Origin of the sequence: Parabacteroides sp. ASF519 (genome assembly GCF_000364265.2) — a bacterium.
GTDB lineage: Bacteria > Bacteroidota > Bacteroidia > Bacteroidales > Tannerellaceae > Parabacteroides > Parabacteroides goldsteinii.
On record NZ_AQFV02000006.1, the window covers coordinates 3,229,602 to 3,287,272 of the forward strand.

Annotated in this window: 43 protein-coding genes and 1 pseudogene (2 of these 44 cut by a window edge); 31 read left to right on the top strand and 13 right to left on the bottom strand. The window is 44.4% G+C overall.

Annotated features, from left to right (window positions below):
• The 4 genes from C825_RS12645 to C825_RS12660 all read right to left on the bottom strand — a co-directional run.
• Positions 1 to 1,116, bottom strand: partial view of a CHC2 zinc finger domain-containing protein gene (locus C825_RS12645; protein ID WP_010802717.1) — the 5' portion only. The gene continues 342 nt to the left of window position 1, outside the view; only the first 1,116 of its 1,458 coding nucleotides appear in the window; the start codon lies at positions 1,114 to 1,116; its stop codon lies off the left edge, out of view.
• Positions 1,113 to 2,519: a replicative DNA helicase gene (locus C825_RS12650; protein WP_010802718.1), complete on the bottom strand. Its 1,407-nt coding sequence runs from the start codon at positions 2,517 to 2,519 to the stop codon at positions 1,113 to 1,115. The genes C825_RS12645 and C825_RS12650 overlap by 4 nt, the downstream gene beginning before the upstream one ends.
• 15 nt (positions 2,520 to 2,534) lie before the next feature.
• Positions 2,535 to 3,002, bottom strand: coding sequence for a hypothetical protein (locus tag C825_RS12655; RefSeq protein WP_010802719.1), 468 nt, complete (start codon positions 3,000 to 3,002; stop codon positions 2,535 to 2,537).
• Between the two features lie 367 nt (positions 3,003 to 3,369).
• On the bottom strand, positions 3,370 to 3,849 hold the full coding sequence (locus C825_RS12660; protein ID WP_010802720.1) for a hypothetical protein: 480 nt from the start codon (positions 3,847 to 3,849) through the stop codon (positions 3,370 to 3,372).
• 568 nt (positions 3,850 to 4,417) lie between these two features.
• On the opposite strand from C825_RS12660, the gene C825_RS12665 reads away from it, so the two are divergent.
• The 8 genes from C825_RS12665 (at position 4,418) to C825_RS12700 (ending at position 13,344) form a co-directional block, all read left to right on the top strand.
• A complete protein-coding gene (locus tag C825_RS12665; RefSeq protein ID WP_010802721.1) occupies positions 4,418 to 7,675 on the top strand; it encodes a SusC/RagA family TonB-linked outer membrane protein in 3,258 nt (1,085 codons plus the stop codon).
• Between the two features lie 19 nt (positions 7,676 to 7,694).
• Entirely contained in the window at positions 7,695 to 9,191 is a 1,497-nt protein-coding gene (locus tag C825_RS12670) for a SusD/RagB family nutrient-binding outer membrane lipoprotein (RefSeq protein ID WP_010802722.1), read from the top strand.
• A 162-nt stretch (positions 9,192 to 9,353) separates the two neighbouring features.
• Positions 9,354 to 9,635 (top strand): hypothetical protein, encoded by a 282-nt coding sequence (locus C825_RS12675; protein WP_010802723.1) that lies wholly within the window; start codon positions 9,354 to 9,356, stop codon positions 9,633 to 9,635.
• 117 nt (positions 9,636 to 9,752) lie between these two features.
• Positions 9,753 to 9,929 (top strand): NVEALA domain-containing protein, encoded by a 177-nt coding sequence (locus tag C825_RS12680; protein ID WP_010802724.1) that lies wholly within the window; start codon positions 9,753 to 9,755, stop codon positions 9,927 to 9,929.
• 204 nt (positions 9,930 to 10,133) lie between these two features.
• Positions 10,134 to 11,240, top strand: coding sequence for a DUF4934 domain-containing protein (locus C825_RS12685; RefSeq protein ID WP_010802725.1), 1,107 nt, complete (start codon positions 10,134 to 10,136; stop codon positions 11,238 to 11,240).
• Positions 11,241 to 11,386: 146 nt separating this feature from the next.
• A complete protein-coding gene (locus tag C825_RS12690; protein WP_010802726.1) occupies positions 11,387 to 11,779 on the top strand; it encodes a hypothetical protein in 393 nt (130 codons plus the stop codon).
• A 222-nt stretch (positions 11,780 to 12,001) separates the two neighbouring features.
• Complete coding sequence (locus tag C825_RS12695) at positions 12,002 to 12,952, top strand: DUF4934 domain-containing protein (protein WP_255217683.1); 951 nt, start codon at positions 12,002 to 12,004, stop codon at positions 12,950 to 12,952.
• A gap of 11 nt (positions 12,953 to 12,963) precedes the next feature.
• On the top strand, positions 12,964 to 13,344 hold the full coding sequence (locus C825_RS12700) for a DUF1573 domain-containing protein (protein ID WP_157310092.1): 381 nt from the start codon (positions 12,964 to 12,966) through the stop codon (positions 13,342 to 13,344).
• A 53-nt stretch (positions 13,345 to 13,397) separates the two neighbouring features.
• On the opposite strand, the gene C825_RS12705 is transcribed toward C825_RS12700, so the two are convergent.
• Both C825_RS12705 and C825_RS12710 read right to left on the bottom strand, forming a co-directional pair.
• Entirely contained in the window at positions 13,398 to 15,395 is a 1,998-nt protein-coding gene (locus tag C825_RS12705) for a hypothetical protein (protein ID WP_010802730.1), read from the bottom strand.
• Positions 15,396 to 15,399: 4 nt separating this feature from the next.
• Complete coding sequence (locus tag C825_RS12710; RefSeq protein ID WP_010802731.1) at positions 15,400 to 15,954, bottom strand: RNA polymerase sigma-70 factor; 555 nt, start codon at positions 15,952 to 15,954, stop codon at positions 15,400 to 15,402.
• Between the two features lie 321 nt (positions 15,955 to 16,275).
• Between C825_RS12710 and C825_RS12715 the strand changes: the two genes are divergently transcribed.
• The 11 genes from C825_RS12715 (at position 16,276) to C825_RS12765 (ending at position 31,781) form a co-directional block, all read left to right on the top strand.
• Entirely contained in the window at positions 16,276 to 17,163 is an 888-nt protein-coding gene (locus C825_RS12715) for a FecR family protein (RefSeq protein WP_010802732.1), read from the top strand.
• A 263-nt stretch (positions 17,164 to 17,426) separates the two neighbouring features.
• The gene (locus C825_RS12720; RefSeq protein WP_250690585.1) at positions 17,427 to 18,905 is read left to right on the top strand and encodes a SusC/RagA family TonB-linked outer membrane protein; all 1,479 of its coding nucleotides are present in this window, start codon (positions 17,427 to 17,429) and stop codon (positions 18,903 to 18,905) included.
• A complete protein-coding gene (locus C825_RS12725; RefSeq protein ID WP_250690586.1) occupies positions 18,866 to 20,737 on the top strand; it encodes a SusC/RagA family TonB-linked outer membrane protein in 1,872 nt (623 codons plus the stop codon). Before C825_RS12720 ends, C825_RS12725 begins: the two co-directional genes overlap by 40 nt.
• Positions 20,738 to 20,752: 15 nt before the next feature.
• Positions 20,753 to 22,612, top strand: a complete 1,860-nt coding sequence (locus tag C825_RS12730) for a RagB/SusD family nutrient uptake outer membrane protein (RefSeq protein ID WP_010802734.1) — start codon at positions 20,753 to 20,755, stop codon at positions 22,610 to 22,612.
• A 30-nt stretch (positions 22,613 to 22,642) separates the two neighbouring features.
• A complete protein-coding gene (locus C825_RS12735; RefSeq protein ID WP_010802735.1) occupies positions 22,643 to 23,131 on the top strand; it encodes a DUF5018-related domain-containing protein in 489 nt (162 codons plus the stop codon).
• A 99-nt stretch (positions 23,132 to 23,230) separates the two neighbouring features.
• Positions 23,231 to 24,736, top strand: coding sequence for an endo-alpha-N-acetylgalactosaminidase family protein (locus C825_RS12740; protein WP_228100108.1), 1,506 nt, complete (start codon positions 23,231 to 23,233; stop codon positions 24,734 to 24,736).
• 20 nt (positions 24,737 to 24,756) lie between these two features.
• Positions 24,757 to 27,801 (top strand): glycoside hydrolase domain-containing protein, encoded by a 3,045-nt coding sequence (locus tag C825_RS12745; RefSeq protein WP_010802737.1) that lies wholly within the window; start codon positions 24,757 to 24,759, stop codon positions 27,799 to 27,801.
• A 132-nt stretch (positions 27,802 to 27,933) separates the two neighbouring features.
• Positions 27,934 to 28,887 carry an IS110 family RNA-guided transposase gene (locus C825_RS12750; RefSeq protein ID WP_010800331.1) on the top strand — a complete coding sequence of 318 codons (954 nt, stop codon included), beginning with the start codon at positions 27,934 to 27,936 and terminating at the stop codon, positions 28,885 to 28,887.
• On the top strand, positions 28,884 to 29,192 hold the full coding sequence (locus C825_RS12755; RefSeq protein ID WP_007657317.1) for a hypothetical protein: 309 nt from the start codon (positions 28,884 to 28,886) through the stop codon (positions 29,190 to 29,192). Before C825_RS12750 ends, C825_RS12755 begins: the two co-directional genes overlap by 4 nt.
• 287 nt (positions 29,193 to 29,479) lie before the next feature.
• Complete coding sequence (locus C825_RS12760) at positions 29,480 to 31,204, top strand: endo-alpha-N-acetylgalactosaminidase family protein (protein ID WP_010802738.1); 1,725 nt, start codon at positions 29,480 to 29,482, stop codon at positions 31,202 to 31,204.
• Positions 31,205 to 31,301: 97 nt separating this feature from the next.
• On the top strand, positions 31,302 to 31,781 hold the full coding sequence (locus C825_RS12765; protein WP_007658162.1) for a DUF5053 domain-containing protein: 480 nt from the start codon (positions 31,302 to 31,304) through the stop codon (positions 31,779 to 31,781).
• Between the two features lie 65 nt (positions 31,782 to 31,846).
• Here the strand turns inward: C825_RS12765 and C825_RS12770 are convergent, their stop codons facing one another.
• On the bottom strand, positions 31,847 to 33,988 hold the full coding sequence (locus C825_RS12770) for an outer membrane beta-barrel family protein (RefSeq protein WP_010802739.1): 2,142 nt from the start codon (positions 33,986 to 33,988) through the stop codon (positions 31,847 to 31,849).
• 152 nt (positions 33,989 to 34,140) lie between these two features.
• On the opposite strand from C825_RS12770, the gene C825_RS12775 reads away from it, so the two are divergent.
• Together C825_RS12775 and C825_RS12780 are read left to right on the top strand one after the other, a co-directional pair.
• Positions 34,141 to 35,613 (top strand): sensor histidine kinase, encoded by a 1,473-nt coding sequence (locus C825_RS12775; protein WP_010802740.1) that lies wholly within the window; start codon positions 34,141 to 34,143, stop codon positions 35,611 to 35,613.
• Between the two features lie 9 nt (positions 35,614 to 35,622).
• Positions 35,623 to 36,303 carry a response regulator transcription factor gene (locus C825_RS12780; protein ID WP_010802741.1) on the top strand — a complete coding sequence of 227 codons (681 nt, stop codon included), beginning with the start codon at positions 35,623 to 35,625 and terminating at the stop codon, positions 36,301 to 36,303.
• 3 nt (positions 36,304 to 36,306) lie between these two features.
• Here the strand turns inward: C825_RS12780 and C825_RS12785 are convergent, their stop codons facing one another.
• Together C825_RS12785 and C825_RS12790 are read right to left on the bottom strand one after the other, a co-directional pair.
• On the bottom strand, positions 36,307 to 37,569 hold the full coding sequence (locus tag C825_RS12785; RefSeq protein WP_010802742.1) for a Gfo/Idh/MocA family protein: 1,263 nt from the start codon (positions 37,567 to 37,569) through the stop codon (positions 36,307 to 36,309).
• A gap of 67 nt (positions 37,570 to 37,636) precedes the next feature.
• A complete protein-coding gene (locus tag C825_RS12790) occupies positions 37,637 to 38,803 on the bottom strand; it encodes an MFS transporter (RefSeq protein ID WP_010802743.1) in 1,167 nt (388 codons plus the stop codon).
• A 253-nt stretch (positions 38,804 to 39,056) separates the two neighbouring features.
• Between C825_RS12790 and C825_RS12795 the strand changes: the two genes are divergently transcribed.
• From C825_RS12795 to C825_RS12820, 6 genes are all read left to right on the top strand, one after another.
• Entirely contained in the window at positions 39,057 to 40,238 is a 1,182-nt protein-coding gene (locus C825_RS12795) for a DUF4934 domain-containing protein (RefSeq protein ID WP_010802744.1), read from the top strand.
• Positions 40,239 to 40,331: 93 nt separating this feature from the next.
• Positions 40,332 to 41,633 carry a phenylacetate--CoA ligase family protein gene (locus tag C825_RS12800; protein ID WP_010802745.1) on the top strand — a complete coding sequence of 434 codons (1,302 nt, stop codon included), beginning with the start codon at positions 40,332 to 40,334 and terminating at the stop codon, positions 41,631 to 41,633.
• 23 nt (positions 41,634 to 41,656) lie between these two features.
• Positions 41,657 to 42,082 carry an ACT domain-containing protein gene (locus tag C825_RS12805; protein ID WP_007658150.1) on the top strand — a complete coding sequence of 142 codons (426 nt, stop codon included), beginning with the start codon at positions 41,657 to 41,659 and terminating at the stop codon, positions 42,080 to 42,082.
• A gap of 67 nt (positions 42,083 to 42,149) precedes the next feature.
• Positions 42,150 to 42,962: an outer membrane protein assembly factor BamD gene (locus tag C825_RS12810; RefSeq protein ID WP_007658148.1), complete on the top strand. Its 813-nt coding sequence runs from the start codon at positions 42,150 to 42,152 to the stop codon at positions 42,960 to 42,962.
• 26 nt (positions 42,963 to 42,988) lie between these two features.
• The gene (locus C825_RS12815; protein ID WP_007658146.1) at positions 42,989 to 43,321 is read left to right on the top strand and encodes a DNA-directed RNA polymerase subunit omega; all 333 of its coding nucleotides are present in this window, start codon (positions 42,989 to 42,991) and stop codon (positions 43,319 to 43,321) included.
• 157 nt (positions 43,322 to 43,478) lie between these two features.
• Positions 43,479 to 43,940: a DUF4293 domain-containing protein gene (locus tag C825_RS12820; protein ID WP_007658143.1), complete on the top strand. Its 462-nt coding sequence runs from the start codon at positions 43,479 to 43,481 to the stop codon at positions 43,938 to 43,940.
• A gap of 234 nt (positions 43,941 to 44,174) precedes the next feature.
• Here the strand turns inward: C825_RS12820 and C825_RS12825 are convergent, their stop codons facing one another.
• A complete protein-coding gene (locus tag C825_RS12825; RefSeq protein ID WP_010802746.1) occupies positions 44,175 to 47,282 on the bottom strand; it encodes a glycoside hydrolase family 2 TIM barrel-domain containing protein in 3,108 nt (1,035 codons plus the stop codon).
• Positions 47,283 to 47,305: 23 nt separating this feature from the next.
• Positions 47,306 to 49,620, bottom strand: a pseudogene (locus C825_RS12830) (family 20 glycosylhydrolase).
• Positions 49,621 to 49,839: 219 nt separating this feature from the next.
• On the opposite strand from C825_RS12830, the gene C825_RS12835 reads away from it, so the two are divergent.
• Positions 49,840 to 49,995, top strand: coding sequence for a helix-turn-helix domain-containing protein (locus tag C825_RS12835; protein ID WP_010802748.1), 156 nt, complete (start codon positions 49,840 to 49,842; stop codon positions 49,993 to 49,995).
• 5 nt (positions 49,996 to 50,000) lie between these two features.
• On the opposite strand, the gene C825_RS12840 is transcribed toward C825_RS12835, so the two are convergent.
• The gene (locus tag C825_RS12840) at positions 50,001 to 50,669 is read right to left on the bottom strand and encodes a porin family protein (RefSeq protein WP_044214351.1); all 669 of its coding nucleotides are present in this window, start codon (positions 50,667 to 50,669) and stop codon (positions 50,001 to 50,003) included.
• On the bottom strand, positions 50,666 to 52,465 hold the full coding sequence (locus tag C825_RS12845; protein WP_010802750.1) for a LysM peptidoglycan-binding domain-containing protein: 1,800 nt from the start codon (positions 52,463 to 52,465) through the stop codon (positions 50,666 to 50,668). The genes C825_RS12840 and C825_RS12845 overlap by 4 nt, the downstream gene beginning before the upstream one ends.
• An 81-nt stretch (positions 52,466 to 52,546) precedes the next feature.
• Here C825_RS12845 and C825_RS12850 point away from each other — a divergent pair, with 81 nt between their 5' ends.
• The 3 genes from C825_RS12850 to uvrA all read left to right on the top strand — a co-directional run.
• Positions 52,547 to 53,965, top strand: coding sequence for a T9SS type B sorting domain-containing protein (locus tag C825_RS12850; protein ID WP_010802751.1), 1,419 nt, complete (start codon positions 52,547 to 52,549; stop codon positions 53,963 to 53,965).
• Positions 53,946 to 54,917, top strand: a complete 972-nt coding sequence (locus C825_RS12855) for a lytic transglycosylase domain-containing protein (RefSeq protein WP_010802752.1) — start codon at positions 53,946 to 53,948, stop codon at positions 54,915 to 54,917. Before C825_RS12850 ends, C825_RS12855 begins: the two co-directional genes overlap by 20 nt.
• Before the next feature lie 82 nt (positions 54,918 to 54,999).
• Positions 55,000 to 57,671, top strand: partial view of an excinuclease ABC subunit UvrA gene (gene uvrA, locus C825_RS12860; protein ID WP_010802753.1) — the 5' portion only. The gene runs 169 nt beyond the window's last position; the window shows 2,672 of its 2,841 coding nt (coding positions 1–2,672); the start codon lies at positions 55,000 to 55,002; its stop codon lies off the right edge, out of view.

Below are 57,671 nucleotides of genomic sequence, written 5' to 3' on the forward strand. Positions count from 1 at the left end.
GGCCTGGCAGTGCAGTAAATCAGTGTAATCGCTATCGGCAAACCGCATGTCGTCCGCTTCGAGCATCTGTTCGAGCAAAGATGCCATTGCCGGATGTCGGATGCAATAGCCCAACAAGCGGCGTGCCGCTAAGCTACTTGTTGCCGTTAGATGGTGCAGATAGGTGCGGAATCTTGCTTTTCCTAAGCGTCGGAACAACTCGTCGGGATCTTCGCCGCCGGGGATGGAGGTACAGTGTATGCTGAATAGCCGTTTCCGTTCGGTGGCGATCTTTTCAGCGGCATCCTGTCCGGGGCGGTCACCGTCGAGCAAGAGATGAAGACGGGTGGTATGGCGCGAAAGGATGTCGGCTTGCCCGTCGGCCAGCGCCGTGCCGCACAGCCCTACCGTGTTACAGAATCCGGCGGCGTGCATGGCAAGCACATCCTTATAACCTTCCACCACGAATGCGAAACCTTCCCGACGGATCGCTTCCGCCGCCCGGTGGATTCCGTACAAGGTCCGGCTTTTGTCGAACAGTCCGTTGTTGGCCGAATTGATGTATTTGGGAGACTGGGTGTGTGACGTGTCGAGGGGAGCGTTGTCGATTCGACGTGCGCCGAACCCTGTCAGTATCCCTTTCTCGTCGTAAATCGGGAAGATGAGGCGGCTTCGCATCGCTTTGAAGGCTTCAGGCACGAAAGCCGGTGCCAGCCCGACCTCGAAGTCGAGCCAGGTGGGTGACAGTTCCGAGTGGCCGGAGGCGTAGGGCAAAAGCAAGTTTTTGAATTGGAGATTTTGAGAAAGGGACGATTTAGTGTCGGGAGTATCCTTTCTCTTTTTGTCAGGGGATAAGGGAGGGGGTAGGGGGTGTGTTACAGTTTCACTGCTTATAATGCTTACTGCTTTGGTAAAACTACACTTTTCCAATCCCATCACCAGCTTGATCACGTCACCGCCTGCTCCACAAGCATGGCATTTGAAGAACTGCTTGCCTACGTGGAGCATGAGCGAGGGATGATGGTCGTCGTGGAAGGGGCATAGTATTTTGTAATTGCTACCTGCCCGGTATAGGGTCGTATAACGTGCCGCCACCTGCTCTATCGGGTTGGCGGCTTTCAATTGTTCGGTATTCATATCTGTGAATTTTTGTACGCATAAATCTGTGTCAAACTGTTGTTGTAGCGGAAGCGTACTTCGCCCGTCGCTCCGTTGCGGTTTTTGGCGACGAAGAGTTGCCCCACGCCCCGCATATCTTCCTTCGTCTGTTTATCGTAATATTCCCGGTATTGCTCCGGCCGGTATACGAATGCGATGCTGTCGGCTATCTGCTCGATTTCGCCTGAGTTGCGTAGGTCGCTCATTACCGGGACATGGTCGGTGCGCGATTCACAGTTACGGTTCAGCTGCGCCAGCACGATGCCCGCCACGTTTGCCTCCATGATCAGGTTCTTCAGTTTGCGGCATACGTCGCCCAGTGCCAGATCCATTGTGTCGCGTACCTCGCCTCGTCCGGCCGGGTTCACCTGTATCAAGTTAAGGTAATCCACGATGATCAGGTCGAGCGGTGCGCGTCGGTGCAACGCCATCGTCTTCGCCCGGATCTCTTCGAAGGTGCAGCCGCTGCAATAGTTCATGAACAGCGGCAGTCGTTCCAGTTCTTCGGCTGCCCGTTCCAGTTTTTCCCGGTCGGTAGCCTCCAGTTGTTTGAAACGGAGCTTGTCCGGTTCTACTCCACTCAGCATGCAGAGCAGGCGGCTCACCAACTGGCGCTCCGTCATTTCGAGGCTGAAGAAGCACACCCGTTTCCCTTTGCGTGCCACCGCTAATGCTGTATGCAGTGCCAATGCCGTTTTCCCCATCGAGGGACGGCCTGCCAGCACCAACTGTTCGCCTCGAAAGAGCCCACCCAGATGGCGATCAAATTCGTCGATGCCTGTCGTCAGTTGCTGCATTTCGCCCTTGGCCCGTTGGGCTTGCTCGTCGTAAATCAGGTCAAGGATGCGGCGGCTCACTTCGCCGGCAGCGTGCGTGGTGCTGCTGACGGCAAAGAAATCTTCCAGCTTCTGCACCCCTTTGTGCACTTTACCGAGCAGCGACACCACGTCGACTGTCGGTTCATGTGCTTGGATCGCATGTTCTTTCATATCGGCACACAGGCGACGTAGTACCCAGCAGCGCACCACGGCAGCGGCATAGGTACGGATGTGCGAGGCATTGCGCACCGTCAGCAGATGGTCGGCAATGAATCCCAGCCCGCCGAGTTTTTCAGCCTGTTCGGGTTCGAGCAGGCGCATTTCGTTTTCGATGCTCAGCATGTCGATGTCTGCCTCGCGGTCATAGAGGGCTGTCATGGCGCGATAAACCAGACGGTAACCGGGGTGGGTGAACATGTCGGGTAGCAGTCGTTCGGCCACGTCGGCGATGGCATCGCCTTGCACGAGGATGGCCAGGACGACGGCGCGTTCCATTTCTACTGTTGCGGGGTAAGCGTCAAGGGGAGAGGGGAGTTGTTGTTTGTTGATTGTTTCTTTTGTCATGATCGATGTTTGTATTTAAGTGAAACGTTGGTAAATCGGTCTGAAATTCTCTTTGCGATGTTCCGGCAGGTTTTTCCGGACAGGTGTTGCCGGTGGCGGATTGTTGCCGGCGGTGGGTACCTTCATCCAGTCATCGTAGCCGGTAATGGTGATGATGGTGAAATATCGCATCCGTCGGACAGAGATCACACCATCTGCCTCCATGTTGTCCAGCAGCGTTTTAAGCCGTGAGCGTGAGATTTGTGTTTTCTCTTCGATAGTGCGGTAGGTAGTGATCCATTCGCCCCGTTTGCCGCAGATAGTGTACGAGTTGACGGTGTTTTCTTTGTCGTATCGATTGGCATGGTACAGGAGGCAGGTATATAATTCTCCGTACGATCGGGAGTATGGCGTGTCGGCATACTTTTTGCTCAGGATGACGTTAGGAACTTTGAGAAATCCCCATTGAAACAGGTTTTGTTTTGGATTGTCGATGTTTTGCATAAGACTGTTATTTTGAAGTTGCTGTTAACAAATATTAGTAGACACGCTTTAAGACAGTTTTCAGACGGCCTTTTCTCTTTCTATGTATCTGCTTTTCAGTTTCTTATAAGGATGAAAATAGTCCCGGTGAGACAGGCTTGAGACACATTTTGAGACGCCTTTTCATTATTATATAAGAATATATATAAGAGAGCAAGATGTTTTTCTAATTTTTCAGCAAAGATACGAGTCGTTGGTAGAAGAACATCTTCCTTGTTTTTGCTGATTTTAATAGCTTTTTTACAGCAGGTTATGTGATATGAATGATATGGTGTTGTGCAAAAACGAAGTTTAAAACGGACAAGCCACTCTCCCGGGGTGAGTATTTTTATTTGGCAGAACTTTTTTTCTTCATGTCGGTTATCAGTTGTTTGATGGCACTGTGCACGAACTCATAATCCGGATGGACTTCCTTCAGTCGATTTGCCATGCCATCCGTGCTGTATTCCGAACAAAGGATGCAGCTCAGTATCCTGGCCAATTGTTTGATGGTCATGTCACCTAATACCCCGTAGCGCCGCAGTGCGCTCATCAGTTCGATTAGGAACTGTGTCTTCGCCGGGTTGTCAATGCGCAAATGGTCGGGTAACACTTCGCTACATCCGCAAGCCCCTGCCAGTTCGAGTGCATAGAGGGCGAAGAAGTGGTGTTTGAAGGCCTTTTCGCGTTTCGTCAACGATTTATTCTCGAGCAAAAACTCGGCTGTTTCGTGCAACAATTCGTTGCGGTCGTTGTGTGCTTCTAAAAATATTAAGTAGGATTTGAAAGCTTGTATGTTTCTTCGTTTGATTATTTTTCTTTTCTTCATTCTATTTTATATTGTCGGGAGAGTGGTTGGCTATGTTTATTTGTGATTCTTGTCTCGGCGGAATGGCATGCTTGTGCCGTTACCTTAGGTTGCTTGTTTCATCGCGGTGGCATGCCTATGCCGGACGGATGGGGTAACCATGCCGGTGAAGTAAATTTTTTTTGTGGGGATAAATATATGGAATTTTTTGTCGAAAAAAGTAGCAGCAAGGAATATGGATGGGTAAAGTAATATGCCATAGTCTTATGAGAACTATGTCGATTCAAGAAAAAGATCTTTTATTCATCTGCATTTAACATATATTGTATCGAGAATACATATATAATATACATATAAAATAAAGTCAAAAGAAAAACTCGTATTTCATGTTTTTTGTCACAAAAACATGAAATACGAGTTTTCTTTTGACTTTTATTTATTTGCATTGTATATAAATATTACCATTAAATATATGTAAATCAGATGAATAAAAGATCTTTTTACTAGAATCGACATAGTTCTCATAAGACTATGTTAATAATAAATATATAAATATTCTAGTTAATCAGAATTAAAACAAGTGTGTCGTATGAAAAAACGATTTATTATTACCATGTTTTTCTTCTTTATAAGTATAAGCGTGGTATTGGCTCAGACAGTGAAGGTGACCGGAACGGTGACCTCGGGCGATGACGGTGAACCGATAATCGGTGCAACCATTTTGGTAAAAGGGACGAATATCGGTACTATTACCGATCTGGATGGTAATTTCTCCCTCGATGTTCCTGAGAAAAACAAAATTTTACAGATTTCCTATGTCGGTATGACTATGCAGGAAGTGGCCGTAAAACCGCATGTAACGGTTGTCCTTCAATCGGATGTGAAAAACCTGGAAGAGGTGGTTGTAACGGCTATGGGTCTTAACCGTGAAAAAAAATCACTGGGTTATGCCATCCAGGAAGTGAAAGCGGACGAATTGACGAAAGCCGGTAGTGCCAGCCTGACCAGTTCGCTGAGTGGTAAAGTGGCCGGTGTACAGATCAACCAATTTGGTGGTACGGTGGGAGCCTCTTCACGTATATCCGTGCGTGGTAACTCTTCGCTTGCTGCCGATCAGCAGCCGCTTATCGTGGTGGACGGTATCCCTATTGCCAACGATACGCAGCGTACGGGTGATAATGCTTATAATGGAGTAGACTACGGGTCGGGTCTGAATGATATCAACCCGGAAGATATCGAGTCGATCTCCGTGTTGAAAGGTGGATCGGCCGCCCTCTACGGTATGCGTGCAGGTAACGGTGTTATCCTGATCACGACCAAGTCCGGTAAAAACGGTAATGGTGTGTCTGTTTCTTATGATATGAATGTGACGATGGACTTTGCTGCCAACCTTCCCAAGTTGCAAAACTCATACGGCCAGGGACACGACGGTGATGAATACCATTGGAAAAACGGTTCGCACGCTGACCTGAGCTATCAGGATTATGCAACTCAATATGGTTTCGATTATTCCAAGGGTGTAAATACCGGTTACGACGAATCATGGGGACCTCGTTTGGATGCAGGGCTGAAAATCAGCCAGTACGATAGTAACGGGGAGTATACCGACTGGGTATCCCGTCCTAACAACGTGAAAGATTTCTTTCAGACCGGAGTTTCTATGAACCATATGGTTTCCGTACAGGCTAAAGGCGAAAATGTAACTACACGCGCCTCTCTTTCTTATCGCGACCAAAAAGGTACCGTACCTAATACCGACCAGAAGAAATATTCCGGCCAGGTAAATACGGATATGAAACTAAACAAATACATCTCTTTCAATCTTTCTGCCAGCTATACCCGTACAAAGAGCGATAACCTGATCGGACAGGGATACGGAAGTAACAACCCGATCAACTCGTTGGTGGCATGGACTGGTCGCCAGATCAATATGCAAACCTTGAAAGACAACTGGAATCAACGGGATGCCAATGGCGATTATACTTATTATAACTGGATCGATGCTTATCACATGAATCCCTATTTTACAGCCAATGTAAATACGAACAGTTTGCAGCGCGACCGTATTTTCGGTAAGTCTTCTTTGTTCTACCAACCGTTCGACTGGTTGAAGTTTGAAGGACGTATCGGTATGGATTACTATAATATGCAGACATTCGAACGTCATTATTTCGACCGTGGCGACTGGCCCGAAGGCGCTTTCTACCAGCAGGCAACGAAAAATACGGAATTGAATGCCGACTTCATTGCAACAGTGAATAAGACATTCGGCGATTTTAACTTGAGTGGTGTATTGGGTGCCAACTATCGCGATCTTAGTTGGGAGACTAGTAAAATCGGTGCAGACGCATTAACCGTGCGCGGTGTTTATACAATGGCCAATGCGAAAGGTACTGCCGTTGCAACAATGGATCATAGCCATATCCGTTCGAACTCTATTTATGCGAATGCTTCATTGGGATGGAAGAGCCAGTTATACCTGGATGCCAGTGCACGTAACGACTGGAGTTCTACCATACACGATTCGTTCTTCTATCCTTCGGTTAGTTTGAGTTGGATTCCTACCGCTTCGTTTGAAAACTTACAGAATGATATCCTTACTTTCTGGAAGTTGCGCGGTGGTATTGCGCAGATTGGTTCGGCTACATCTGCTTATCGTAATAGTTATTACTATTATGCCGAATCATCTTCTTACAATGGTGTGGCACAGATGTATAAGAGTTACACATATCCTAATTACGGCCTGAAACCGGAAAGTATTACGACCTGGGAAGTAGGTACCGAAGTCGGCTTGTTCGATGACCGTTTGCATTTCGACCTGGCTTACTATCAGAAACAGACAAAAGACCAGATTCTGTCGGTTTCAACCTCCAACGTAGTCGGATTTGCTGCCATGTTGGTGAATGCCGGACGAATCGACAACAAAGGTGTCGAGCTTCAAGTAAGAGGAGACATTTTCCGCAGTAAGGGTGACGGTTTCAACTGGTCGACTACACTAAATTTTGCGAAAGACAGAAGTAAGGTAGTGGAACTTTATAATGATCCGGAAACAGGCAAGCCTTTGCTCGAATCGTATGGCATGGGTTGGACATGGGGTATCGATACCCAGGCACGTGTCGGTGAAAAATGGGGTGCCCTGGTAGGTGAAGGATATGCCCGCGTAAGCGAGGAAGATGTTGCGGCCGGCAAGGCTACAGCCGACCAGATTGGTGCAATCAAACTGTATACAAACGGTACTCCGCAGAAAGAAGCTTCGAAAATTATCGGTAATGTAACGCCCGACTTCCTGATGGGATGGCGCCATGACTTCACTTATAAGAATTTCGGATTCGGCTTCCTGCTTGATTTGCGTATCGGTGGCGATATCTGGTCGCAGACTATGAGCCACTCTTATTCAGCTGGTGTGGCCAATGTAACAGCTGAAAACGGTATCCGCGAACGTGCTATCGTGGCCGGTAAGGATGTAATGACCGAAGAACGTTTCGTGATTCCCGATGCCAGCGGTAAGTTTGTGGAAAACAATTTTGAAACCGATGCATATACCTGGTTCAACTCTAACGGTAACGCTGAAACTTATGTGTTCGACGGCTCTTTCCTGAAATTGCGCGAAGCATATATTTCTTACGACGTGCCTAAATCGTTCCTGAAGAAAACCAAATATTTCAACCGTGCAACGGTTTCCCTGATCGGTACAAACCTGGCGTTGCTTTGGGTACATTCTTCCAACAAGTTGCGTCTTGATCCGGAAACGGGTGGTGTGTCCAGCGATAGCCGTGGTGTAGGTTTCGAACAGGCTTCTACTCCGAATTCACGCAGTATAGGTTTTAAATTAGGTCTGACATTTTAACTGAATAATAAACAGGGTTATGAAGAATAAATATAAAATATGGGCACTCTCGTTTGCGATGATTGCCACAGGATGTACAAGTTCGTTTGATGAAATAAATACCGACCCGGATGCTTATACCCAGGTACCGTTTACGAATATGCTGGGAAATATCATTCGGAGGACTGCCGATCAGTATGGGGGCGACCTGGATATTGCCCAGTGGGCAGGTTACGTTTCCGAAATACAGTATTTGAACGATTACAGCGGGTATATACCTTCCAACAATACATATGGCAACCGCTGGTACCAATCATACTACGGCCATGTGCAGTTGCAGGATATCCTCGACCGTACGGAAGATGCACAGGAAGCGAATAAGAATATGCGTAATGTTTGTATCACGTTGCAGAATTACCTGATGGTGATGTGTACCGATTGTTTTGGCGATATTCCTTATTCGGAAGCGTTCAAAGGGGCTCCGGAGGCAGGAAGCGTGCTGAAGACTCCTTATGATGCACAATCGGAAATCTATCCGAAGATATTGGCGAACCTGAAAACGGCTGCCGACAGCTGGGCTTCCGGAGTAGGCACCGACGATCTGGGGGATGGCGACTTCCTGTATAAAAAGGATGCTGAAAAGTGGCAAAAGTTCTGTAACTCGTTGCGTTTGCGTATAGCGATGCGCATTTCGGGTGTATATCCGGAGGCACAGGCTGTTGTCGAAGAGATTTTCGGTAATCCGACGGCTTATCCTTATATTACGGAATGTGCGGATAATGCTTATTTCTGGTGGCAGGGTTCGGGCAGTTATTTCGAACGTTATTACAATAACTTCCGTACGCGTGACGACGATGGTATGTCGTCAATCTTTATCGACCACCTGAAAAAGATGGACGATCCGCGTATTGCCACATTTGCCAAGCCAGCGAAAGCGGATGGCGAATACCGCGGTTTCGAGAATGGTGCGAAGGATGCCCCGAAATCGTTGGACGATATATCCCGCATGGGAGCGAAGTTCCGTGAAGATCCGGCCGGTTTCTCTCCGTTCTACCGTGCCTGCGAAAATTATTTCATCATGGCGGAAGCTGCGTTGAAGGGCTGGAAGGTGCCGATGACTGCTGCCGATGCGTATGAAAAGGCCGTTCGTCTTTCTATGGAAGATAATGATATCGATACAGCTGCTGCCGATGCTTATCTGGCAGGAAAAGGAAAATGGGACGGTTCGTACGAACGTCTGTATTTTGAATGGTGGGTGGCTTTGTTCAAGCAGAATATCGAAGCTTGGTCGCTATACCGCCGTACAGGTTATCCGACCTATATCCATACGGCTGTTGCTGCAGATGGCGTTACGCCTCAGTATCCGGGTGCACGTTCTGCTTATAAGGGAATCCACAATGATGTTCCTTTCCGCTTCCCGTATCCGCAGAACCAGTATCTGTACAACGAAGCTAACGTGACTGCTGCCGCTACAGGTATCCAGGATTATGTTTGGGGCAAACAGATGTGGTGGGACAAGCGTACCGATGTCAAATAAGATTTTACTTTTTTATTATACACATTATTAGTATCAATAAGTCGGTTTTTTAACCTAAAAGCCAAAAACCAGAGAGAGCCTAAACAAGACACATTATTTTAAGACCAGGATGGACAGGGATGTTCGTCCTGGTTGATTTTTCTAACCTTAAAAAATTTGCTTATGAAAAGAATTAGGTATGTAATATATTTCATTCTCTTTTTAGCTGTATTGAGCTGTGACAGTCAGTTTATTGATGAGGAGAATAAGTTGCAACAAGAAAATATAGAGGCTCTAACTAAATCTGTCCCGATCGTTTGTGTTGATCTTTATGTTCGATGGGATGATACTGACATATATCTCGGAACAGCTTGTAACAGCGCTGCCGGAGGGTTAAAAAGATGTTTGGGTAAATATAGGGGATTTTTAGAAAAAAAAGAAATCGGGAGAAAGATGTCAAGATAGTTTTCATATCTTATGTAGGTGTGCCTTAAACAATGTTAATTAAAATAACCTAAGTAAGGGTTTTGTATGAATAAGTCCTCTTTATAAATAAGTATTAATTAAAAAAATCAATATATTATGAATGCGAAATTGAAAGTTGTTATGTCCTTAGTGACATTAGTTGGTGTAGCTATATTAAATGGTTATCAGTTTTCTCAACAGTCAGGAATAGTTAACTCTTCTTCTTTGATGAAGCAAAATTTGGAAGCTCTTGCAAGTGGTGAACTAGGAAAGAGTTTTTTACAAAAACTTTAAGTCGGCTACAGTCTGGTATAATTCAGATGTATCTGGTGGATTGGCTGTTTCTGAAAAGCCATCAGTGTTTGTGTCAGGAAATTGGAAATCAATGATCTGTTGTGTAAATGGAACGGATATGGATGCCTGTAATTTCCTGTTAGAGAATTCTGAATGTGCAAGGAGAGTGGTGAGAAATTCACATGATGAATAAATTGGGTTGTTATGGGAAAATCAACAATATTATTATTTGTCTTATCTTTATTTACTGCTTGTAGTGGTACGAAAGATGTAAAGGAAGATGCTGGCACAATTATCTTAGAGGCTGGTTTTGAGGGAGGAGGTAAAAACACTCCATTTATTCTGTCGGAAGTGTTTGATTCGGTTACTTATTTACCCATCCGTTCGGATGATGTGTTGATCGGCATGATAGGGGATATCAGATATCATAATCATCGCTATTATATATTGGATAGCCAACAAAACATGCTTTATGTAATGGATGAAACCGGCCATATACTTAATAGTATCTCTCAAAAGGGACCCGGACCAACCGAATATATAACGCTTCAAGGATTTGATGTCAATCCATCAAATGAAGAAATAAGCCTTTACGATAATTCATCGAAACGTATACAGGTCTATTCCAAGGAGGGTACTTATTTAAGGAGTATCCAGGTTGATGATATTATACGAGATTTTGCGGTGTTGGATAATGGCGAATATCTGTTTTATACATCCGATTTTATGAAGGGTAATCGCCGGGGATTATGGCGGGCCGATAAGGAAGGGAGATTCAAGGAACAGTTGGTAACCATAGACGATAAATTTCTTTATGGAGGGCTTTATCCGAAGTATTTTCGCCGGATTGATGATGCCACGGTCGGTTTGATGGGTACAGAGGATTTTGACCGTATTTATCATATCACGGCAAATTCCATGTCGGTGAAATATAAGATAAAGACGGATCGGGTCATACCTGAAGATCTCCGGTCTGAACCTGTGTTGGATTTTGATAAACATAAAGGACTTGTTTATACGAAAAATGATTATGTGGAAACGGAATCCTTGATGTCGTTGACGGTAACAGACATGAAGAAAAATATGTTGGTATTTTATGATAAGAATACAGGGAAACATTGGTTGGTAACAGAAGATAGCGAAATTGTCGATGATATTGATATGTATATGAAGTCTCAGTTTTGCGGGAATAATTCTTTTATTGGTGTCCTTTATCCGGGTTTTATCCTCTCTTTTGCAGTGCTCCAAAAACAGTTCCCGGATATAACGTCGGATTCAAATCCGGTTCTTGTTATAAGTCATGTTAAATGATGGCTGTTGTAAATAATGTTAATAATGACAGATGTGAGGTAAGGTTTTATTTTTAATTTGTCGTTATTATTTATAAAAGTTTTTTATTGATTGGGTCATGTAGGAGAGATGAAGTATTGCTACTTGTTAAATTTAAAATATAGTTTATGAAACATTATGCGAAATTTTTTTTAGTATTGACATTATTGTCTGTTATGGTATTTAACTTTTTAAAAAGAAATGTTGATAATTCTTTGAATGTTCAAATGTTGACTTTGTTGAATATAGAGAGTTTGGCATCAGGTGATATTGATGGTAGTCAGTATCCATTAAGTGAGTATGGACATAATGTAATAGAAGCTTGGGAAATACATAATCTACAAGCTCAATCAGATCTGTCTGTAGGCATTTGTTTTGAATATGCAGGAAGAAAAATTCCAGTTGGAAGTATCCAAGTGACGTTGGGTTCTTATTATAATGTAAAAATTCCTGTTTGCAATCCTAGTAAAGGAAATGTTTGTGCAAAAACTCATTTAGATAAGCCCGCTGAACGTATATGAAAAAGATTTTATTGTTGTTTATGGCTTTTTTGTTCTCATGTAACGTGGATAGAAATTTTGACAATGAATTGGTGAGCGATCATTTTTTTTTGATAGATCCACAAACTGATTCAGATCATAAAAAGCATCCATTGTTCGAAGGGGAATCTTTGGATAGTTGTTGTTTTGTTCAGTTGGAAACGACATCGGAATCTCTATTAGGTATGGTAAAAAAAAATAGAAATAGATGATAGCATGATCTTTGTTATGGATAATAATAATAAAGTCTCTTCTTTTTCTTTAGATGGAACTTTTCTTGCTAATTATGGTCAAATAGGTTCCGGACCAAAAGAAATGAGAATGCCGGTGTCTTTTTATTTGAATAAAGAAAAGAAGTATGTGGCTCTTTTAGATTATGGGGGAAAGAAATTTTTCCGTTATCATTATGATGGACGATTAATGGATATGATTCCTGTTCCTGAAAATGTTTGTATAGAAATGGTTACCCATATATCTATGTTGGATGATAAATATTTGATGGTGACTTATGCAAATTCATTCTTAGTAAAAGAGTCGTCCGTGTTATTAAATGAATGTGATTATTCTTTTGAAAGATCTTTAAAACCATTTGTTTTTCATAATAAAAAAGAAAACATGTCAGATGGGAACAATAAGATAACACTAGGAGGGCTTTTTATTACAGACTTTGCGGATTATTCGGATGTTGTATATGCTTTCAGGGATGGGAAAATTTTTTCAGAGTATGTGTTAGATAGCAATAAAAAAGCAATGATACCAGATTTGGTTTCAACATCAAATGTAGATGACGAATTTTCTTTTAGGCAATATTTGAGAAAGAATGGATATACGTTAGGGATAAGCTCTATTTATGCAACAGATGATTATCTTCTTTTGATTAATCCGGATATAAGTATTTACTTTAATAGATTGACTAAAGAAGTGTTTAAGGATCGTTTGGATTTTTCTCCTTTTTATCATCCTGTTGAAATTAAGACAAGTTCGAAAGAGGCTTTTATAGGTCTTATTTATCCTTATCAATTAATTGAAGCTAGAGAGGGGGCGATTTTGTGTCCTAATCTTTCTGTATTCAAAAAGGATTCTCGCTTGGAGAAAATATTGCAGGAAGTAGAAATTGAAGATAACCCGATTGTCGCTTTTTATTATCCTAGGTGATGATTTGTGTCATGAGATTTATGTTATTGATATTGGCGTTTTTGTCTATGTTTAATTGTACAAATATACAAAAATCGTCAGATTTTTGTGTATCTATTGATTCGGTGGTGATTCTAGATAGTTTGAAATTGTTGGAACGCTATGATTTTACAGTGTTATATAAAAATGAAGGAAAAGAAAATATAAAATTGAAATCAGTTGATACTTTTTGTGGTTGTTTGACTGAAAAGGATTTTAATCATATTGTATCATCTGGTGAATTAGGTACTTTATCATTGTCTTATTTACCACAAGAGATAGGATATATAGAACATTACATTTTTCTTTATTTTGAAGAACAAGAAGATCCTGTGTGCTTTAAGATAAAAGGAATTGTAAAAGCTGTAGAATGATTTTTAGCAAGTACTCAATAATAGGTACATACCTTTTGTTGAGTACTTGTATATTACATCCAGTAAATTAACCCATTTTCCCATGTAAATATTCTTTCGTTTTTACTAGATTCTTCTTTTAACCTATATAAAGTTCCTTGAGGAATATTTTTGAATGTGATATATTGACCGTTACACTTTTGTACTCCTCCAGATTTCCATCCATTATTCCAATAGAATAGTTCGTATTTGGCATCTTTTTTTAGAGTACTTGGAACGTAAGGGTAATATTGGATACTTGAAAGTAGACAGGGTTTTCCTAGATCAAAACATATGGTTTTGTTTTTTGTTAATTTTCCACAGGAGCCTGTTGTTGATAAATTATCAATTAGGTAGTTGATAGGATTTGTTGAGTCAATGGGGTGGAAACTGCCTGAAACATGAATATTGTTTATCGGTTGAATAGAATCTTTATTTTTTTCATAGAATATGATTTCGTTTAATGCAAGTGTATCTTGGTCGGATAATAGGTGGATGTAACGATATTTTTGGAGAATATTCAGATGTATATTGTTCTGCCAATTATCTATAGTATCTGAAAAATGGAAAAGTGTATCATATTGATTGGGTCGATTTTCTATTTTTCCTAATAAGTAAGTGCCTGATAAGTAATTTATATTCTTTTCCCTAGTTGCAACGTCAACTATGCTATTCGTAGTTGCTAATGTTAAATTTATTGTTTCTTTTTCTGTTTTTAGGGTTGTCATTTCTCCTTTTCCATCAAGATAAAAGGGATTGGATGCTGCAATAATTTTACCGTTAATGAAATAAGCCGGCAGATAAACAATATCTTTTCCTATACTTTTGAAAGAAGCCTTTTTATTTTGGATCTTTCCCCATTGTATAGGTTGCCAGTTCCCATTTCCATATACACAGAGATAACAATATCGTACCTTCTCGGAAGTTTTGTGTGGTAGTTTTATATTAATATCAACTGTTTCAAAGTAAGATGAAGAAACATCTATTATATTGGGATTTTTAAAAATAGAAGGTATGTCGGACGGATTTACTTCGTTATCGAAAGCAGGTCCTTCGAGGTGATATGAATAAGTATGTCTGTATACTTTGGGGAGTCGGAATTTACCCCATTTTAAATCGAATGTTTTATTATTATAAAGATTTTTGTATTTCCAAGGATCTTCATCCCAAAAAGGTTCGAAGGGGTATGTTTCTCCGTTTAATACGATTGCGTTCCATGAATGTCTACTATTTCTGTTTCCCCATGCTGGGACAAAATCGATAACGGTCGGTATACCCATTGTTGTTAGTAGAGTTGCGTTGAACCAGCATTTATGTTCGCAAAGACCTCGTTTTATGAGTTCCAGTGTAGAAATAGAATAGATCGGAGTGTTAATGGCTGCAAAATTGCTATGATTGATTGTTTGATATTTTGACAATAAAGAATCTATTCTTTCTTGGAAGTGAATTGAAGAATCATTAAAAAAGTTACGGTGCCGATAGAAAAACACCTCTCTTGCATTGTCTAATATTAATCCGTCTTGTGTCCTGTATGGTAAAATGTATTCGCAAAATTCCTTGAAAGAAATGTTTTGGGTGTATGAATTTGTTTGCCAAGCATCAAATGCAAGTTCTATTTGTTTTATTAACCAGTTTGCCTTAATGTTCTCTATATCTGCTTGGACCGTATGTTGAGATTCGTGGAAAAAATCAGACGAGTAACTGTCTCGAAGGCTATCAATCGAGTGGATCCATTGGTGATTATATACATCCCAGTGGTACTTTTCGGAAATAACTCTATGTTTTATATAATAAGGTTTCAGATGATTGATGAGGTTTGAGTCGATAGCATAGTGACCAGGCATATTTTCTAATAGAAATCTGGCAGCTTCTAGTTTGAGTGTACTGTCTTTATAATGTTTTAAAACAGTCAGGATTTCAGGTTTATTGTTTCCAGCATTAGCGATACATTCTTCTAACTTCTTTTCTGAAAGGCTGGAACAAGAAAAGAATAGTAAATGAAAAAAGAAAGGAATGAATATATAGTACTTCATAAGATTAATATAATTTCAGGTAGTCATGTATTTTCTTGTAAGCGGTAGCAATATGGGCTTCCACTGTTTTGGTTGATATGTTTAGCAATAGGGCTATATCTTTTTGCTTGAGTTTGTCGGAAAGGTATAATCTGAATACTTCCCTACATTTTCCTGGCAGGGAGTCGATGGCTTTTTGTATCAATTCCTGTAATTCTTGATCCAGCAGGGTCGATTCCGGATTGGTGTTGTCTGCTATCAATTCTATATTATATAAGTCTAAGGGCGAATTATCAGGAGTTGTAGTTCTTCTTATATAATGTAACGCTTGGTTTTTGGTAGAGATGTAGAGATAACTTTCTATGTTTTCTATTTTATGGAGTGTCTCTTTTCTATTCCAAATTGTGTAGAAAACGTCAGATACAACTTCTTCTGCTGATTCTTTGGAAGATAGATAGTAGATGGCCACATGGTATAATTTGAGGTAATACATATCAAAAAGTTGGCGAAAGGCCTTTTCGTCTCCTTGCATGATCTTGAAAACCAATTTGTTTTCTTGTTTATTCGATAGGGCATCCATCCTCATGTTATGAGATATCTCTGATAAATAGTTAATAGTTCATATAGAACTAATGCTTTTCCGTTGTAAAATAGTATTTATTTACATAATATCTAAATAGTAATGATAATAAAACTATATTAAGGTGTATAGATACATCAATATAACCTGTTTATTTAAAGCTTCTCTTTAGAAAAGAGAATTTTAAGGAAATAGCCTAGCTACAAACACCATAGTTCTATATGAACTATGATATATAGAAGTTAATTAATATTAATACGAGTAGTGCTGCATTAGGGTTTTTCTCTCTCTTTGTCATCTATAAAAGCAAAACGGATAACAATGAGTTTGAAAGAAGGATATAAAGGAAAGTATGCAGATTGTGTAAATCGTATTCGCTTTAAACCGTTAGAGGTTGATGCGGGTATTGCTTATAATAAATTGTGGAACCGTATTGAAATGTCCAAACAGAGAATAGGTGTTTCTCCGGTATGGAAATATACTTCTATTGCGGCTTGTATAGCCTTATTGTGTGTATCTTCTTTTTTTGTCTGGGATAATTTTCGGTCGAAACCTTTGTCTTATTTAGAGATGACCGCATTGGCCGGGTCGAAAGTTCATGTATTACTGTCGGATAGTACAGAAGTATGGTTGAATGGAGATTCGTGGATACGTTATCCGGAATCATTTGATGATAAAAACAGATCTGTAGAGTTGATTGGTGAAGCCTTTTTTAAAGTAACCAAAGATCAACACCGTCCGTTTCATGTAAATATGGATGGAATGTCGGTACAGGTGTTAGGTACTGAATTTAATGTATTGGCACAAAAACAGTCCGATGTTATTGAAACGACCCTGTTGGAAGGTTCGGTCGCTTTATATAAAAATAGCAATAAAAGTTTAGTCCCCGACCGGATATTGGTTCCAGGTGAACAGGCTGTATATAGTAGGCAAAGTGGAGAAATAGAAGTTCAGTCGGTTCAAACATCTTTTTATACTTCATGGGTTACGGGTGACTATGTATTTGAAAATAGTACATTCGGACAAATAATCCAGGTGCTGGAACACTCTTTTAATGTGAAAGTTCATCTGAAGGATAGGTCGTTGGAAGAAGTTTGTCTGACGGCCCGCTTTACGCATGACGAGTCGTTGGAAGAGATTTTATCGGTCCTTCAGATTTCAATGCGATATACATATACCATTAGAGGAAAGGACGTTTTTATTAAATAGATATTGTATAACCTTAAAATGTAGAAGCCATGAATAGTACTTAAAAATTTAGAAAGAAATTGGGAATGCTACCAACATCCCCAATTCACTGCTTACGCATAGATCATTTAATTAACACGGCAGCTACCAACTGCCTTAGTAAATAATCATTTAGAGTTTGCAAATGTATGAATAAACATTTAATCAGAGTGTTACAGAGCTATAAAAAGGCTTTGCCGGGGATTAATATTCCTCAAAAAACACAGAATCGAATCTTTGTTGTTATGAGATTTTCCATATTGTTCTTTTTCCTGAGTATTTGGGGAGCGACGGCAGCTTCTTCGTATTCGCAGGTTACAAAATTGAACCTCGATATGAACGGGACAGTTCTGGAGGTGATCAAGGCGATCGAAAGCCAATCTGAGTTTACTTTCGTTTATAAACAGAATGAAATAAATCTGGACGAAAAAGTTTCAATTGATTTAGAAAATAAAACGATATCAGAAATTCTGGATGTCTTATTACGAAACAAGTCATTGGGTTATGAGATAATGGACAGGCATATTGCCTTGTTCAAAAAAACTGGAATCCAACAAGATTCTAAAAAGGTGGTTACCGGACGGATTATCGATGATTTCGGAGAACCGGTCATTGGTGCCAATGTCTTGGTTAAAAATGAAGAAGGTGTTGGTACGACGACCGACATGGACGGTAAGTTCACCTTGGACTTGGAAGGATATAAGGATCCGGTGTTGGTTATTTCATTTATCGGTTATTCTTCACAAGAGGTGGTAGTAGGAAAAAAACGGACTCTTAATATTACCTTGAAGGAAGATTCCAAGGCACTGGAGGAAGTTATCGTTGTCGGTTATGGTAAAAATTCCAAAAGAAATCTTACGTCCGCAGTTTCTACGGTTAATACGGATAAAATAAAGAACGTTCCGGTTGCTAATGTGACGGATGCGTTGGCTGGTCGTGCGGCCGGTTTGATTGTTACCTCAAGTGGTGGTGGTCTGAATAAGACGTCAACTGTCTCTATCCGTGGTGGTGGACAACCCATTGTTGTTATTGACGGGTTTGTTTCAGACTATAACGACTTCGTGAATTTGAATTCTGACGATATTGAGTCGATGTCTGTTTTGAAAGATGCTGCTGCTGCCGCTGTATATGGTGCACGTGCCGGAAATGGCGTATTGGTCGTAAAAACGAAAAACGGCTTGAAAGGGCTTCGCGTCGATTATAGTTTCAACCAGAACTGGAGTGAACCAACTTATCTGGAAAAGAAGTTGAATTCTTATGAATGTGCCGTATTTGATAACACTGTACGCGATTTGTATGATTTGGAACCTCGTTGGACAGAAGAGGAAGTAGAGAAATATCGTACAGGCTCTGATCCGTATAATTATCCGAATACAGACTGGCAAAAGGTTATGCTTCGTAATTTTACTCCTGAAACAAAGCATTCTTTGGCTGTACGCGGAGGCTCTGATTTTAACAAGTATTATATCTCTTTCCAGGCATATAACCAGAGATCCATGTATAAGGCCGATACGGAATGGTATAAAAGATACAATGTCCGTATGAACGATGTGTCTGAGTTTAAAGATTTAGGATTGAAACTGACTTTTGGGTTGGATGGTTATATTTCCACCATGCGTTCACCGCGTTCTCAATATTCTTCGGGATATTGGCAGACTTGGGGCATATACAGAATAACGGGCCGATGTCATTACCTTATAATCAGGATGGACTACCTTATGTAGGCGCTGATAATCCTGTCGTTGAAGTTTCGCCTGAATCAGGTTATATGAAATTTGACAATAAGATGATCACCGGGCTTTTCAATGCGGAATGGAATGTCTATGGTGTTGAAGGCTTGAAATTGAAAGTAGGTGGTAATTACCGTTATGGCATGTATGATGGTAAAACATGGAATAAGACTGCGCCCCAATATGATTTGGAAGGGAATAAGGGACCGGAGTTCCCGGTTAGTTTGAATTATTCGTCAAATTATGCACGCATGTGGACTACGCAGTATTTTGCTGATTACAACCGTTCTTTTTTGGATGAGACACATAATGTTTCTGCTACGCTGGGATACGAACAGAGCTATAGTTTTTATAGAGGTTTTGATGCTACACGTAAAAATTATATTTTCATGATCGACCAAATGGGAGCCGGACCTTCTGATTCAATGGAAAATGGAGGTAGTGAGGAAGAATCCGGACGTGCCGGTTTGGTTGCCAGGGCTTCTTATAATTATAAAAAGAAATATTATATAGAAGGTTCATTACGTCATGATGGTAGCGATTTATTCCCGAAAGATCGCCGTTGGGGTAATTTCTTTGCAGGTTCAGCTGCATGGGCTGTATCAGAAGAAAGTTTCTTCCAACCTTTGAAAGAACGTAATATATTGAATTTCTTTAAACTTCGTGCAAGTTATGGCCAAGTCGGTATGGACAATATTAGTCGGTTCAGTTATTTGACCTCTTATGGGTTGAATGAACGAGGATACGTGTTGGATGGTAAAATAGTTCCGACATTTAGTGAAGGAGGATTGATTAGTGACGATATAACTTGGTATACATCAAACTCATTGGATTTAGGTTTTGATTTTAATACATTGGGAGAACGTTTGGCGGGTAGTTTCGACTATTTCTACATGAAGACAACCGGTTATTTGACTTCTCCTTCCAATGTGGGATACACCGATCCGTTAGGCTTGTCGCTTCCGAAAGTGAAATCGGATGGTGAACACCGTCGTGCCGGTTATGAGTTCAACCTCTCTTGGAAAGACCATTTCGGAGATTTCAACTATGAAGTAGGTGCCAACTTTACCTATTTCGACCAATTGGTGGCTACCGCATGGGAAGAAGATTTGGCTGATCAAAAGAATCCGTACAAAAGAACAACACAGCAGACGGGATATTGGGGTGTCGGATATACCAACTTAGGGTTCTATCAAAATTCGGACCAGGCGTTGAACTTACCTCGTCGTGATGGTTCCAGTAATTTGGTTGCCGGAGATATTATTTACAAGGATATGAATGGGGATGGATTTATTGATGGTGCCGACCAGTGGCGTATTGGTAAAAACAGCTTCCCTCGTGGTAATTATGGTATATATGCCAATCTTTCTTACAAAGGTTTTTCTGCCAATATTTTGTTTCAGGGAGCTACATCGCGTGATATGTATATTGAAGATGTAGTGCGTGGACAATCAACCGGCGGTTACTCGGTCGTTTATCCTTATCAGTTGGATTACTGGATGCCGGATAACCGGGATGCCTTATATCCAAGAATCGCCATGAATTCGAATGTGAATGGAAATAACAACTATGTGCAGTCTGACTTTTGGTTAGTGAATGGCCGTTATATTCGTTTGAAATCGTTGCAAGTAGGTTATGATTTCCGTACTGTATTGCTGAAAAACGTGAAGTGGCTTTATAAATGCCAAGTCATGTTAAGCGGACAGAACTTGTTTACTATTTCTCCTGCAACGAAATATGGTTTTGACCCGGAAAATGGTAGTACGAATAATTATGATTATCCGATGCAGCGTGTGTATTCTATTAGTTTGAATCTAGGATTTTAATAAAAAATAATACTTATGAAATTAACAAATATAGTATCATTGGCTTTCCTGATATTTTTATTCGGGATGATGTCTTGTAATGTATTAGATACCGAGCCGTTTGAAAGTTATGATGAAGCAACTGTTTGGGGATCTAAATCAACGGCTGATGCATTTGTTACAGGAACGATGAGTAGTGTGATGTATGGTTATGTGAACGGGAATCAGACTACTTGGGAAGAACGAACTTCCAATGCAGTCCATTCCAATGGCGGCATAGGATTCGTTCGCGAAACGATGGATCGGTATAGTGGTGATGGCGGATTCGGGAATTTTGGTACGATCCGCAATTGTAACCTGATCATTGAAAAAGTAACGGAATATACAGGCAAGGGACTTTCGGAGGCTGAAGGAAAAGAGTTGGTTGCAAAAGGTAAATTGTTACGTGCCCTGACTTACTATCAACAGGCCCGTACCATGGGACGTTTCGTATGGGTAGACCGTGTGTTGGCCCCGGCCGATACCGCCAGCAACGGTTTGATGATGCCTACCACAAAGACTACGACTGAAAGTTATACCTATATCCTGAACGACTTGGATGCTGCCATCCCTGATCTTCCGGCAAGTGTAAAATCAGGTGAATTGTCTCGTAATATGGCTTATGCGTTCAAATCGGAAATCGCTTTGCAGGCAGCTGCTTACGAAACGGATGCTAATAAGAAAAAAGAATGGTTGAAGGCTTCTATCGATGCAGCGAATGCCGTAGAGGGATGTTCTTTAGCTTCTGCTTATGGGAATGTATTTAATGAAACAGATCGTTATTCAAATGAGATTATCTTTGCAATCTATCGCGATAAAGCCAATACGAATTGTGAGGCCATTGTCCCGATGCAGAACGTAATACCAAATACGAGTAATGATGGATTGCAAAAGAATGGTTGCGGGCCATTGTTTAAGACAAACGGTGGGCAGCCTTTTATCGGTTGGTTATGGTGGGCCCCGACACAGAATTTGGTTGATGCCTATGAGGTGATTGATGAAGCCACCGGCAATGGTGTTGCTTGGAATGAATCATCCCAGTTTAAAAACAATGTTACTGTGGTTGAGGGTTCAGCTCCGGATTGGGCAATTGATCAAGAAAAAGCGGAAGTATTATACTATGGAAATGTGAAAGGTGACAAATCCATTAGTGAGATCATGTATACTAATCGTGATGCACGTTTTTATGATACGTTTGTTTATGATGGTGCGACTTGGTGGAGCGAAGATATCAGATTGACAGTTAAAGGGAACTTGTGGCGTAAAGTCAATGGAGGGTTAGGTCCTCATATCGGATTGACTAATTATTTTTGGCGTAAGGGTGTTTATCATGTAGAACCTCGTTTGACTAATGCAACCCCGACCAACTATCATTTCGTGGTGACCCGCTACGGTCGTGTCTTGTTGAACAAGGCGGAAGCGATCCTTTGGCTGGCTGGCATGGGAGAAGGCAACTATTCGGAAGCTGTGGATATTTGTAACCAGACTCGTACTGTTCATGGCAAACTGCCTGCTAAACAGGTAAACAGCCTGGAAGAGGCTTGGAAGTTCTATAAGCAGGAACGCCGTTGCGAACTGCCGATGGAGAATGATTATTATTGGACCTTGCTGCGTTGGGGTAAACACGGCGGTTATGCCAACAATGGGGTAGCTCCGGGTGGTAAGATTGCCGGATTTACGGAAATACCGACTTATATCGAAATCACGAACGACCGCAAGTCTTTCTATATTGGTAAAGTTACACATGGTGATAACGACATCCGCGAATTCCGTGAAGACCGCCGCTATCTGCTTCCTATCCCACAAGGGCAGATCGACCGTAACCCGAACTTAGGTCCTCAGAATCCAGGTTGGTAATCGATGATTAATCATTAATACAAATGAAGTATGAAAAAGAATATGATAAAATTGATAAAGAGTAGTCTGTTGTTAATGTTTGCGTTAGTTTGTTCTTCTTGCCTGAAAGGCAATTTGGACGACCTGCCGGCATTTGAGGAAGCAAATATCACGGATGTGAAGTTTGACTTTCGTTATAAAGATGTGACTGATGTATGGATTGATGGTGAACCGGTGGTAAAGGTGGTAACCTTGACGGTCGGTGATAAGGTTATCAATACGGAAGCCGGAACGATCACTTGTACGGTTACGGTTCCTGCGGCCGACGGTCCTTTTACCGAAGCGATTCGCAATACGGTAGCACTGACTAATCTTGTGGGGAAATTCAATCTTTCTACGGCTGCGGTTATAGCTCCGCAGGACGGAGCTCCGACATTAGGTACTCCAGGTGATTTTTCTACTACACGCAGATATGTGGTGACAGCTGCTAATGGTACGAAAAAAGATTGGACAATTCAAGTTACTGCTTTAAATAAGTAACTATATTTATACCCTTAGATCTGAAATCCTGAGGCTGTCCGTGTCTCTATATAGATCGGACAGCCTTTTCTATAATGTACTAATGTAAAAATGAAGAAGATGATGAAAACTCATTTTTGGTTCTTGTGTTTTGTATGTTTGTTCGTTAACCATTCATTATTTTCCCAGGGAATTTCGAACGAATCCTGGCGGAATATCACCGGAGAGAAATACGACTGGACGAAAACGATGCGTCCCGAACAACCTTATATGCATCCGTACCATCAGATGCAAGTAATGAAGATCATGTTGTCTTATCCGGATGAAAAGGGAGACCCAGTGCTTTGTTATACCTTCGAGCAGGTCTTGTCTTTGGTTAAACAGATGGATGCTGTAACGAGAGGACTTCCGAAGACATTGTATCTGGTCGGATGGCAATATAACGGGCATGACGATAAGTATCCTGCCTGGTTTGAAGTGAATAATCACTTGAAAAGGGAATGCGATGCCACCGGACGTGAATCATTGTTGTGGCTGGCGAAAGAAGCGAGGAAATATAATACTTATATTAGCGTCCATGTGAATATGACGGATGCATATAAGGACAGTCCCCTTTGGGAAGAATATCTGTCCAAAGGTTTTATTTCCCGGAATACGGATGGAACACCGATGCAGATTGGAGTTTGGAATAACCGTAAAGCCTATCAGGTCTGTTATAAGAACGAGTGGGAGAGCGGCTATGCAGTAAAGAGGATTGATGCTTTGTTGGAACTATTGCCTTTTATTCAGGAAGCCGGATCGATTATGATAGATGCTTTCTTTGTGCGTGACAATCCTTATGAAAAGATTTCGTGGGCGGAAGAAGAAAACTATCAGCGAAGAATATTCCGGTATTTTAGAAGTAGAGGTATTGATGTAACCCATGAGAGTTTTAACCGCTTGCGGGAAGGAAAAGACTTGTTTATCGGTGTAAGTCCGTGGTATTTGTGGTTTGAAGCGACTGAAAGCGATTATATGAAATATCCGGCTTACATGACAACCGGCGGTGCTTCTTATCTTTTTGCCAAGCAATTTCCTGATCTGACCAAAGAACAGCTCCAACTGGGCTTTCTGTTTGGTATGAGCGGACGCGGTGAAGATTGTTTCGGTAATTTGGAAAACGGATCTTTGCCCGATGTCAACTGGATAGATAAATACCGTTACCAGTTCTATACGGGAACGCTGCCCTATGTTTACCTGAACCGTTACAAGCGGGAAAAGTTGGTAGGGAAAGGCGGAAATCGTCTCGTTTACTACAACGACGACCTGGTTGTTTCGCTGAAAGATTCTACCATCATCCACCATGGACAGGTGTTGAGGGATAAGGATGACCTTTTCATGCCGGTCCTTTGGCGTGGCGAACGGGAATATATGGCCTACTCTGTAAAAGGGTATACCGGCAAGTCTTGGCAATTGCCACCCGACTGGTCGGACGTGCAAAGCGTGGATATTTATAAGATAACACCTTCCGGTATCTTTTATAAAAGCAGTGAAGTATGTGCCGACGGATGTGTCCGCCTGTCGCTCGAGCCGGATGAAGCAGTATCGGTAATCCCTTCTACCGGGCGTAATAAATCTGGTTTTTAATATCTTAAAATTCTAACTTCATGAAACATTTATTATTGTATGCATTATTTGTCTATATAGGGATTGGTTGTTGCCAGGATACAGCACTGGCACCCTACACGTATGCAGTGGCTGAGACTCCGTGGAACGAAGCTTTGGGTAACCATCGTGCCGTACTGGCGGTTGACGCTCCGGCTGAAGCGGTCAAGCTATCCTTCGACTGGCGGCGCCCCGATAAGGAGGTGGAGAACCGTCGTTTTCTGATTGTCGATGCAGAGACGGGAGATACGATCCCCAACATCCAGCGACTGGAAGTCAATAACGAACAATGTGAGCTTCTGTTTGGCCCTGTCAAAAAGAAAGGCACTTATTTCTTTTATTACCTGCCTTACCTGGTACAGGAAGGACATGGTAATTATCACCGGGGATATTATCCGAAGGAAGAGGCACCTGACCGGCAATGGCTGGCCGTTACGTCGTCCGGATCTTCTGCCGGGCAACTTCCGGAAGCTACGATCGTCCGTGTAGAATCGCGTACGCAGTTCGACAGTTTCTATCCGATGGAAGTTACAGCTTCGGCCAGTGAGAAAGAGAGTTACCGGCAAGCCAATCCCGGACGCTTCCTCGTCTTCCCGGAAGACCGCTCATTGCCTATACGTATGAAAGCGGATGTTCCTTATAAATGGTTGCAAAGTCCATTGCAAACGTCGTTTACCGGGAAAGCCCAACCGAACGAATATTACACCTTCCAGTTAGGTGTGTGGGCTGCAAAAGACGAATTGAAGAGTGTTACTTATGAAACATCCGGCTTGAAAAGTGGAAACAACCTGATTCCGGCGGAAGCGATTACTTGCTTCAATATAAATGGAGTAAATCCGAAAGGAAAACCGTTTACCAAAAAGGTGAGTGTAGCTCCGGATGCCGTTCAACCATTATGGTTCGGGGTGGATCTGAAAGCAGACCAACCCAGTGGTACGTATAAAGGCATCGTTACTTTAAAAGATGAAACAGGATATGCTGTTCCTGTAGAAATAGAACTGAAAGTGTCCGGTAAAATGCTGGCAGACCGTGGCGATGGCGAACTTTGGCGTCATAGCCGTCTGCGCTGGCTCAACTCAACCCGGGGAATCAGTGACAAACCGACCGAAGGCTACACGGCCATGTCGTTGACCGACAACCGTGTTTCCTGCCTGGGGCGTGAGGTGTCTTTCGACAGGCAGACCGCCCTGCCGTCGTCTATCGACTCGTGGGGACAGGAAGTGTTGGCTTCTCCCGTGCGCTTTGTCATCCGTACAGCTTCGGGAGAAAAGAAGTTGAACGGGACGATCGATCTGACGGGGCGATCCGAAGGAAAAATATCGGGTACCTGGAAGGCGGAAGACGATGACTTGGCACTGGCTTGTACAGGCACGATGGAGTTTGACGGCTGGATGAACTATGTCTATACCATCACTCCTAAAAAAGAATTGCAGATTGAAGACATCCGTCTTGAGATACCGATGAAAAGCGAAGCCTCCTCTTATTTCATGGGATTTGGTTTGCCTGGGCAGGAAACCCCGGCTAATTATTCCGGAGGGTGGGATAATCAAGGAAAGACGGTACACGATTTTGCCGTTTCCATCCCGACCAACAAAGGAGCTTCGTGGCTGTGGCCTTTCGACAGTTTCTGGTGCGGTTCCGAAAAAGCTGGTATCCATTGCGAATTGCGCGGGGCTAGTTATACCGGTCCGCTGTTGAATCTTTATCGTCCGGCTTATCCCGAAAGCTGGTATAACAACGGCAAAGGCGGTTTCCGTATCAACCGTAACGGTAACCTGACAACGGCGACGGCATACAGCGGTGCGCGTACTCTCAAAACCGGCGAAGACTTGACGTTCGATTTTTCTTTGCTGCTCACCCCGGTAAAGAAAGTAAATAGCCGCAGCCAGTTTACCAACCGGTATTACCATAATGGGGGTACTCCCAGACCGGAGGCCAAAGATGTGGAGACGAGTATAAAGATCATCAACGTACATCATGCCAACGACCTGAATCCGTTCATTAATTACCCGTTCATGACAGCCGATTCCATCAAGGCTTTTGCGGATGAATGGCATGGCAAGGGTTGTAAGGTGAAGTTGTATTATACCATCCGCGAGTTGACCAATGTTGTCCCGGAAATCTGGGCATTGCGCAGCTTGGGCGATGAAATCTTGCAAGGCGGTAACGGGGGCGGTTTCCCTTGGTGTCGCGAACATTATGTGACCGATTATACTCCTCAGTGGTACCAGCATTTTGATAAAGGAGAGAAAAGAGGTGTCATTGCCGATGCATCTGTCTTGACGGCTACAGGCGATTCACGTTGGTACAATTACTATGTGGAAGGATTGGCATGGTTAGTGCAGTATACCGGCATCGATGGGTTGTATCTGGATGATGTCGCTTTCGGCCGTGACATGCTGAAACGGATGCGTCATGCGATGGAAGAGGTGAAGCCGGGTTGTATTATCGACTTGCATTCGAATACTGGTTTCTCACGTGGACCGGCTACCCAGTATACAGAGTACTTCCCTTACGTGGACAAGGTATGGTTTGGCGAAAGTTTCATGTATAACGAAATGTCTCCGGCAAACTGGCTGGTAGAAGTCTCCGGTCTTCCTTTCGGCTTAATGGGGGATATGTTGCATGGTGGAGGTAACCAATGGTTAGGAATGCAATATGGCATGACGAATCGTTTGCCTTGGTATACTGAAGGTGTTGTTGGTAATCCGCGGCATGTTTGGAAGCTGTGGGATGAATTCGGGATCATGGATGCGCAGATGATCGGCTTCTGGGAAAAGAATCCGGTTGTGACCGTTTCGGATAAAGATGTGAAAGTAACGACGTACGTGAATAAAGGCAAGACACTGCTGTCGATCGGTAATTATTCCAGTACGAAGAAGCAGGTTAAACTGAATATCGACTGGAAACAATTAGGCCTGAATCCGTCGTCTGTCCGTATGCAGGCTCCGGATATTACCAATTTTCAGAAAGCACGGGAGTTTACGCCGACCGATCTGATTCCTGTCGATCCGAAACGCGGATGGCTGATCCTTTTGAGTGAATGACTATTATTTTGCACCCGATTCATAAAGTTTGAATTTTATCATGAAACATCCATGAAATAAATTTCGTCCAAGAGAATGTAAATAGGGGGGTATTGTTTACTTTAGTGTCATTCACTCGAAAAAACGAATGCAATGAAAACAGTACCTTTTGAACAAGTCATCCTCCGGGGTTGTGGAATAGATGTCCACAAGGACATGGTAGTTGCTACGATAAGTGGCGAAGGTCTCAAAACTGAAACCCGCAGTTACAAGACCTTCAGTAGTTCTTTGACAGAATTAAAAGAATGGTTATTATCCAGTGGCATTACGCATGTAGCCATGGAAAGTACCGGTGTTTACTGGAAGCCGGTTTATAAGATTCTTGAATGTCCAGATATGAAAGTCTGGATCGTGAACGCACGGCACATCAAGTATGTTCCCGGGCACAAAACGGATAAAAAGGATAGTGCCTGGATTTGCAAACTGCTTTTAGCAGGTTTGTTGAAACCGAGTTATATCCCGGAGCGTGAACAACGTGAGCTTCGTGATTTAACCCGTTACCGTAACAAGTTGATCCAGCATGTATCTTCTGAGAAAAACCGTATTGTTCGTATCCTGGAAGATTGTAACATCAAACTTTCCAGCGTGGTGTGCAGCCTGGACGGAGTCGTGGCGAACAAGCTGATAGATATGTTGATCGATAAGGGTCATGTAACAATGGATGAGATAACTTGCATCTATCATAAAAAACTTGAAGCCAGTCCGGAACTTCTTTATCAGGCTTGTGAAGGCTTTATAGAACCGCATCACATCTATATGTTGCAGACCATCCGTAAAGATATGGAACAGACGAAAGCCATCATAGCTGACCTTACCTGCCGTATAAAAGAGGTTTTATCTCCTTATGAGAATGTGATGGAACTCTTGCAGAAGATCCCCGGACTTAGCCGGAAAACGGTTGAAGACCTGATAGCAGAGATAGGTGTGGATATGGAAGCCTTTCCAACCGAAAAGCACCTGGCTTCGTGGGCCGGTGTCTGTCCAGGCAATAACGAGAGCGCAGGTAAAAAAAAAGTGGTAGAACCACCCATGGCAACAAACAGTTGAAAGCCGTAATCACGGAGGCTGCGTGGGCAGCCACCCGTACCAAGAACACCTTTTACAGTGCACGTTATCACCGTTTAGCCGCCCGTCGAGGGAAAAAGAGGGCTTTAGTAGCAGTAGGACACTCGATCCTGAAATCGGTATGGCATGTACTGAAAGAGGCTTGTGAGTATAAGGAACTCGGTGCGGAATATCTCAACCAAAGGATGGAGCAGAAACGGAAAAATTACTTGAAGAAAGAGCTGGAAGCACTTGGCTATAAAGTTAAAATCAGCCGTGATGATGGTCCAATCCCAGAAGTAGGTTAAAAACATAGAGAAGGTCGATTTTTACTGGCTTGTTGTCGTAAGAAACAGCAAGAGGTCGCTCATGAAACTGATCTCAACTGCTAAGCGGTCAAGACTGCGAGTCCTTTAACGCGTGTATGAAATTTTTTTTCTTAGCTGTTGTAAAATTATAAAATGCCCAAAGATAATAGCCAACCGCATTTGTATCTATACAAGTGCTCTCTTTTGTTTTGTCTGAACTCTAAAAAAATCAATTTATTAATGGTTTAAACGGCTCTCTTGAGATAGGGAGCGCAATTTATTTACATATGAAAATATCTTTGTATGTACTTACAATTCTGTTTTGTCTGTCTTGTTGTACACAGAACAAACTAGAGGAGATCTCTATCCAATTGGATAAAGAAACTCTGAATCCGGTACGTAATCCCGGAGAAAAGGGAACCCTTCGTGTTACCGGTCATTATTCTAATGGAAAGACATCCGATTTCTCCTTATCCGATATCGCTTTATCCGTACGTACAGTCAGTGCCAGTGGAAATGTCGAGGTTGTCGCTTTATCCGGTGATCAGTTAATCCCGAAGGATGGCGGACTGGCTGAAGTGACTGCCGTCTATCAGAAAGACGGTGCCACTTATCAGGCGAAAAAGAGAGTCGTTGTTGCCCCTTATTATCGTGATTACCACCAGACCCTGGTGTTGAAACTTTTTATGGGGTACGATGGCGAACTGAATGAACCTGATCCGAACAACGTGATTTTCCAAAAAGAAGACCCGTCATGCCTTTGTACATTCGCTCAGGCGCTCGATGTGGTGAAACGAGTGGATAATCTGACACGCGGTATCCCGAAGATCATTTACCTGGTCGGTTGGCAGCGTGGTGGTCATGATCATCTTTATCCCGACTGGAGCGTCGTCAACCCTAAGCTGAAACGCGAAGAAGATGCTACAGCTCTCGAAAGTCTCCGTTGGCTGATCCGTGAAGCACGTGCTTATAATACGACTATCAGTCTGCACATTAATATGGTCGATGCTTTCGAGGAAAGTCCTCTTTGGGATACTTATATCAAAAATGATATTATTGCACGTGATGTCAATGGAAACCTGAAATCCATCTGGGAATATGTCAAAGGACATAGAGCTTATCATCTGAGCTATACGAAAGAGTGGGAGAAAGGCTTCGCCAAAAAACGTATCGACAACCTGATCGGGATGGTTCCCGAACTAAAGGAAGGCCATACCATTCATATCGACGCTTTTATGGCTTACTGGCAACCGGAAAACCGTCCGTTAAGTCCTTGGCATGCCAAACCGGAGAACGGAGGGATTGATATGTATAAAGAGGTAGAAACACAGCGGAAGATATTTAAATACTGGCGCGAAAAAGGGTTCGATGTTACCGGTGAAGGTATTTTCTGGGCTCATCCGGCGGGAGAAGGTTTTGTCGGTTTGCAACCTATGTCGTGGTGGTTTCCGGCGGATATAAACTTCCAGATGGAAGTCCCCGAACGGTTATCGGCAAGGGGACGGACACATCGGGACGGACAAGGAGATTTTCGTTTCGGTTCCAGTATGCAAGGTGAAGAGATTTTTCAGAAAGACAAGGATAATCTTCCCGGTTTCCTGTCTCAGTTCTGTACGATGACGTTGCCCTGGTATTATCTGAGTCGTCTCGAACGTGCTGCTTTTATCGATGACGCATTGTATTACAGTGATGGTGTCGTAGCCCGTGTGGAAGATGGAAAGAACACCATCCGCAAAGGCGATTTTATCCTGCGTGAGAACGATAATCTATTTGTTCCAGCTCTTTGGAATGAAAACGAGATCATCGCCTATTCCGCAGAAGGTTACGATAACCGCAGCTGGCGGATGCCGGAAGGTTGGGAAAAAGTCAGCTCAGTGGATATATATTCCATAACTATGAATGGTTCGACATTGAAACAATCCGCAGTGCCGGTGAAGAATGGCCTTCTTATGCTGACGTTGGAGAAAGAGGAAGCGGTTTCGATTGTTCCGGCAGGGATACCGTTACATTAATTCTATAAAAATAATCCTTGGATTATTGCAGAATGATTCAAGGATTATTACTTTTGTAAAATCAAATAAATCAGTATTAATATAGAAAATCTTAGCTATGACAAAAGAAGAGAAGGAGGAGCTTATCCGACAGAAAGAGAACCTGAAATTATTATTTGAATTATCTAAATTCTTACCTACAGCAGATATGCAGGCCGATTTTGAACTGTTTAAAAACATGACGCCCAAAGAACGTGCGATGTTTCAGGAAAAGCGGGCACAGAAGATAGAAGCGATGCCGGGCGATGAGAAAATGATTTTTACTGAAGCTACAGAAAAAGGGTTGAAGGCTATAAAGTCAGAATTACAGGATGTTAAGTTGGCATTGGAGTTAGGAGACGTTGCGAATGCTTTATCGTTGAGTTATATTGCGAAAGAGTATTTTGGTAAAAGTAAAACCTGGCTTTATCAACGTTTAAACGGTAATAAAGTGAACGGAAAACCAGCTCGGTTTACAGAAGATGAACGGAAACGCTTTGCAGCAGCTTTACTGGATTTGAGTAAAAGAATCAATGAAACAGCACTTAAATTTGTATAGTTTAAAAGATTGTTTTGATTATCCGGCTGATTATTCACTTGCCGGATAATCAAAACTGCATCTTATTAAGTTCCGAACCGCGAAGTATCTACGGATTTCACCTTTTTCTCTTTGTAGCCGCCGAAGCTGTAACGGAGTGTCAGGGAGACGGAGCGTATATCCTGGAACAACTCCATCCGGCTCTTCTGTCCTTGTTCGTCGATATGGGTGAGAGGTTTCTGGCTATTTAGCAGGTCAGAGCCTTTAAGCGTCAGGCGAAGTCTCTTTTTGGGGAGTGTCCATACCAGTGCGGCATCGAGGCTATACAGGGGATCGATGTCGTAAATGCCCTGGATCGCCGGCGAACTGTAATCGCCGCTGATGTCGAGCGAAAGGTTCTTGTCGCGCGTCAGAAAGATCGTATTTGTCAGCATTGCCCGCCCGAACAACTTCTTCCTGTCGAAGCTGATATCGACCAGCGTGCCTTTGTCGTGGATGCTGAACCCCATCAGCGTCAGTCGCGAACTGAGCACTTCGCCGGCACGAAAAGGAACAACGGCCATCAGTCCGTACATCGTATGCGTATCCAGGTTGATGGAATGGAAGACCGATTGCAGACGGTCGTGTTGCTGATACGACATCTGCTGTATCTTGTCGGGTTGGAAGTTAGCGAAAGCCCCCAGTACATATTTATTCTTTATGACATATGTCAGTTGCATCGAATAGTTCAGTTCCGGTTTCAACTGCGGATTACCTTTTATCACGCTGTAGATATTCATATAATAGGTATTGGGAGTTGTTGCCCAATAGGAAGGATATTTTCTGTTACTCGACAATGAGAACTGTAACATATTCGAACGGTTGATCCGGTAAACGGCGGAAAGCGACGGAAACAAGTCTGCCTGATCCCATAACGTACCCTTCTTTCCGGCAGAATCAACTGAAGCCTTGTAATAACGGACAGCCAGCGAAGCATTCAGCGTGAATTTCTTTCCGAACGAACGGGAGAAACCGCCGAATATACCCGCCGAATGTTCTTTTTGTTTCATATAGAAGGTCCCTTCGCTTTCTTTTTCATTATTCAGAAGGGCGGAAGCCTCATTGGTCGTCCCCGATAAGGAGGCTTCTGCCCCGTAAGAAATCTTCCATCCTTCTCCTACGACAACGAAGTGGTTGATATATATATTAGCTCGTTGTGATTTTTGCTTGCTCTCGTTGCGTCTGTCCTGGTCGTTGCTGTCTTCAAAATTATTAACCAGGTCCTGCAAGGATTTATCTTTGTAGAAGGTGTAGTCGATGCCGGCATTCAGGTTTTTATGTCCGTTGTAGTCGATCCGTGTGCTATGCAGAAACGAAGGACCTGTAGTCCGGCTGGCCGTATTAACGGTTTCGATACCCTTGAAATCAGTCTGTCCGCCCCTCAGGGATACTGGCTTGTCTTGTACATATTTTCCTGTATAGGAGGCCGACAGCTTGTCTTTATTGCTGAAATCATATTCGAAGGCACCCCGCAGGTTATGGGAGATGCCTTTGTTTTCCGACCAGTTCTTTTGCAGAATATCGTATTTTGTACCGTTCACGGTCGGTTCTGCATGCATATCTTCTGTCGAACGTCCGTGACGGTAATTGGCCGAGTAGGAGAGGTCGGCGGCATACTTCTTTCCGGTATAGGACAGATTCATCAGTGCTGTAGGAGAAAAATACCAGGCCTGTTTTCCTGTCAGCGATATTTCTCCTTTCAGGATATCCGCCAGGCTCCGGTCGTTCTCAATAACCACATTGATCGATGCGCCCCTTACGCCGTATTGAGGTGGAGTGCTGTACATCACTTCTATCTTTTTTACCTTGGACGAAGGAGTTGCTTTCAGCATGTCGGCCAACTGTTCCGATGTCATTGAACTTTTCCGGCCGTTGATGATGATGGTGGTTTCCGAGGTACCGAGCAGAGAGATATTGTCGCCGTTCTTGCCTACTCCCGGTAGTTCCCCCAAGATATCGAATGCATTATCCACCGGTTTGCTTTTCATCAGGTTGGGAATGTCGTATTGCAGTTTTCCGTCGGCCACCTTTACCAGCGGCCGTTCTGCTTTGACGAATACTTCCGGCAGGTTCAACGTGATGCTGTCGTTGACCAGGATGGTTTCGCTACCAGTCTGTTTTTGTGCCAGCATTTGTGTGGGAAGCGAGAGTAAGCCGGCTATCGGTAATAAGTAATAGATTCTTTTCATGGCCTTTTGTTTTTATACGAAAGGTAGGGAGGACGCCAGTGATTACCAAAAAAGGCTTTCATTTGGTAAGACTAAATAACATTCGGCGAAAACTGTGTTATTTTGATTTAAAGCGGGAAGTTGCATGGCGGAGATTCCTTATATTTGTTTGCATGAAATCATCGTTCAAGTATATCATTCTCTTGGTTATTCTGTCTTTGTCGGGAATCTTCGTCTACCAGTTGTTCTGGATAAACGGATTATACCATTCCCTGCAACAGCAGAACAGGGAGTACATTATGCAGGCTATCCGCAATGCCGACCATGTCGAACTGTTTAGTCGTGCTGACTTTATCAGCAAAAAGACGAATAAGCAACGGGTAACGATATCGCAGGCCGATGATCGGGGAGGAGTTGCCCTGACTACCCGTTTTTCAGATAAAGATTCGGTCATTCAACCGGTCAGCATCATAGAGAAGAAGGCGTCTCTCTCTTATGCAAGCGGAGTAGATGAGGATATGAAGAAAGTCCTGCAAAGCTACTCTGTCAAAGTGGGCGACGATTTCAAGTCATTGGGTGAGCTGGGTTTACAGATGCAGCGTAGCCTTCATGAAATCATCGACACGATCTCTCCTGTTAATATAGCAAAGTTCGATAGCCTGCTGACAGTTAATCTACGGGAAAAGAACCTGAACCTCCGCCATTTCACGGAGATACGTCTGCTTATCGACAGCACGGTCATTGCCACTTCCGTCCCTGAAGGAGAAGATTTGTCACGCTATCACCTGTATACCTGGAAATACACTACTTTTACTCCAAGAGCTTTCTATGTCTATGTGGAATCCACCCGCATGGCTTCGCTGGCTGGTATGACGGGGATTCTGGTTTCTTCTTTCCTGATTCTGCTGATTCTTGCTTTATCGTTTGCCTATATGATTTGGTTTCTATTCCATCAGAAGACGGTGGAACAGTTGAAAGATGATTTCACGCATAACGTTACTCATGAACTGAAAACACCGATCGCCATTTCGTATGCCGCCATTGAATCTATTATCCATTATAACCTGCTGGATAATAGAGAAAAGGCTGATAAATATCTGCACCTTTGCCATGAGGAACTGGAACGCCTGGGCGGGATGGTGGAACAAATCCTTTCGCTCAGTTTAGAGAAACGGAAAGATATCCGTCTGGTGATAGAAAAACTGTCTTTGAATGATTTGATAGCCAGGCTCGTGGAGCAACAGAAGATAAAATCGTCCCGCTCTTTCCGCATTCGGACAGAGTATCAGCCGGAGGAAATCACGTTGAGAGCAGACCGTATCCATTTGTACAGCATCATCAGCAACCTGGTGGATAATGCCATCAAATATGCGGATAAAGAACCGGAAATAACGATACGGGCGGTGGCGACGGAGGGAAAGACACAGATACGGGTACAGGACAATGGTCCTGGCATCCCCGAAGAATACCGCCGCCATATTTTTGATAAGTTCTACCGCATACCCTCTGTCCGTCAGTCACCGGTGAAAGGCTATGGCATCGGACTGTTCTATGTGAAGACTATGGTGGAGAAACATGGTGGGAGCATCACAGTGGAATGCGAACCCGGTAAAGGCACCTGTTTTATAATTACATTACCTCAATAACCTGAGATTATGAACATACTATTAGTAGAAGACGAAGTCTCTCTGGCAATGATTGTAAAAGATGCCCTGGAAGAGGAAGGTTACGAAGTTGCTATTGCCCGCGACGGCCTGGAAGGGCTCGAACAGTATTTCAGGGAGCATCCCGCATTGATCATTGCCGACGTGATGATGCCGGAGGTGGACGGCTTTGAGATGGTTCGCCGCATTCGCCGGATGGATAAGGAGGTGCCCGTACTGTTTCTGAGTGCCCGTTCTTCGGTGGACGATATCGTGTTCGGTTTCGGGCTTGGGGCAAACGATTACCTGCGGAAGCCTTTCAGCCTCCGTGAACTGATTGCCCGGGTGAAGGCTTTGACAGTGAAAAGCCAGTCTGAACCGGTAGCCGTTATTTACCATGAACTGGGACTTTACACCTTTTACCCCTCTACCCAGACTTTGCAGATCGGCGGTGAGGAGATCGAACTGTCATTCAGGGAGTCGGAGTTGTTGCGGCTTCTTTGCGAGAGCGGAACTTTGCCGGTCGATACGAAGGATATCCTGCTGCAACTCTGGGGTAATGACAGTTTTTACAATACCCGCAGCCTGCATGTATTTATCACCAAACTACGCCATAAATTAGAGAAAGACCCCCGTATCAAAATATTGAATGTACGGGGGATCGGATATAAGCTGGTCGGCGGACGGCTCTGACTTTTAAAGGCTTATCACTTTCCCTTCTTTCCTGCTTCTTTCTGCCGCAAAGGCTATCAGATGGCTTTCCAGCGATTCGTCGAGTGGTGTGCTCATCAGGCTGGCATCCTGGCGGCGGATGGCTTGGATCCAGTCGCGGATCATACCGGCATCACCGCCACCGTGGCCTACGCCTTCGTAGTTGAGGGCGTCTTCGGCATTGGCATTGTATGTTTTTGAAACGCCGGTGGCGAAGTCGGTGTGGGTGAACTCTTCCATGTCGCCGACGATATCGCCACGCGTCCCCATGATACGGGTACGGCGGCCGCCATACGATGTGAAAGCCTCTATCGAGAAGTTGACCGTTACGCCGCCTTCAAATTCCATCAGCATCATATAATGATCGGGCTGGTTGTTCTCGCAATGGTAGACGCATTTGCCATACGGTCCTGTTTTCAGGTTTTCGAGGATGACGTCGCCCTGTTTGTCCGGGTCTTCCGGCAGGTCGAATACGTATAGCCAGGTGCGGTCGCGGTAGTAGATTTTCAGGGCGGAGAAAGGACAGGTCGCTTCTGCCGGACAACCATCGGTACAACGGGCCGGAGCACCTTCGGGGGCGTTTTCCGCCTTAAAATGCGCCAGGTCACCGAAGGCTACCACTTTCTTACAAGGCTTGCCGATGATCCAGTGGAGGATATCCAGGTCATGACTCGATTTGGCAAGGACCAGCGGCGTACTCGCTTCTGCGTTGCACCAGCTTCCGCGCACATACGAATGGCTCATATGTACATGTTCTATCGGTTCGAAATGCTGGATGCTGACCAGGTCGCCGATCGCTTTGCTGCTCACCATCTCTTTCAGCATTCCGAAATAAGGCGAGTAACGGAGCACATGCGTCAGACCGACGATCTTTCCTTTTTCTTTGGCATAGGCTACCAGGCGACGGCATTCCTCGTCTGTCTGTGCGATCGGTTTTTCAAGGAGGATATCATATCCCAGGTCGAGCGCTTTCATACAGGGGGCATAATGCAGATGGTCGGGGGTAGCGATAATGACGGCATCGGCAAACTTGGGACGGCTGAGCATTTCTTCCCAGGTGGCGACACGGTTTTCCCGGGGTACATGGTATTTGTCACCATATATGTTGCGGCGCAGTTCCACCAACTCGGCAATGCCGGTGATTTGCAAATCTTCCGGGTGCTCCAGTGAATAATCGCCGTACAATTTTCCTCTTCCGCTGGCTCCCAACACGATGGCTGTTACGGGAGTGGTCTTCTCTGTGTTCATGATCTAAGATGATTATAAGTAAATATTCCCCAAATATAGGATAAAATCTTTATAAATCGTTCACCTGTTATTCTTTATCGGTCTTTGCCATTAGTTGCAGCCAGAGGAATAAGGCTCCCGGTACCATGATGATCGCGGCAGATGCCAGTAAGGCGATCCTGAGCGAATACATATCGTTCAGCCAGCCGATGAATGGAGCGATGGCGGCAAACATCAGGCGGATGATAAAGTTACGGATGGAAAGGACGGTGGCACGCATCTCCGAAAAGGTCATCTGGTTGATGTATCCTTTTAATATCGGGGTGGCAAAGCCTCTTATGATATAAAAAACGAACAGGATGGCTAGTCCTGCGTAGGTCAGGTTGAAGGCGAGTGCCACGTAACCGCCTGCCACGAATGTCAGGATCAGAATGCCCATCTTTTTGGGACCGAAATAGCTGTCCACACGGTCCGAATAAAGAGCGGCGATCCCTACGGTCAGGTTCAGCACCGTCCAGATTACGCCGAACCACGAAGTGGGCGTATTCATATACATCAGGTAAGGTTGTACGAACCACGCCATGGTGAGTGTGGCAGCTCCGATAATCCCTGAGAACATAATGTTGTAGCAGAGCCTTTTATTAGTGACCAGCGAGTACCTGATGATCCGTACGATCTCCTGTACAGGGCTTTGCACCTTACTTTTAATATTCAGTTCCTGTAGGGCGAAGGCTGCCGGAATACCGCTGAATGCAATCAGTGCCTGTGCATAAAACGGATAACGCAGCGAGTAAGCCGCCAGCAATCCGCCGAAAATACCGGCAATGGCTTCGGCAAAGTTACCGATCATGGTGATACGCCCTTCATAACGCAGATAAAGGTTTTCCTTCTTATATTGGACTGTCGTATCGTACAGCAAGGCGGAGTCTGCCCCGTTGACCAGCGTTTGCCCTGTTCCCAATAGTATTTCGGCTATGACAAAGGCGGCGAAGGTAGAGGTGAAGGAGTAACAGAGATATCCCAAAAAGAAAAGAATGCATCCGAGTATGAGGCATTTGCGTCGTCCCCACACGTCAGCCAGATATCCGGAGGGTATCTCGAGTGCCACGGCTGCGATTGAATAAACGCTCTTCAGTATAAATACATCCTGCAATCCCAGTCCGTGATCTTCATAGAAAAGCACGATGATTGGCATGACCAGGGTGAACCATTTGGATAGTTTAATAATGTATAGCGCAAGTATGTTTCGTTTCATCTTGTCCGGAAATCTATCTTTAATCGTTGGGCAAAGGTACGTATATTATCAGTCTTGCGTCTTACAGGGACGAACCATTTTTCTCCCGGCGGTTTGGAGTAGTCCATGTGAAATGTTAAATACAGGTATGTATACATTCATCTTCTTTGCTTTACGAATGTGATGTATGTTTTACGGATTTGTCGTAATATCCTTGCTTCTTTGAAATATTATCTCTTTATTTGCGCTATGTTGTATTAAATTCAAAGGGATTATGAAAAGGATATGTTTATGTGCAGTGGCGGTGATGTTGGTTGTGGGACTGAATGGATGTAAGAATGGAGTAAAGAATGAAGGCCCGTTGCCTGTATTGGATTTTCGTGCGGATATTCCGGACAGGGAGGCCGTTTTGCAGGATTTGGGAAAGGTACGTTATTTCCGTCTGCAAACGCCTGAAAATGTGTTGCTGGGCGACCAGATGAAACTTATTCCCAGCGAAGCCGGGTTGTTCTTTATCGGATCTTCTACCGGCGACGTGATCGGTTTCAATAAGAAAGGCGAGATGATCAGCCATTTTAACCGCAAGGGGCAAGGTGGTGAAGAATACGCCCGAATACGCCATATCCTGTATGATGAAAAACGCCAGGAACTCTTTTTAGATGGAATAACCCAGATGCAGGTTTATGGTTTGGACGGGACTTATAAAAGGTCTTTCAGTCTGCCGGATTCTTTGCAGATGGATGTAATCGAATCGCTGGATGAAAATGCAATGGTCTTTCTGGATATGAAAGGCGCTCTTTTTGTGAAAGAAGGTGAGACCGCTAAAATAGATGATAATCCGGAAGCAAGTAACCAGCCTTATGTCCTGATGGATAAGGAAACCGGAAAGAAGATCGAACGTCTGCCTATCGTCTCCGACAATCGTTATCGCAGTATGATCGTAACTACCCGCGACGGACGTCCCTTTATTCTGCTGAACCGTATGAGAAACCTGCTATCCTGCGGCGACGGAGGATGCCTGATCAGCGAACCGGCCGCCGATACGTTATATCAATTGTCGCCCGACCGCCAACTGAAACCTGTCTTTACCAAACTGCCGTTATCGACAGAGAAAGATGGAAAGATCGCTTGCGAGATCCGGGCATTGACTCCGAATCAAATGCTTGTCAACGCCGTCTTCCTGAAAGATGAAGGTCAAATGAAACTGCGTGACGAACTCTATTTATATAATGTGGCAGAAAACTCTTTCTCGCATGTCAAGCTGACAAATAAAGACTGGCAGAACGGCGACATGATGAACTTTGTCTTCAATAATAACAAGCTCTATTATACCTTATATCCTTTTACTTTGCTGGAAGCAATGGAAAAGAACGAACTGGGCGGAGACCTGCTGGAGATAACCAAATCATTGGACGAAGACGAAAATTTGATCCTTATGGAAGTAAGTCTCGATTGATTTGGCGTTATTATTTATTGTCAGTTAGTAAAAAAGTTATTACTTTGCGACAGTTTTACACTACTAACAATTAAATGATAACAAACTGATACCATGATTTGGAACGAAACTATTGAATGTATGGACCGCGAAGAAATGCGGAAATTACAGAGCATCCGGTTGAAACGGGTTGTCGAACACGTTTATCATAATACTCCTTTCTATCGCAAGAAAATGCAGGAGATGGGTATTACTCCGGATGATATTCAATCAATTGAAGATATTACCAAGCTGCCGTTTACGGTAAAGCAGGATTTAAGAGATAATTACCCGTTCGGATTGATGGCTGTGCCGATGTCCGAGATTGTTCGTTTGCATGCCTCTTCCGGTACGACCGGAAAACCCATTGTTGTGGGATATACCCGTAAGGACTTGTCGATCTGGTCGGAAGTGGTGGCACGCTGTCTGACGGCCTATGGCATTACAAAGAACGACTCTGTGCAGGTTTCCTATGGATACGGTTTGTTTACCGGTGGACTGGGTGCTCATGGAGGTGTAGAAAATATCGGTGGTACCGTAATCCCGATGAGTAGTGGTAACACGCAGAAACAGATTCAGTTGATGCACGACTTTGGGGCGAAAGGTCTGGCTTGTACACCTTCTTATGCTCTGTATCTGGCGGAAACGATCCATAATTCGGGCATTCCTTTGGAAGAATTCCAACTGAGGGTAGGAGCGTTCGGCGCGGAACCCTGGACGGAAAATATGCGTAAGGAACTGGAACAGAAACTGAATATTAAAGCATATGATATCTACGGATTAACAGAAATCTGTGGTCCCGGTGTCGGTGGCGAATGCGAATGCCAGAACGGTACCCACCTGTGGGAAGACCATTTCTTCCCGGAAATCGTCGATCCGGTCACTTTGCAACCTGTGCCTGAAGGTGAACAAGGCGAGTTAGTATTCACCACCCTGACCAAGGAAGGCATGCCGATGATCCGTTACCGTACGCGTGACCTGACACACCTGATCTATGAAAAGTGCGAATGCGGCCGTACCGCTGTCCGTATGGGACGTATCCTCGGACGTAGCGACGATATGATGATCATCCGTGGTGTCAACGTATTCCCGTCGCAGGTAGAATCCGTATTGCTGGAAATGCCGGAATTCGAACCGCATTACCTGATCGTGGTGGATCGTGTGAACAACACCGATACTTTCCAGATCCAGGTGGAAGTACGACCGGATTATTATTCGGATGAAATGAACAAGATGATCGCGCTGAAAAAGAAGATCGCCGCCCGTATGCAGAGCGTGATCGGCATTCAGCCTGATATAAAGATTGTGGAACCGCGTAGCCTTGAACGCAGTATGGGTAAGGCAAAACACGTGATCGACAATCGTAAGTTAGTTTAAAACCCTAAAAATAGTAAAGTGCTATGCTAATTAAACAATTATCTATCTTTCTTGAAAACAAGAAAGGCCGTTTTACGGAAGTGGCAAAGATTTTGGGTGAAGCCGGAGTGAACATGTCAGCCTTTACGGTGGCAGAGAATTCCGATTTTGGTATCCTGCGTCTGATCGTGTCGGACACAGACAAAGCAATTCAGGTACTTCGTGAAAAATTATATGCGGTGAGTGTGGCTGATGTGGTGTGCCTGCATTGCCCCAACCAGCCCGGTGCATTGGCGAAGGCGATGGAGATCATAACCTCGGCAGGTATCTTTGTCGAATATATGTATGCTTTCTCGCAAGGAGAGGCTGCTAATGTGATCATCCGCCCCGACAATGTGGAGAAGTGTGCGGAGGTTCTGAAAGCCAACAAACTGGAGCTTATTGCTGCCAGCGATTTATATAAGTTGTAAATATTAACGTTATGCGCTTCGTTATTTTGCAATAAAAAATGTAACTTTGCGCGCTAAAAGTATGTGAATGAAAAAGGTTGTATTTTTATTGATGATGATTACGGTCTTGTTATCCTCTTGTGGGGAATATAACAAGATATTGAAAAGTACGGACTATGAGTTGAAGTATTCGTATGCAAAGAAGTATTTCAATGCAAAGCAATACAACAAGTCTGCTACCCTGCTGGATGAACTGGTTACAATCTTTAAAGGAACTGCTTATGCCGAAGAATCCTTGTACCTGCTGGCTCAGAGCTATTATGGACAAAAAGATTATCAGACGGCTTCGCAATACTTTAATACGTATTACACCACCTATCCGAAAGGCGAGTACACGGAATTGGCCCGCTATTATTCGGGATATGGTTTGTATCTGGACTCTCCCGATCCGCGGTTAGACCAGACGCAGACGTATGAAGCTATTAACCAGTTGCAGCTCTATCTGGAGTATTATCCGCAGAGCGAACGTGCCGCCGAAGCCCAGAAGATCATGTTTGAATTGCAGGAGAAACTGGCTTACAAGGAATTACTGGCTGTAAGATTGTATTATAACCTGGGTACTTACATGCGCGACAATAACTATTTGTCTGCCGTGATCACTGCCGAGAATGCCTTGAAGAACTATCCTTATTCCAAATACAGGGAAGAGTTTATGTTCTACGTTTTGCGTTCGAAGTATGAACAGGCTATTGCCAGTGTGGAAGAAAAGTTGCAGGGTCGTTATCGTGAGGTAGTGGATGAATACTACACTTACATGAACGAATATCCGGAAGGCAAATACGTAAAACAGGCACAGAAGTTCTACGATTATGCCAGCAAGAGAATAACAGATGCGTATTAACGATATTATTTAATCAATAAAGTAAAATGGATTACAGAAAGTCTAGCGCCCCTTCGAATACGGTAACCCGTGACATGATGAAGTTGTCAGCCGACACGGGAAATGTATATGAAACAGTAATGATCATCGGAAAACGGGCTAACCAGATTAGTGTTGAAATGAAGCAGGACCTGGAAAAGAAACTTCAGGAATTTGCTTCTTATAACGATAACCTGGAAGAAGTTTTCGAAAACAGAGAGCAGATCGAGATCTCCCGTTATTATGAAAAGCTTCCGAAGCCGACTCTGATCGCTGCTCAGGAATATGAAGAAGGTAAGGTTTACTATAAGAACCCTGCTAAAGAAAAGAATAACTTTTAACGAGTTGATGGTCGACAAGTAACCGTTGACAGTGAAATGTTCCAAATATAATGGGCAATTGTAATTAATAAAAATGCAATTGTCCATTTTTATTAGTCCGTTTCCTATCTCTCTTTAACTGTCACTTGTCAACTGTCAACTGTCAACTTTAAGAATTATGTTACAAAGAATACAAACAGTTTACTTGCTTATTATCGTGGCCTTAATGGTCGCAACATTGTTTTTACCTCTTGCCATGTTGCAGGCGGGAGACCAGTTTTACTCTTTTGATGCAACAGGCGTAAGCACGATCGCTGCTGAACCGGAACTCGTTTATCCGACCTGGGGACTTTTTGCTTTGACGGCAGTGATCTCCATTCTGTCATTGATAACGATCTTCTTATTTAAGAAAAGAATTCTTCAGATTCGTCTTTGTATCTTTAATGCAATCCTGATGCTGGGTTTCTATGCCCTGTTCGGTTTCTTTGTATGGATATTGAAAGATCAGCTGGCTGGTGCAGCGCTGAGTGTGAAGATTGCTCTTTCTTTCCCGATAATCGCATTGATCCTGGATTATCTGGCTATCCGTAATATCGGAGCGGATGAAGCACTGGTTCGTTCGCTCGACCGCTTGAGATAAGTATAAAATACCATTCTGTTGAAGGGTGGAGGATATATGTCAGACGCAGTCACGTTTTCAAATAACGCGGCTGCGTTTTTTTGTTTGTTAATAAGGTCCTAATTTAACCGGAATAATGTCATGTATTATCCTAGAGTGTTCTACATAGAATATTAAAAAAATATCCATAAAAAATCCCAGGGAATTTTTCTCTCCGGGATTTTTTGTAATATGAATAAAGTTTGCAGCAGTCTGTTATTTTATTGGCCGGATAACAAACTCGAACGTTGTCTTCTCTACCGGAACGAGGTACTGAGGCAATACACCCGGGCCGCAGGTAGCTGTTCCTACGCCGGCCTGTTCAGCATCCAGATGGACGGTGACTGTGCCGCTTCGTTTCAGTTGGTTGATATGCGTGGATGCATCGATATTGCTATCCGCGAAAGGAACGATACTGAATTGCCATGGATGGGCGGCCGTTACGTGCAGGCCGTTACCGGCTTCGTTGGTGATTGTTGCCCAGCGCATATCCGTGCGGTTACCTGTCGATTGCGGTTTGACGTAATAATGGAACAGACGTTCCGCGTCTGTCCGGTCGATGGCGATACGGCCGCTTTGGATACGGTCTGTGTAGGTTTCTCCGGTACGCCCCAGGTAGGAAACCTGTGCATATTCGGCAGGTATTTCAAAGGTCAGTCCGATACGTGCCAACGATTTGACGATGGTGGTGTCCGGGGTAAAGGTAGTTGCTATCTTTACTGTGCCGTCAGGGTTGACACTATAGTGCTGTGTCGCTGTTCCTACTGTTTCGGACTTGTCATTCAGTAGTGCCAGGGTTGTCTGTATGCTGTTCTTACCTGTGCGGAAGGCTGTTGCCTGTTGGCTGAGTTTGTCGAGGCCGGCGGCTTTCCAGAGGCGGGCACCGTTGCGGTCGCGGTTATCGTTGTCGGTAATCGGACGGTACAGGCTGATGGTGAGAGGGGTTGAAAGTAACTCTTTACCATCGAGTTTGTAAGATGTCATGGCTCCTGTCTCCGGGGAGAAAGAGATGCTTATACGGTCGTTGTTGAACGTGTTGCCATCCTGTTTCAACGCTGATGTTTTCAGACCCGGATATTTCGGCTGATAGTTTTTATTGGCTGCCAACACAAACTGGTCGTAAGCTACTTCATGAGTGGTCGGCAGGAACGGACGTGCCTGTTTGGGTGTCCAGCTCAGGTTCAGGAAGACTTCTTTGCAGTCTTTCGGCAAAACGGTTTTGCCTAGTGTCAATGTTGCTGTCTCGTGGGGGAGGCAATCGACGGTCTCCGTTCCCTGGCGGACAGTGCGACCGTCGTCTGTTACCAATTGCCAGTTTAAGGTATATTCATTCAGGTTGCTGAAATCGTACCAGTTTTTAATGGAGAGGGTCAGATTGCGTTCGTCTGTCAGTTTTGTCTTGATATACTGGTAGACTTTTTTCACTTCGTTCAGATGCGGATGCGGTTCTCGGTCGGCACTGACCAGGCCGTTACAGCAGAAGTTGTCGAAGCTGGGGATACCTTTAGGGCCGTAATCGCCGCCATACGACCAATACCAGTTGCCATTTTCATCCAGTTCGCGGAAAGACTGGTCCACCCAATCCCAGACGCAACCGCCCTGTGCCATCGGTTCGTCTTCGAATACATCCCAGTATTCTTTCAGGCCGCCGACACTGTTACCCATCGCATGCACATATTCACAGAGGATAAAAGGACGGTAGATTTTCGGTTCCTTCTGGTTCAGATATTCTTTGATTACGTCTACGCTGCGGTACATGCGGCAATAGATGTCGGTATTGTAGTTTTGTTCGGCACGTTCGTATTGTACGGGACGGTTCTTCTCGACCGATTTCAGCCAGTCGTAGGTATGTTCGAAGTTGATACCGTTGCCAGCTTCGTTGCCCAGCGACCAGATTACGATGCAGGGATGGTTTTTGGAACGTTCGTACATCCGGCGGGTGCGGTCCATATGGGCCGGGAGCCAGGTACTGTCTTTAGCCAGCGATTCGGGGCCGTATCCCATTCCGTGCGATTCGATGTTGGCTTCGTCGATCATATAGAGGCCGTATTCGTCGCAAAGTTCGTACCATAACGGGTCGGTCGGGTAGTGGGAGTTGCGTACGGTGTTGATGTTGTACTGCTTCATCAACTCGATATCTTTCAGCATCAGTTCGCGGCTGACCGTACGGCCCAGTTGCGAATGTTCATGGCGGTTGGTTCCTTTCACCAATGTCGGTACGCCGTTCACGCAGAAGCGGCCGTCTTTGATTTCGGACGTGCGGAAGCCTACTCTGCCTCCGGTCAGTTCGGTTTCTTTGCCACCAGCGTCTTTCAGGGAGAGGACGAGCGTGTACAGGTTCGGATGTTCGGCACTCCAGGCTTTTACACCGGGGATTGTCGCTTCTTTGAATATAATCCGGCTGTTTTCTCCAGCAGGGATTTTAGCTTCCTCTTTCAGGACGGTTTTGCCGTCGGCATCTTTCAGCTGGTAAGCGATGCGGCTGTCCGGATTGGCAGGACCGGCAATCTGAACGTCCAGGTTGAAGATACCGTCTTTGTAAGTATTCTTGTCGAGAGTGGATACCACCTTGTAGTCGGCAATATACTGCCGGGGCGTGCTGTAGAGGTAGACGCTCCGTTCGATACCGCTCAGGCGCCACATGTCCTGGCATTCCAGGTAGGAACCGCTGCTCCAGCGATAGACTTCCAGGGCTACAGTATTCTCGCCCGGTTTCAGCTTATCGGTAATATCCCATTCTGCCGGGGTTTTAGAACCCTGGTTATATCCTAGTTTTTCCCCGTTCACCCATACATAATAGAAAGAAATGACGCCTTCGCAGCAGAGAACTATGCGGCGGCCGTCCCTGTTTGCCGGTACGGTGAAAGTGCGGCGGTAAGAGCCGACTTCATTTTCTTCATAAGGAACGAAAGGCGGATTCTTCTTGAAGTTGAACATCGGGTCGTCGAACTCATACGTTTCGTTTACGTAGATGGCGGTACCGTATCCCTGCCGTTCCCAGTTGCCGGGAACGTTGATATCTGCCCATCCTCCGGTATAGAAAGAAGGCTTGTAGAAATCTTTCGGGCGGTTGTCCGGGTTCTTTGTCCAATGGAATTTCCATTTTCCGTTCAGGCTTTGGTACCAGGGGGACGATTCGTGGTCGCGTACGGACAGGGCTTTCTCGTTCTCAAAAGGCCAGACGTAAGCGTGCGGTTCCAGTTTGTTGAGTCCGGTTGCGTACTGGCTTTGCCACTCGGGCTTGTTGTTGTCTGTCGACCCTGTAGCCGCCTGGAGCATCCCCAGGCAGCACAGAGCGAAAATAGATAACCTCGTTTTTCTCATTTGTATTTTAGAATTGATATGTTTTATTGTACTGTGACTTCATCTATATACATCCAGGTGCCTTGTCCGGGACGTGTATGATCGTCCGGGCATTTGCCGGGATTCCTCAGGGCGACTCTCAGGTAACGGCCTGCTGCTTTCAGATTGTCGAATGTCTTGTCTTCGATGCGGATACCTTCGCGGAATATTTCTTCCGGAGTAAAACTGCGTTCTGCAACCTGCGTATATGTCTGGTTGTCGTCTGAGACGGACAACGTAATCCGGCTGGGGATATGTGCGCCCATTCCGTAATTGGTGATGCAGCCGATTGTTATTTCATTTATTGCCTCCGTTTTTCCCAGGTCGATCGTAAAGGTCGCATCTTCGTCGTACCAGCCGCACCATTCGAAGTCGGATTGTTTGTTGCTACCCCGTAATCCGTTGGTCAGGCGATATGTCTGGTTGTTTCCGTCCTGAACGGGGCGGGCGGTGGCCTTGTTCCAATGGAGCGGGAGGGTCAGGTTTTTTCCCATTTGTTTGCCGTTGGTAAAGGTTGCAGCGTTGATTGTGATATCGTTGGTGACAACCAGAGAGTCGGTGTACAGGGATGATGTGGCGACCGGTTCGTTCCCGTCGGTCGTATAACGTATCTCCATATCCGGTCGGATACAGGTGAGGGCAACTTTCAATGTATCGTTGTTGCCTGTTACCAGATGGTCGATGTTGAACATGGAACGGGCATAATTTACTCCCAGATAGTCATAATGTTGTGTTAATACATCCAGGCGTTTCAGGAAGCCGGGCCAGTCTTTCCGGTCTTTTCCCGACCAGGCTATTTCGGCAACGGCGGCCAGACGGGGAAGATGAGGTATTCGGCATCTTCGGGAGAGTTGGTAAATTCGGTCCATAACGAACCTTGAACACCTAAAAGGTTTGCTGTTACCTCTGGTTCCCATTCCGGTTGTATGGGTTCATAGTCATACACATTTTTCAGTGTGTTATTACCGAAATAAGTACGAGGCTCGAACCATTGCGGACCTTGGTAGCGAATCAGATAAAGCACACGTGCCGGGGTCATGATAAATTTATGACCGAGTTTTCCGGCTTTGTACCCGGCAGTACCTAATCCCTGCCAGCCGTAAATAACGGCATCTTCAGGTATTTTGCTATTGGTCAGTTCATCCCAGCCCATAACCTGTTTACCTTTGCTTTTTACATAGTCAGCCATGCGGTTCATGAAATAGCCCTGTAAATCCTCGACGTCGGTGATGCCTTCTACTTTCATCCGTGCCCGACAAAGTGGACATTCTTTCCAGTATCTTTTGGAGGCTTCATCGCCTCCCAGATGAATATAGTGGGAAGGAAAGAGGTCTGCAACTTCATCTATCACATCTTCCAGGAAGGAAAATACTTTGTCGTTTCCGGCACAATAGACGATTTCGGATGCATGTGCACCCATACCCGGAATGACGCTGATAAAATTTTTAACTATGGGACATGCCAGTTCCGGATAGGCAGCCAGTGAAGAATTGGTATGTGCCGGCATCTCTATTTCCGGGATAATTTCAACCTGATGTGCTCCGGCATAGGCGATAATTTCTTTCATGTCTTCCTGTGTGTAGAAGCCCCCTACAGGTGTTGGTTCTTCTGGCTGAGCATTTTTACGTTGGGAGAAATCGCTTTCGCGGGCAACACGCCAGGCTCCGATCTCCGTTAATCGGGGATATTTTTTTATTTCCAGTCGCCAACCGTTTCCGTCGACCAGATGCAGATGTAGTTTGTTCAGTTTCAGCATGGCCATATAATCAATGATTTTGATTATATTTTCTTTAGGAATGAAAAAGCGGGAAACATCGAGCATTAATCCGCGGTAGGGAAAGCGTGGGCTATCTTGAATGCCTAGTGTTGGTACGTTCCATTGGATATTGTTAACCGGTTCCTTACTTTCTATAGCTGGAGGAAGTAGCTGGCGAATTGATTGTATGGCATAGAAGAAACCTGCTTTATCTGCTGCGTTGATGGAGATACGGGAAGGAGTTATGTCCAGTTTATAACTTTCCTTTACGAGTGTTGTGTCGGTAGAAAAAATGACGGAGGCGGAAGCGGCGGACGAACCAGTGTTTACCATAGGGGTAAATCCGGCAGAGGAGGTAAACAAATCAGCTAATAATCCGGCAATCGGTTCCTGTTCCCGGTTCTCGACCTGGATGACAGTATTCTTGCTGAATGTGAAATGGCTGTTTCCGGCTACTTGTTGTTCCGGTAGCGGGATAATATTAATTGGGACCGGATCAGTGGTGGTACATCCGGTAATCAACCAGACAATAAAGAAAAAAAGAAGGAGTTTGCTTTTTGTCATTTGATATACTTTTAATGTTAACAATATTGTTTTATGCTACCGGAGTATGCTGTTGCAAATGTAGATGTATGGTTATAGGTTTATGTCCGGATTTGTACAAAAAACTTCAATATTTGTCCATAAAAGGATATTCGTGTTGATTCTTGTATATTATTCGATTGTGAACTATGTCGCTACGCAAATGGTAATGAACTGTGTTTTCCTGTAAATAAGTTCTGGATGACCCGTGTGATGGAACTGCTGGCGGATAAGAATCTCAGCATCCTGGAGGTTTCGGAGAAGGCAGGGTTTACCAACCAGCGTTATTTTAGCACGGTATTTAAACAAGCTAATGGAATGACTCCGTCCAAATACCGACAGGAACATTTCAGTTGAAAATCTTATTTCCGAATGGGCAGCAGGTAAATGATACGTGCGGAGATTACCTGGCTGGACGATTTGTTGAAGTAATCGCTTTTGCGGCTGCCGTAAATATCACCCAGCGCATAATAATAGCGTCCTTCCAGCAGGAAATAACCGATGCCGGTACGCAGTTCAAGCCCCGGACCACCACACAATCCCCAATCGAATTTTTTCTGGATGGCCATGTTGTGTTGCTCATTGGAGCCGGCGTTCGTATTCGTCTCGTTCGGGTTTGTTTCCGTCTTTTCGCTGAAGGCATAACCTATTTTGGGACCCAGGTTAAAATAGAACTTGAATCTGTTGCTGCCGAAATAGATATGAGTGAAGAACGGTATTTCGAAATAATTGATCGTACGACTGTATTTATAGGTCGGATGTTCTTCGAATTCCTCGTCCCATCCTTGTTGGCTGAAATTCAGTTCGGTTTGCAACCCCAGGTTCTTTTCTGTGTTCCAGCGCAGCACCAGTCCGGCATTGTATCCCTGTTTCATTTTCGTATATACCTTGGGATTGAAACTTACGGACGAGAAGTTCATACCGAAGGAAGCACCTACGGAGACCTCCTGAGGAAACCTGCTTTGCTGTGCCATGGCGCTTATAATAACGGCCAGGCACAAAAAGGATGTGATTATACTCTTTCTGATCATCTTACTTCGCTACGTGTTACGTTAAAATCACTCTGGTAGTGAACGATAAATATATTGGTATTGATGAATCCGCCCCAATTGTTTACCCGTTCAAAATCGAAACCTGTCTGTATGCTCTTGTAACGGATCTTATCCAGGTTGTTTTCGAAATTGGAACCATATTTTTTGATGGCATCAAAGAAGAACATACCGGTGTCGAATCCTAATATACCGTATTTAGGGAACGTATTGATCAGGTTCTTGCTATACCATGTCTTATATTTTGAATAGAAATCGGCAACTTCGGGCGAAAGGTTATCGGCATAGAAGTTACTATATATATATGTATTCAAGGCAAAGAAATCATCCAGGCACTCACGAGTGTATGTTTGCCATACAGGATAACCGAACAGGGTGATATTACATTCGGGTTTAGACTCAGCCAGCATACGTAGAGGAGATTTGAGTTTATTCAGTGCATCCAGTGAATCGGAAGTCGGAATAATCACACTTCGTTTATTTGTACTGAGCATAGCTTCCATCTCGACCGGGAATGTTTCGGCTGAGTAGGTCAGTTCACGCCAGGCGATGTTCCGTTGTTTCATTTCTGCTTTGAAGGCTTTGATGAAATCTGCTTTCTCTTCTATACCGGGCACTTTTACAAAGATGATATTATCGTTCCCAAACAGGTCGCAACCAGCTTGGGATGCTTTGGCATACAAATAGGAATGAGGCGTATTAACCTGGTATACATGCGCATTGGATAATACATCGTCATTTTTGGAAGTGAACGGGATCACGTATTTGATGTTATTCTTTTCTGCAAATTCGGCAACAGGGGCGATCTGGTCGTTCTGTACGGCTCCGATGATCAGGTTTGCTTCCTTCAAAGCATCTTCTTTCAGGATTTCTTTTACCTTCTTGGTGCCGTTGCCAGTATCGAAGACGGAAAGTTCGATCGAACAACCGCTGTTGCGGAGGCTGTCGACAGCCAGCAGCATACCTTCGTAATATTCAATAAAACGCAACGTGTTGGAAGAAGGAGTTGCTTCGTTTGTCATGAACGGCAATAACAAAGCGACCTTGATCATATTGACGTGCTTGATCTTTTGAGGTGTCGACAAAAGGGCATTGACGTCTCTTTCATGCATGGCAGGGGCTGTTTCAGTCACTGTCTCTTTAGTCTCTACCGGTATTTTAATGACCATACCGGCTTTTACTCCGTTTTTCAGTTCGGGGTTTCGCTGGAGCAGCTCTGCACTGGATACATTGAATTTCCGGCAAATGCGGTACATCGTTTCTTTCTTGGCGATCGTATATTCGATTTCCTTGGTTACGGTCTTTATATCTGTGGTCGGCAGTGTCTCTATAGGAGTTGCCGGGATACGGATTGTCTTGCCTATGGTAAAAGAGGAAACGGATAATCCGGGATTTGCCGCGATAATATCAGGACCGGGCACTTTGTACCGGACAGATAATGAATACAGCGTTTCTTTGGGTTGTATAGTATGATACAGATAATTATCTTCTGCATTTCCCATCGGAGCGGAACTTACATCCTTTTGTGGGATTTTTAAGGTGGCTCCGGCCTTTATGGATTCGCGGCTTTCGGGATTCAGGCGATAAATATCGTCGACAGTTACTCCGTACATGGTTGCGATCGAGTAGACTGTTTGTCCCCGTTCAATCGTATGATAAAATATATTATCATTTAGTTCGTTAGTAGTAATGATCCGTGCTCTGTTGTTTTGTGAATACAAGGAGACAGCGGAAAAACTCAGGCATAACGTCAATACGTATATACTAATCTTATTCATTTGCTGATTCGAATATTTGCAGCAAAGATAGTGTATGTCCGTATAAAATACTAATTTTGGAAGCTAATTAGGTTATAATATATGCAAAGGAATTGTTTAAGAAGAGTGATCGGGACGCTCTGTTTTTTGTTATTGATACTTGCAGCACATGCTCAAAAATATACGGTAACAGGGGGGAGAGGTACGCCTTATCTTGCTTTTGATAATAAGAAAGGCAACACCAGTAGCCGATTTGAAGTTTACCTTGTGTATGGCATGGATAATGTGGAAATACGATATACTCCTACATCAAGTACATATCAATGGTACCGCTATAAAAATAAAGCAGGCGTTGGAGGGGATGCTGAAAAAATACCTTCTGTAAATGAAGGAAATACAACTGTTATCCGGAATATAGAAGAAGGATATGGTTATTATATATTGGAAGACGATGCTTACTCGAAAGCTGGAGGGTATGTATGGATTATTGACTATAGCAAATATGAATTCAATATAACCAGTTTGTTTGTGGATACACAAAAAAGTGGTTGTGATGCCATGTATCTGGGTGGTACAAGCGATATAAAGGATATGAGATATGTGCTTCCTGATGTTAATGGCACTCCCGGTTTTCTGGAACGTGAGTTTGACGTGACTTATCAGACAATGGAAATACCGGAAGGAGATAATCAGAGTATTATTCCTAAAACGGCGACGGCGACTATAACGGGAAATCCGTTTAAAGCCAGCTTAGAACCTCCCTACAGCGATACGGAAGTAGAGTTGAAGGGCGATCAGTTTGCCCGTCATTTCGGTGTGGAAAAATCAATGCTTACTGATATGTATCAGGCTGTCGCTGTGCTGGCTGTTATGAAAATAGATACTTTGTCTTATGCTTCAGATGTGCCTAATATGGTCGTAAAAGGCGACAGCCTCTCTGCTCCGGTCGAGTTTAATTTTACGGCAATTGCAAATACGCCGGTTGCTGCTATGTTTAATTGGAAGATATACAGGAAGGATGAAGGCGGAGGAAGCAGTGAAGGTAATGAAGAAGGTGAAGAGAATAACGGTACGCTATTGAGGGACTTTAGCGGAGAGGAAACTTCTTTTATTTTCAACCAAAATGGTACTTACGTGGTTAAATTAACAGTGAACGACCGGACTGGTCAATGCCAGGCAAATCCACCTGATGTTACGGTAAACATTTCGGATTCTTACCTCGATGTACCGAATGCTTTTTCGCCCGGTACATCACCCGGCATCAACGACGAGTTCAGAGTAGCTTATCGCTCTCTGACCCGTTTTAAATGTTGGATATTCAATCGGTGGGGAGTGGAAATGTATCATTGGACGGACCCGTCGAAAGGCTGGGACGGCAAAAAGGGAGGCAAGTATGTGGCCCCCGGTGTTTATTTTTATGTGATTGAGGCTACCGGCTCGGACGGTAAACCTATAAAGAGAAAAGGTTCTATTAACATTCTTAGATCAAAACAAATTCAGGATGGGATTATCGAAGAATAGTATATTCAGTTTTTTGTCGGGCGGTCTGATCTGCCTGACTGCTTGTTTGTCTATCGGCTCAAGCGATTCGGAAAAAGTAATGGACGGACGTCCGGTGGTGATGTCGATGACATCGTCGCCCGATATACCTGCGTCGGTTATTTTCTGTGGTAAACCTATTGATCTGACCCGCTATAATATGCGTGAAGGGTTCGACCGGGAGATGAGTAGTTTCACATACTTCCATTCGACCACTATGTTGCTGATCAAACGCGCCAACCGTTATTTTCCGGTTATCGAACCTATATTGAAAGCAAACGGTATCCCCGACGACTTCAAATACCTGGCAGTCATAGAGAGCCATCTCGACCCGCGTGTGTCGTCGCCGGCACGTGCCGTAGGAATGTGGCAGTTTCTGGAAGGGACAGGCAAACAATATGGCCTGACTGTTACTCCGACGGTCGATGAACGTTGCCACGTAGCCAAGGCGACCGAGGCTGCATGCAAATACCTGAAAGCTGCCTACGACAAATATGGCGACTGGGCGAATGTGGCCGCTTCCTATAATGCGGGCATGGGACGTATCTCCGGCGAACTGACCAAACAGGAAGCCGACAGTACTTTCGACCTTTGGCTGGTAGAGGAAACAAGCCGTTACGTCTATCGTATCATGGCGATCAAACAGATATTTGAGAACCCGTATAAATATGGTTTCGTACTCCGGGCGGAAGACCTGTACAAGCCGGTTGCCTGCGAAGATGTGGCTGTCTCGTCAGATATTCCCGATTTGTCTGCTTTTGCACAGAAGTATGATATAACCTATGCCGACCTGAAACGCTTTAACCCCTGGTTGCGCGACCGGAAATTGCAGACATTGGGCAAGACTTATACGCTTCAGGTTCCTAAACAAAGTGATATGTATTACAAGACACCAAACACGTACGTGCATAACCCGGCTTGGGTGGTAAGATAAATTCCTTCCGGGTGTAATCGGAGTTCCATTCGGATGGAACAGGATTTTCTCCCGGATGAAAAAGAAAACAGTGATAAGAAGTATGAATGATAAGAATGCATTGGAAGGCGGACGTATTTCCGTTTTAGGCGCCCGCGTTCACAATTTGAAGAATATAGACGTCGAGATACCGAGAAACAAACTTACCGTGATAACGGGTATGAGTGGTAGTGGTAAGTCATCACTGGCTTTTGATACGATTTTTGCGGAAGGACAACGCCGGTATGTGGAGACATTCTCTGCCTATGCCCGTAACTTCCTCGGAAATATGGAACGTCCGGATGTGGATAAGATCACCGGATTGAGCCCGGTCATCTCGATCGAACAGAAAACGACTAACAAAAATCCCCGTTCTACCGTCGGTACGACGACAGAGATCTACGACTTTTTCCGTCTGCTTTATGCGAGGGCGGGAGAGGCGTACTCGTATCTGAGCGGAGAGAAGATGGTGAAATACACCGAAGAGCAGGTGCTCGACCTGATTCTGGAGCATTATGAGGGAAAGAAGACATACCTCCTGGCTCCGCTGGTCCGCAATCGTAAGGGACATTATAAGGAACTGTTCGAGCAGGTTCGTAAGAAAGGCTATCTGACCGTCCGTGTCGATGGCGAGATCAAGGAGATATTCCACGGCATGAAGCTGGACCGCTACAAGATGCACAGCATCGAAGTGGTGATCGATAAAATGGTTGTCTCGGCTTCCGACGAACGCCGCCTGAAAGAAAGCCTGCGTACAGCCATGAAGCAGGGTGACGGATTGGTCATGCTGCTGGATGCCGATACGGACGAGTTGCGCCATTACAGCCGTCGCCTGATGGACCCGGCTACCGGACTTTCCTACAGCGAACCGGCTCCGCATAATTTTTCCTTTAACTCCCCGCAAGGTGCATGCCCCAAATGTAAAGGATTGGGACAGGTGAACCTGCTGGATATGGAAAAGATCGTGCCGGATCCTTCCCTCAGTATCTATAACGGCGGGATCGTGGCCCTCGGGAAATATAAGAACTCGCTTATCTTTTGGCAGATCGAAGCCCTTTGCGAGAAGCATGGGGTAACGATCAAGACGCCGATCAAGGATATTCCGGCGGAGGCGATCGACGAGATCATGAACGGAACCGACGAACGACTTCAGATCAAGAACGAATCCCTGGGTTCTTCCAATTATTTCCTGTCTTATGAAGGCGTTGCCAAATATATCCTGATGCAGCAGGAGAACGAGGCGTCCGCTTCCGCACAGAAATGGGCGGGGCAGTTTATTAAAATGACTACATGTCCGGAATGTAACGGCCAGCGTCTGAACAAAGAGGCATTGCATTACCGGATTGCCGATAAGAATATTGCGGAAATATCTTCTTATGATATATCCGAACTGTATGATTGGCTGGACGGCATCGAAGACCGTCTGGACCAGAAGCAGAAACAGATAGCGATAGAGATATTGAAGGAGATCCGTTCGCGCCTGAAATTCCTGCTGGATGTGGGGCTGGATTATCTCTCTCTCAACCGTGCTTCGGCAAGCCTTTCCGGCGGTGAAAGCCAGCGTATCCGCCTGGCAACCCAGATCGGCAGCCAGCTGGTCAATGTGCTTTATATCCTCGACGAGCCGAGTATCGGGTTGCATCAGCGTGATAATGTCCGTCTGATCAACTCTTTGAAAGAACTTCGTGATACAGGGAACTCGGTCGTTGTCGTGGAACATGACAAGGATATGATGCTGAATGCCGATTACGTGATCGACATGGGTCCGAAAGCCGGCCGTCTGGGCGGAGAGGTCGTGTACGAAGGTACGCCTCAGGAGATGCTGAAAGTCGATACGCTGACGTCCGCTTATCTGAACGGAAAAACAGAAATTGCCATTCCTGCCGAACGTCGGAAAGGAAACGGCAAGTTCATCACTATCAAAGGAGCTGGCGGTAATAACCTGAAAAACGTAGATGTGACTTTTCCACTGGGAACGTTGATCTGTGTGACAGGCGTGTCGGGGAGCGGCAAATCGACGTTGATCAACCGTACCCTGCAACCGATCCTGAGCCAGCATTTCTATCGTTCGCTGGAAGATCCGTTGCCTTATAAGTCGATCGAAGGTATTGATAATGTGGATAAGATCGTCAATGTCGACCAGTCGCCTATCGGACGTTCGCCGCGAAGCAATCCGGCTACCTATACGGGTGTGTTTTCCGATATCCGTAACCTCTTTGTCGATCTTCCCGAATCGAAAGTAAGGGGATATAAACCGGGACGCTTCTCATTCAACGTGTCCGGCGGTCGTTGCGAAACCTGCAAAGGGAATGGTTACAAGACCATCGAGATGAACTTTCTGCCCGACGTATTGGTGCCCTGCGAGGACTGTCATGGCAAACGTTACAACCGCGAAACACTGGAAGTGCGTTTCCGTGGTAAATCCATCGCGGATGTATTGGATATGACGATCAACATGGCGGTGGAGTTCTTCGAGAATATTCCGACCATCTTGTCCAAGATCAAGGTCTTGCAGGATGTGGGCCTGGGTTATATTAAATTGGGGCAGCCTTCCACCACGTTGTCCGGCGGCGAAAGCCAGCGTGTGAAGCTGGCGACTGAACTGGCTAAAAAGGATACAGGCAATACATTATATGTACTGGACGAACCGACAACCGGTCTTCATTTCGAAGACATCCGTGTTCTTCTGGGTGTCCTGAACAAACTGGTGGAAAAGGGCAACACCATCATCGTCAT

Excerpts from the sequence above, each read along its gene's own strand:
- C825_RS12760 (WP_010802738.1), top strand. The coding sequence starts at position 29,480 with ATGAAAATATCTTTGTATGTACTTACAATTCTGTTTTGTCTGTCTTGT.
- C825_RS12690 (WP_010802726.1), top strand. The coding sequence starts at position 11,387 with ATGAAACATTATGCGAAATTTTTTTTAGTATTGACATTATTGTCTGTT.
- C825_RS12655 (WP_010802719.1), bottom strand. The coding sequence starts at position 3,002 with ATGCAAAACATCGACAATCCAAAACAAAACCTGTTTCAATGGGGATTT.
- C825_RS12845 (WP_010802750.1), bottom strand. The coding sequence starts at position 52,465 with ATGAATAAGATTAGTATATACGTATTGACGTTATGCCTGAGTTTTTCC.
- C825_RS12705 (WP_010802730.1), bottom strand. The coding sequence starts at position 15,395 with ATGAAGTACTATATATTCATTCCTTTCTTTTTTCATTTACTATTCTTT.
- C825_RS12850 (WP_010802751.1), top strand. The coding sequence starts at position 52,547 with ATGCAAAGGAATTGTTTAAGAAGAGTGATCGGGACGCTCTGTTTTTTG.
- C825_RS12815 (WP_007658146.1), top strand. The coding sequence starts at position 42,989 with ATGGATTACAGAAAGTCTAGCGCCCCTTCGAATACGGTAACCCGTGAC.
- C825_RS12725 (WP_250690586.1), top strand. The coding sequence starts at position 18,866 with ATGTCATTACCTTATAATCAGGATGGACTACCTTATGTAGGCGCTGAT.
- C825_RS12790 (WP_010802743.1), bottom strand. The coding sequence starts at position 38,803 with ATGAAACGAAACATACTTGCGCTATACATTATTAAACTATCCAAATGG.
- C825_RS12740 (WP_228100108.1), top strand. The coding sequence starts at position 23,231 with ATGATGAAAACTCATTTTTGGTTCTTGTGTTTTGTATGTTTGTTCGTT.
- C825_RS12835 (WP_010802748.1), top strand. The coding sequence starts at position 49,840 with ATGACCCGTGTGATGGAACTGCTGGCGGATAAGAATCTCAGCATCCTG.
- C825_RS12670 (WP_010802722.1), top strand. The coding sequence starts at position 7,695 with ATGAAGAATAAATATAAAATATGGGCACTCTCGTTTGCGATGATTGCC.
- C825_RS12730 (WP_010802734.1), top strand. The coding sequence starts at position 20,753 with ATGAAATTAACAAATATAGTATCATTGGCTTTCCTGATATTTTTATTC.
- C825_RS12825 (WP_010802746.1), bottom strand. The coding sequence starts at position 47,282 with ATGAGAAAAACGAGGTTATCTATTTTCGCTCTGTGCTGCCTGGGGATG.
- C825_RS12720 (WP_250690585.1), top strand. The coding sequence starts at position 17,427 with ATGAGATTTTCCATATTGTTCTTTTTCCTGAGTATTTGGGGAGCGACG.
- C825_RS12685 (WP_010802725.1), top strand. The coding sequence starts at position 10,134 with ATGGGAAAATCAACAATATTATTATTTGTCTTATCTTTATTTACTGCT.
- C825_RS12810 (WP_007658148.1), top strand. The coding sequence starts at position 42,150 with ATGAAAAAGGTTGTATTTTTATTGATGATGATTACGGTCTTGTTATCC.
- C825_RS12820 (WP_007658143.1), top strand. The coding sequence starts at position 43,479 with ATGTTACAAAGAATACAAACAGTTTACTTGCTTATTATCGTGGCCTTA.
- C825_RS12715 (WP_010802732.1), top strand. The coding sequence starts at position 16,276 with ATGAGTTTGAAAGAAGGATATAAAGGAAAGTATGCAGATTGTGTAAAT.
- C825_RS12785 (WP_010802742.1), bottom strand. The coding sequence starts at position 37,569 with ATGAACACAGAGAAGACCACTCCCGTAACAGCCATCGTGTTGGGAGCC.
- C825_RS12770 (WP_010802739.1), bottom strand. The coding sequence starts at position 33,988 with ATGAAAAGAATCTATTACTTATTACCGATAGCCGGCTTACTCTCGCTT.
- C825_RS12855 (WP_010802752.1), top strand. The coding sequence starts at position 53,946 with ATGGGATTATCGAAGAATAGTATATTCAGTTTTTTGTCGGGCGGTCTG.
- C825_RS12780 (WP_010802741.1), top strand. The coding sequence starts at position 35,623 with ATGAACATACTATTAGTAGAAGACGAAGTCTCTCTGGCAATGATTGTA.
- C825_RS12775 (WP_010802740.1), top strand. The coding sequence starts at position 34,141 with ATGAAATCATCGTTCAAGTATATCATTCTCTTGGTTATTCTGTCTTTG.
- C825_RS12795 (WP_010802744.1), top strand. The coding sequence starts at position 39,057 with ATGAAAAGGATATGTTTATGTGCAGTGGCGGTGATGTTGGTTGTGGGA.
- C825_RS12745 (WP_010802737.1), top strand. The coding sequence starts at position 24,757 with ATGAAACATTTATTATTGTATGCATTATTTGTCTATATAGGGATTGGT.
- C825_RS12750 (WP_010800331.1), top strand. The coding sequence starts at position 27,934 with ATGAAAACAGTACCTTTTGAACAAGTCATCCTCCGGGGTTGTGGAATA.
- C825_RS12680 (WP_010802724.1), top strand. The coding sequence starts at position 9,753 with ATGAATGCGAAATTGAAAGTTGTTATGTCCTTAGTGACATTAGTTGGT.
- C825_RS12675 (WP_010802723.1), top strand. The coding sequence starts at position 9,354 with ATGAAAAGAATTAGGTATGTAATATATTTCATTCTCTTTTTAGCTGTA.
- C825_RS12650 (WP_010802718.1), bottom strand. The coding sequence starts at position 2,519 with ATGACAAAAGAAACAATCAACAAACAACAACTCCCCTCTCCCCTTGAC.
- C825_RS12800 (WP_010802745.1), top strand. The coding sequence starts at position 40,332 with ATGATTTGGAACGAAACTATTGAATGTATGGACCGCGAAGAAATGCGG.
- C825_RS12735 (WP_010802735.1), top strand. The coding sequence starts at position 22,643 with ATGAAAAAGAATATGATAAAATTGATAAAGAGTAGTCTGTTGTTAATG.
- C825_RS12805 (WP_007658150.1), top strand. The coding sequence starts at position 41,657 with ATGCTAATTAAACAATTATCTATCTTTCTTGAAAACAAGAAAGGCCGT.
- C825_RS12710 (WP_010802731.1), bottom strand. The coding sequence starts at position 15,954 with ATGGATGCCCTATCGAATAAACAAGAAAACAAATTGGTTTTCAAGATC.
- C825_RS12765 (WP_007658162.1), top strand. The coding sequence starts at position 31,302 with ATGACAAAAGAAGAGAAGGAGGAGCTTATCCGACAGAAAGAGAACCTG.
- C825_RS12700 (WP_157310092.1), top strand. The coding sequence starts at position 12,964 with ATGAGATTTATGTTATTGATATTGGCGTTTTTGTCTATGTTTAATTGT.
- C825_RS12660 (WP_010802720.1), bottom strand. The coding sequence starts at position 3,849 with ATGAAGAAAAGAAAAATAATCAAACGAAGAAACATACAAGCTTTCAAA.
- C825_RS12665 (WP_010802721.1), top strand. The coding sequence starts at position 4,418 with ATGAAAAAACGATTTATTATTACCATGTTTTTCTTCTTTATAAGTATA.
- C825_RS12840 (WP_044214351.1), bottom strand. The coding sequence starts at position 50,669 with ATGATCAGAAAGAGTATAATCACATCCTTTTTGTGCCTGGCCGTTATT.